Annotated in this window: 51 protein-coding genes and 2 pseudogenes (1 of these 53 only partly in view); 29 read left to right on the top strand and 24 right to left on the bottom strand. The window is 69.8% G+C overall.

Features of this window, described 5'->3' with window-relative positions; all coding sequences use genetic code 11:
• The first annotated feature begins 156 nt into the window (after window positions 1-156).
• Window positions 157-1,608, top strand: a complete 1,452-nt coding sequence (locus OG507_RS26225) for an aldehyde dehydrogenase (RefSeq protein WP_327369624.1) — start codon at window positions 157-159, stop codon at window positions 1,606-1,608.
• A 362-nt stretch (window positions 1,609-1,970) separates the two neighbouring features.
• Complete coding sequence (locus OG507_RS26220; protein ID WP_327369623.1) at window positions 1,971-2,363, top strand: carboxymuconolactone decarboxylase family protein; 393 nt, start codon at window positions 1,971-1,973, stop codon at window positions 2,361-2,363.
• Window positions 2,364-2,813: 450 nt separating this feature from the next.
• Here OG507_RS26220 and OG507_RS40445 read toward each other — a convergent pair.
• Window positions 2,814-2,990: pseudogene (locus OG507_RS40445) on the bottom strand (helicase associated domain-containing protein); the annotation flags it as partial.
• Window positions 2,991-3,191: 201 nt separating this feature from the next.
• Here OG507_RS40445 and OG507_RS40440 point away from each other — a divergent pair.
• A pseudogene (locus OG507_RS40440) lies at window positions 3,192-3,632 on the top strand (DJ-1/PfpI family protein); the annotation flags it as partial.
• A 103-nt stretch (window positions 3,633-3,735) separates the two neighbouring features.
• Here the strand turns inward: OG507_RS40440 and ychF are convergent.
• Window positions 3,736-4,824 carry a redox-regulated ATPase YchF gene (gene ychF / locus OG507_RS26210; protein ID WP_327369622.1) on the bottom strand — a complete coding sequence of 363 codons (1,089 nt, stop codon included), beginning with the start codon at window positions 4,822-4,824 and terminating at the stop codon, window positions 3,736-3,738.
• 340 nt (window positions 4,825-5,164) lie between these two features.
• Between ychF and OG507_RS26205 the strand changes: the two genes are divergently transcribed.
• Window positions 5,165-5,671 carry a DUF6542 domain-containing protein gene (locus OG507_RS26205; RefSeq protein ID WP_327372094.1) on the top strand — a complete coding sequence of 169 codons (507 nt, stop codon included), beginning with the start codon at window positions 5,165-5,167 and terminating at the stop codon, window positions 5,669-5,671.
• A 61-nt stretch (window positions 5,672-5,732) separates the two neighbouring features.
• Here the strand turns inward: OG507_RS26205 and ppgK are convergent, their stop codons facing one another.
• Window positions 5,733-6,491, bottom strand: a complete 759-nt coding sequence (ppgK, locus tag OG507_RS26200; protein ID WP_327369621.1) for a polyphosphate--glucose phosphotransferase — start codon at window positions 6,489-6,491, stop codon at window positions 5,733-5,735.
• 67 nt (window positions 6,492-6,558) lie between these two features.
• Window positions 6,559-7,548 carry a 4-hydroxy-3-methylbut-2-enyl diphosphate reductase gene (locus tag OG507_RS26195; protein ID WP_327369620.1) on the bottom strand — a complete coding sequence of 330 codons (990 nt, stop codon included), beginning with the start codon at window positions 7,546-7,548 and terminating at the stop codon, window positions 6,559-6,561.
• A gap of 91 nt (window positions 7,549-7,639) precedes the next feature.
• On the opposite strand from OG507_RS26195, the gene OG507_RS26190 reads away from it, so the two are divergent.
• From OG507_RS26190 to OG507_RS26175, 4 genes are all read left to right on the top strand, one after another.
• A complete protein-coding gene (locus OG507_RS26190) occupies window positions 7,640-9,040 on the top strand; it encodes an APC family permease (protein WP_327369619.1) in 1,401 nt (466 codons plus the stop codon).
• A gap of 84 nt (window positions 9,041-9,124) precedes the next feature.
• Window positions 9,125-10,336, top strand: a complete 1,212-nt coding sequence (xseA, locus tag OG507_RS26185; RefSeq protein ID WP_327369618.1) for an exodeoxyribonuclease VII large subunit — start codon at window positions 9,125-9,127, stop codon at window positions 10,334-10,336.
• An 85-nt stretch (window positions 10,337-10,421) separates the two neighbouring features.
• Window positions 10,422-10,703, top strand: coding sequence for an exodeoxyribonuclease VII small subunit (locus tag OG507_RS26180; RefSeq protein WP_327369617.1), 282 nt, complete (start codon window positions 10,422-10,424; stop codon window positions 10,701-10,703).
• A gap of 122 nt (window positions 10,704-10,825) precedes the next feature.
• The gene (locus OG507_RS26175; protein ID WP_327369616.1) at window positions 10,826-11,416 is read left to right on the top strand and encodes a malonic semialdehyde reductase; all 591 of its coding nucleotides are present in this window, start codon (window positions 10,826-10,828) and stop codon (window positions 11,414-11,416) included.
• Window positions 11,417-11,495: 79 nt separating this feature from the next.
• Here the strand turns inward: OG507_RS26175 and OG507_RS26170 are convergent, their stop codons facing one another.
• Window positions 11,496-12,014, bottom strand: coding sequence for a DUF4245 domain-containing protein (locus tag OG507_RS26170; protein ID WP_327369615.1), 519 nt, complete (start codon window positions 12,012-12,014; stop codon window positions 11,496-11,498).
• A gap of 142 nt (window positions 12,015-12,156) precedes the next feature.
• On the opposite strand from OG507_RS26170, the gene glpX reads away from it, so the two are divergent.
• Window positions 12,157-13,191: a class II fructose-bisphosphatase gene (glpX, locus tag OG507_RS26165; RefSeq protein ID WP_327369614.1), complete on the top strand. Its 1,035-nt coding sequence runs from the start codon at window positions 12,157-12,159 to the stop codon at window positions 13,189-13,191.
• 213 nt (window positions 13,192-13,404) lie between these two features.
• Here glpX and OG507_RS26160 read toward each other — a convergent pair whose 3' ends face one another.
• Window positions 13,405-13,788 (bottom strand): WhiB family transcriptional regulator, encoded by a 384-nt coding sequence (locus tag OG507_RS26160; RefSeq protein ID WP_327369613.1) that lies wholly within the window; start codon window positions 13,786-13,788, stop codon window positions 13,405-13,407.
• Between the two features lie 175 nt (window positions 13,789-13,963).
• Window positions 13,964-14,626, bottom strand: a complete 663-nt coding sequence (locus OG507_RS26155) for a DUF1707 SHOCT-like domain-containing protein (protein ID WP_327369612.1) — start codon at window positions 14,624-14,626, stop codon at window positions 13,964-13,966.
• 218 nt (window positions 14,627-14,844) lie between these two features.
• Between OG507_RS26155 and OG507_RS26150 the strand changes: the two genes are divergently transcribed.
• Window positions 14,845-16,512: a fumarate hydratase gene (locus OG507_RS26150; RefSeq protein ID WP_327369611.1), complete on the top strand. Its 1,668-nt coding sequence runs from the start codon at window positions 14,845-14,847 to the stop codon at window positions 16,510-16,512.
• Between the two features lie 110 nt (window positions 16,513-16,622).
• Here OG507_RS26150 and OG507_RS26145 read toward each other — a convergent pair whose 3' ends face one another.
• Window positions 16,623-17,609 (bottom strand): LuxR C-terminal-related transcriptional regulator, encoded by a 987-nt coding sequence (locus tag OG507_RS26145; RefSeq protein ID WP_327372093.1) that lies wholly within the window; start codon window positions 17,607-17,609, stop codon window positions 16,623-16,625.
• Between the two features lie 235 nt (window positions 17,610-17,844).
• Here OG507_RS26145 and OG507_RS26140 point away from each other — a divergent pair, with 235 nt between their 5' ends.
• Both OG507_RS26140 and OG507_RS26135 read left to right on the top strand, forming a co-directional pair.
• On the top strand, window positions 17,845-19,047 hold the full coding sequence (locus OG507_RS26140) for an MFS transporter (protein ID WP_442811116.1): 1,203 nt from the start codon (window positions 17,845-17,847) through the stop codon (window positions 19,045-19,047).
• Window positions 19,048-19,427: 380 nt separating this feature from the next.
• Window positions 19,428-20,729 (top strand): M18 family aminopeptidase, encoded by a 1,302-nt coding sequence (locus tag OG507_RS26135; RefSeq protein WP_327369609.1) that lies wholly within the window; start codon window positions 19,428-19,430, stop codon window positions 20,727-20,729.
• Between the two features lie 91 nt (window positions 20,730-20,820).
• Here the strand turns inward: OG507_RS26135 and OG507_RS26130 are convergent, their stop codons facing one another.
• Window positions 20,821-22,350, bottom strand: a complete 1,530-nt coding sequence (locus tag OG507_RS26130) for a ricin-type beta-trefoil lectin domain protein (protein WP_327369608.1) — start codon at window positions 22,348-22,350, stop codon at window positions 20,821-20,823.
• 142 nt (window positions 22,351-22,492) lie between these two features.
• Between OG507_RS26130 and OG507_RS26125 the strand changes: the two genes are divergently transcribed.
• The 4 genes from OG507_RS26125 to OG507_RS26110 all read left to right on the top strand — a co-directional run bounded on the left by OG507_RS26125 (window position 22,493) and on the right by OG507_RS26110 (window position 28,601).
• Window positions 22,493-23,917, top strand: a complete 1,425-nt coding sequence (locus tag OG507_RS26125; protein WP_327369607.1) for a class II fumarate hydratase — start codon at window positions 22,493-22,495, stop codon at window positions 23,915-23,917.
• A 71-nt stretch (window positions 23,918-23,988) separates the two neighbouring features.
• Window positions 23,989-24,687 carry a cytidylyl-2-hydroxypropylphosphonate hydrolase gene (fomD, locus tag OG507_RS26120; RefSeq protein ID WP_327369606.1) on the top strand — a complete coding sequence of 233 codons (699 nt, stop codon included), beginning with the start codon at window positions 23,989-23,991 and terminating at the stop codon, window positions 24,685-24,687.
• Window positions 24,688-25,058: 371 nt separating this feature from the next.
• Window positions 25,059-26,984, top strand: a complete 1,926-nt coding sequence (locus tag OG507_RS26115; RefSeq protein ID WP_327369605.1) for a SpoIIE family protein phosphatase — start codon at window positions 25,059-25,061, stop codon at window positions 26,982-26,984.
• Window positions 26,985-27,131: 147 nt separating this feature from the next.
• Window positions 27,132-28,601 carry a catalase gene (locus tag OG507_RS26110; RefSeq protein ID WP_327369604.1) on the top strand — a complete coding sequence of 490 codons (1,470 nt, stop codon included), beginning with the start codon at window positions 27,132-27,134 and terminating at the stop codon, window positions 28,599-28,601.
• Window positions 28,602-28,666: 65 nt separating this feature from the next.
• On the opposite strand, the gene OG507_RS26105 is transcribed toward OG507_RS26110, so the two are convergent.
• Window positions 28,667-30,892, bottom strand: coding sequence for a transglycosylase domain-containing protein (locus OG507_RS26105; RefSeq protein ID WP_327369603.1), 2,226 nt, complete (start codon window positions 30,890-30,892; stop codon window positions 28,667-28,669).
• A 231-nt stretch (window positions 30,893-31,123) separates the two neighbouring features.
• Here OG507_RS26105 and OG507_RS26100 point away from each other — a divergent pair, with 231 nt between their 5' ends.
• The 6 genes from OG507_RS26100 (at window position 31,124) to OG507_RS26075 (ending at window position 37,741) form a co-directional block, all read left to right on the top strand.
• Entirely contained in the window at window positions 31,124-32,095 is a 972-nt protein-coding gene (locus tag OG507_RS26100; RefSeq protein ID WP_327369602.1) for an SPFH domain-containing protein, read from the top strand.
• A 44-nt stretch (window positions 32,096-32,139) separates the two neighbouring features.
• On the top strand, window positions 32,140-32,325 hold the full coding sequence (locus OG507_RS26095; RefSeq protein ID WP_051877984.1) for a hypothetical protein: 186 nt from the start codon (window positions 32,140-32,142) through the stop codon (window positions 32,323-32,325).
• A 305-nt stretch (window positions 32,326-32,630) separates the two neighbouring features.
• Entirely contained in the window at window positions 32,631-33,923 is a 1,293-nt protein-coding gene (locus OG507_RS26090) for an alkaline phosphatase (protein WP_327369600.1), read from the top strand.
• A gap of 211 nt (window positions 33,924-34,134) precedes the next feature.
• Window positions 34,135-34,659, top strand: a complete 525-nt coding sequence (locus tag OG507_RS26085) for a PadR family transcriptional regulator (protein WP_327369599.1) — start codon at window positions 34,135-34,137, stop codon at window positions 34,657-34,659.
• Entirely contained in the window at window positions 34,656-35,342 is a 687-nt protein-coding gene (locus OG507_RS26080; RefSeq protein WP_327369598.1) for an ABC transporter ATP-binding protein, read from the top strand. The genes OG507_RS26085 and OG507_RS26080 overlap by 4 nt, the downstream gene beginning before the upstream one ends.
• A complete protein-coding gene (locus OG507_RS26075; RefSeq protein WP_327369597.1) occupies window positions 35,339-37,741 on the top strand; it encodes an FtsX-like permease family protein in 2,403 nt (800 codons plus the stop codon). Before OG507_RS26080 ends, OG507_RS26075 begins: the two co-directional genes overlap by 4 nt.
• Window positions 37,742-37,830: 89 nt before the next feature.
• Here OG507_RS26075 and OG507_RS26070 read toward each other — a convergent pair whose 3' ends face one another.
• A complete protein-coding gene (locus OG507_RS26070) occupies window positions 37,831-38,790 on the bottom strand; it encodes a hydrogen peroxide-inducible genes activator (protein WP_327369596.1) in 960 nt (319 codons plus the stop codon).
• A gap of 131 nt (window positions 38,791-38,921) precedes the next feature.
• Here OG507_RS26070 and OG507_RS26065 point away from each other — a divergent pair, with 131 nt between their 5' ends.
• The gene (locus OG507_RS26065; RefSeq protein ID WP_031083404.1) at window positions 38,922-39,476 is read left to right on the top strand and encodes a peroxiredoxin; all 555 of its coding nucleotides are present in this window, start codon (window positions 38,922-38,924) and stop codon (window positions 39,474-39,476) included.
• 12 nt (window positions 39,477-39,488) lie between these two features.
• Window positions 39,489-40,025 (top strand): alkyl hydroperoxide reductase, encoded by a 537-nt coding sequence (locus tag OG507_RS26060; RefSeq protein ID WP_327369595.1) that lies wholly within the window; start codon window positions 39,489-39,491, stop codon window positions 40,023-40,025.
• A 68-nt stretch (window positions 40,026-40,093) separates the two neighbouring features.
• Here the strand turns inward: OG507_RS26060 and OG507_RS26055 are convergent, their stop codons facing one another.
• The 4 genes from OG507_RS26055 to OG507_RS26040 form a co-directional block, all read right to left on the bottom strand.
• Entirely contained in the window at window positions 40,094-41,560 is a 1,467-nt protein-coding gene (locus tag OG507_RS26055; protein WP_327369594.1) for an AI-2E family transporter, read from the bottom strand.
• Between the two features lie 135 nt (window positions 41,561-41,695).
• Window positions 41,696-42,397 carry a lytic transglycosylase domain-containing protein gene (locus OG507_RS26050; protein ID WP_327369593.1) on the bottom strand — a complete coding sequence of 234 codons (702 nt, stop codon included), beginning with the start codon at window positions 42,395-42,397 and terminating at the stop codon, window positions 41,696-41,698.
• Between the two features lie 390 nt (window positions 42,398-42,787).
• Window positions 42,788-44,110 (bottom strand): PhoH family protein, encoded by a 1,323-nt coding sequence (locus OG507_RS26045; RefSeq protein WP_327369591.1) that lies wholly within the window; start codon window positions 44,108-44,110, stop codon window positions 42,788-42,790.
• A gap of 396 nt (window positions 44,111-44,506) precedes the next feature.
• On the bottom strand, window positions 44,507-45,268 hold the full coding sequence (locus OG507_RS26040; protein WP_327369590.1) for an isoprenyl transferase: 762 nt from the start codon (window positions 45,266-45,268) through the stop codon (window positions 44,507-44,509).
• Window positions 45,269-45,467: 199 nt separating this feature from the next.
• Here OG507_RS26040 and mgrA point away from each other — a divergent pair, with 199 nt between their 5' ends.
• Window positions 45,468-46,508: an L-glyceraldehyde 3-phosphate reductase gene (gene mgrA / locus OG507_RS26035; RefSeq protein WP_327369589.1), complete on the top strand. Its 1,041-nt coding sequence runs from the start codon at window positions 45,468-45,470 to the stop codon at window positions 46,506-46,508.
• Between the two features lie 167 nt (window positions 46,509-46,675).
• Here mgrA and OG507_RS26030 read toward each other — a convergent pair whose 3' ends face one another.
• From OG507_RS26030 to OG507_RS26015, 4 genes are all read right to left on the bottom strand, one after another.
• Complete coding sequence (locus OG507_RS26030; protein WP_327369588.1) at window positions 46,676-47,215, bottom strand: hypothetical protein; 540 nt, start codon at window positions 47,213-47,215, stop codon at window positions 46,676-46,678.
• Window positions 47,216-47,258: 43 nt separating this feature from the next.
• Entirely contained in the window at window positions 47,259-47,717 is a 459-nt protein-coding gene (locus tag OG507_RS26025) for a hypothetical protein (RefSeq protein ID WP_327369587.1), read from the bottom strand.
• A gap of 67 nt (window positions 47,718-47,784) precedes the next feature.
• A complete protein-coding gene (locus tag OG507_RS26020; RefSeq protein ID WP_327369586.1) occupies window positions 47,785-48,621 on the bottom strand; it encodes a class I SAM-dependent methyltransferase in 837 nt (278 codons plus the stop codon).
• 50 nt (window positions 48,622-48,671) lie between these two features.
• Window positions 48,672-49,475 carry an A24 family peptidase gene (locus OG507_RS26015; RefSeq protein WP_327372092.1) on the bottom strand — a complete coding sequence of 268 codons (804 nt, stop codon included), beginning with the start codon at window positions 49,473-49,475 and terminating at the stop codon, window positions 48,672-48,674.
• A gap of 112 nt (window positions 49,476-49,587) precedes the next feature.
• Between OG507_RS26015 and OG507_RS26010 the strand changes: the two genes are divergently transcribed.
• A complete protein-coding gene (locus OG507_RS26010; protein ID WP_327369585.1) occupies window positions 49,588-49,971 on the top strand; it encodes a DUF192 domain-containing protein in 384 nt (127 codons plus the stop codon).
• Between the two features lie 71 nt (window positions 49,972-50,042).
• Here the strand turns inward: OG507_RS26010 and OG507_RS26005 are convergent, their stop codons facing one another.
• From OG507_RS26005 to OG507_RS25995, 3 genes are read right to left on the bottom strand one after another with little or no spacing between them, the layout of a single operon-like run.
• Window positions 50,043-51,332 (bottom strand): amidohydrolase, encoded by a 1,290-nt coding sequence (locus tag OG507_RS26005; RefSeq protein WP_327369584.1) that lies wholly within the window; start codon window positions 51,330-51,332, stop codon window positions 50,043-50,045.
• Complete coding sequence (locus OG507_RS26000) at window positions 51,329-51,457, bottom strand: hypothetical protein (protein ID WP_327369583.1); 129 nt, start codon at window positions 51,455-51,457, stop codon at window positions 51,329-51,331. The genes OG507_RS26005 and OG507_RS26000 overlap by 4 nt, the downstream gene beginning before the upstream one ends.
• 28 nt (window positions 51,458-51,485) lie before the next feature.
• Entirely contained in the window at window positions 51,486-52,769 is a 1,284-nt protein-coding gene (locus tag OG507_RS25995; RefSeq protein ID WP_327369582.1) for a glycosyltransferase family 39 protein, read from the bottom strand.
• 167 nt (window positions 52,770-52,936) lie between these two features.
• On the opposite strand from OG507_RS25995, the gene OG507_RS25990 reads away from it, so the two are divergent.
• The 3 genes from OG507_RS25990 to OG507_RS25980 all read left to right on the top strand — a co-directional run bounded on the left by OG507_RS25990 (window position 52,937) and on the right by OG507_RS25980 (window position 56,066).
• Window positions 52,937-54,931 (top strand): hypothetical protein, encoded by a 1,995-nt coding sequence (locus OG507_RS25990; RefSeq protein ID WP_327369581.1) that lies wholly within the window; start codon window positions 52,937-52,939, stop codon window positions 54,929-54,931.
• An 89-nt stretch (window positions 54,932-55,020) separates the two neighbouring features.
• Complete coding sequence (locus OG507_RS25985) at window positions 55,021-55,596, top strand: hypothetical protein (protein WP_327372091.1); 576 nt, start codon at window positions 55,021-55,023, stop codon at window positions 55,594-55,596.
• Window positions 55,597-55,616: 20 nt separating this feature from the next.
• Entirely contained in the window at window positions 55,617-56,066 is a 450-nt protein-coding gene (locus tag OG507_RS25980) for a DUF3592 domain-containing protein (RefSeq protein WP_327369580.1), read from the top strand.
• Between the two features lie 20 nt (window positions 56,067-56,086).
• Here OG507_RS25980 and OG507_RS25975 read toward each other — a convergent pair whose 3' ends face one another.
• Both OG507_RS25975 and OG507_RS25970 read right to left on the bottom strand, forming a co-directional pair.
• A complete protein-coding gene (locus OG507_RS25975) occupies window positions 56,087-56,815 on the bottom strand; it encodes an Imm52 family immunity protein (protein ID WP_327369579.1) in 729 nt (242 codons plus the stop codon).
• A gap of 50 nt (window positions 56,816-56,865) precedes the next feature.
• Window positions 56,866-56,927: the final stretch of a Tox-REase-5 domain-containing protein gene (locus OG507_RS25970; protein WP_327369578.1), read on the bottom strand. 2,206 nt of this gene lie beyond the right edge of the window; the window shows 62 of its 2,268 coding nt (coding positions 2,207-2,268); its start codon lies beyond the right edge, outside the window — the gene reads right to left on this strand; the stop codon is at window positions 56,866-56,868.

Raw genomic sequence — 56,927 nt, 5'->3', positions numbered from 1 at the left:
CCAGAGCGTGCGACCACGACCGACGGCAACGTAGCCCCGACCGCACCCGCAGCTCGTCCGCCGGCGCAGCACCGATCGGGGTGCGCACCGGCGATGCGCGCCCCACATCTCCCTCCTTCTTCCTTATCCGCCAATGCACTTGAAGGAATGACAGACATGACTGTGCGCGACAATCTGTACATCGGTGGTTCCTGGGTTTCTCCCAGCGCTCCGGAGCTGACGCTCGACATCCTCTCCCCGCACGACCAGTCAGTGCTCGGCCGCGTGGCGCAGGCCGCGCCGGCCGACGTGGACAAGGCCGTCACCGCGGCCCGCGCCGCCTTCGACCACGGTCCGTGGCCACACACCACGCCGACAGAACGTCAGGAAGTCGTGCGTCGTTACGACGCGCTGCGTACCGCCCGCGCCGACGAGATTGCCGCGGCGATCTCAGCGGAGAACGGTTCCGCCGGCTGGTTCACCAAGGTCGGCCAGCCCTTTCTGACCCGCCAGGTCAACGCCTACCTCAAAGCGGCCGAAGAGTTCGGCTGGGAAGAGGTCGTCGCGCCGTCCGACCCGTCGGTGACCTTCGACACCATCGTGCGCCGTGAGGCAATCGGTGTGGTCGCGGCGGTCATACCGTGGAACTCGCCGTTTTCCGCCGCCACCGCCAAGCTGGTCCCGGCCCTGTTGGCCGGTAACACCGTCGTGCTGAAGGTCTCCCCGGAGAACTCGCTGAGCATGGCCCTGCTGGCGGACCTCTGGCATGAGGCCGGCCTGCCCGAGGGCGTGCTCAGCGTCCTTCCGGCAGACCGTCAGACCAGCGAGTACCTCGTCTCGCATGCCGGGGTGGACAAGATCTCCTTCACCGGTTCGACGCGGGTCGGCCGCCGTATCGCCTCCATCGCCGGCGAGCAGCTGAAGCGGGTGGGCCTGGAGCTGGGCGGCAAGTCCGCCTCGCTGATCCTGGACGACGCGGACCTTACGGCCGCAATGCAAGGTCTGCGGTTCGGCTCCCTGGGCAACAACGGTGAGGCGTGCATCCTGCAGACCCGCATCCTGGCCCCCCGCAGCCGTTACGAGGAGGTCGTGACCGCGGTGAAGGAGATGGTCGAGTCACTGAAGGTCGGCGACCCCTCCGCCCCCGACACCTTCATCGGCCCGATGATCCGCCGTGACCAGCAGCAGCGCGTCATCGACTACATCAACATCGGTATCGAGGACGGCGCGCGTCTGGTGACCGGCGGCCCGCACGTCCCCGAAGGCCTGGAGAAGGGCAACTACGTCACCCCCACCGTGTTCGCCGACGTCGACAACAGCATGCGCATCGCGCAGGAGGAGATTTTCGGCCCGGTTCTGGTCGTCATCGCCTACGACGACGATGACGATGCCGTCCGCATCGCCAACGACTCCGAGTACGGCCTGTCCGGCGGTATCTGGACCTCGGATCCCGACCGCGCCCTGGCCACCGCCCGACGGCTGCGCACCGGCACAGTCACGCTGAACGGATCACCGATCAGCTTCGACGGCCCCTTCGGCGGCTACAAGGCCAGCGGCCTCGGCCGCGAGTACGGCAAGGTCGGTCTGACCGGCTACGTCGAGCACAAGTCGATCACCCGCACCCGGTAGTCACACCCCAGCGGGACGGGCTGCCGGAGAACGAAGGGCCCGTCCCGCATTGCTCCCCGATCCGCCCACCACCCAGGGGCCCCGCTCGAAGACCATGAGGGAGCCCCGCCGTCGCAGTCCGGACGGGACATTCGATCCACGCCCTGTAGCCCGGACGGTTCCCCCGACCGAGCAGATCGATTGCACACGGTGCGAGCGTGGAAAACAGCCTGGTGCGACGAACAGCCTTCCCGCCACCCCCACGAAGCAGCAACCCGCAACGAGTGGGGAACCACCCTGACCCGCAACTGAGCTCTGAACGGTGCGTGGTGGTCCGGACCGCCGGCTCACAACCCCGTACGACCAACCAACAAGGAGTAGAGATGGGCACGGACAACGTCTACGAGCAGGCGCTAAACACCGCAAGTGAACTCTTGGGTCAGCGCCTGGAACTCCCGATGAGCCCCGGCGAACCGGCCTCCGGAGCCGACTTCCGCAAGGTCGCGACGGTGCATGCGTTCGGGGACTCATGGACCCGTACCGCACTGTCGACGCACGACCGATCCCTGGTCTCCGTCGCCATCGCCGCGACACTGGGCGCGTTCGAACCGCTGCGCGGGCAGCTGCGCATCGCGCTCAACAGCGGCGTCACTCAAGACGAGATCGTTGACCTCTTCATCCACCTCGCCGTCTACGCAGGAGCGGCCCGCGCCTTCGAGACGTACCAGGTCGCCTTGTCCGTCTTCGCCGAGGACACTTCCTCCAACCCCGTCTGACGCCAGTGGAGTGCCGCTCCGGCGACAGCTTGTCGACTCTGCGGCGAGCGTTGTCCACGAACATGCCCAACTTGCATGGCACGCCGTCCACTTCCTCGACGTGCTTCCTGGGCACCTGGAGGCTTCCTCACGGGCGTGGAACTGCCGGGCGGCCCCCCGAATGTTCGCCGCCCACTTGTCGGCCCGTGTACGGGACGCCTGCGGCTTTTCCTCGGGCGCTGCGGGGCTGAGGTCGAGCCTGTTCCCCAGCACCCAGGCCTGCGCGGGGAGCAGGGTGTCCCAGTTCAGGCGCTGCGCCCGGACCCACTTGCCCAGGTCCTCGCCCTGGACCGTCATCTCGCCGGGCCGGCTGAGCAGCGGGGCGCCGGCTTCGAACAGGTCGTGGCAGAGCCGGTAGCAGCGCTGCCAGCCGACGTCCCACGGCGGCCACCACGAGGGGTCGATGTCATCGAGGGCGTCGCGGCGCTGTTCGGACAGCACGCCTGCGATGGAGCCGACCGGCAGCCCCGCCTCCCGGCACTCGTTGATCTCGGCCGCCAGGCGACCGGCCGTCCGCTGGTTTTGGGCCCAGACCCCAACGGGGTATCCGTTCCGGACCGCTGTCGCGGGCGGCAACAGGTGCCCGTGTTCGGCCGCCCACCACGGAGGCGTCGCGAATTTATGGGTTACTTACGGTACTTGGGTTCGTTGATGTCATAGGGGCCGTTTCGATGAGTTGATCAGTCCGATGCGTGCGAAGTTCGAGGCGGTGACTCCGCATCTCAACGAGCGGCAGTGCCGTCTGCTCTATGCGGCGGAAGCGCGGCAACTCGGACATGGCGGGATCGCTTGCTGTTCGCGGAGGCGAACAGGTTCGGCGCCGACTACCGCATGGTGCTGCTTTCGCCGACCGGAGCGTACGTCATCTCTTCCCTCGAAATCAGGATCGGGGTCGACAACGCCGCAACCTCGGCCGCCGCCCACACGCTCATGGTGTCCGGCACGGACCTCTAGCCCCGTGATCCCGTCGCGCACGTGGCGTCATCGAGGCCGTATCCACTCTGGCACTCGGTGTGGGCAGGATGGTGTCCATCAACGGGGCGTTCGTCCTCGCAGCCGCCGGGCTCCTGAACGGTAAACGTGCGACCACGCGCTGGAAGGCCGCGCACGGGCTCGAGTCACGTCGATCCCGACGCGAACCCCGTCCGTGACGGCGCCACATACACCTCGGCGGGTATGACGGCCGGCATCGACTTGGCGCTGGCGCTTGTCGAAGAGGACCACGGACGCGCTCCGGGCCCGCGAGTGCGGTACCGAGGTTGTGCGGACTGTTACGGACAGCCGTGTGGCCCGACCTGCATCACTGCAGGTCAGGCCACCTCTGACGACGCGCTCACACGTTGAAGCGGAACTCCACCACGTCGCCGTCCTGCATCACGTACTCCTTGCCCTCCATGCGGGCCTTGCCCTTGGCGCGGGCCTCGATGACCGAGCCTGTTTCGACCAGGTCCTCGAAGGAGATGATCTCCGCCTTGATGAAGCCCTTCTGGAAGTCGGTGTGGATCACACCGGCCGCCTCGGGGGCCGTGGCGCCCTTCTTGATCGTCCAGGCTCGGGCTTCCTTCGGGCCTGCGGTGAGGTAGGTCTGGAGGCCCAGGGTGTCGAAGCCGACGCGGCCGAGGGTGGCGAGGCCGGGTTCTTCCTGGCCCATGGACTGGAGGAGTTCGAGGGCCTCGTCGTCCTCGAGTTCGATCAGCTCGGACTCGATCTTGGCGTTGAGGAAGATCGCCTCGGCGGGCGCGACCAGGGCGCGCTGCTCGTTCTTGAAGTCCTCGTCGACCAGTTCGTCCTCGTCGACGTTGAAGACGTAGAGGAAGGGCTTGGTGGTGAGAAGGTGCAGCTCGTGGAGGAGCTTGCCCTTCTCCGTGCCTGCGGTGATGCCTGCGGCGAAGAGGGTCTGGCCGGCTTCCAGGATCTTCTGGGCCTCCTCGACCGCGGCGAGGACCGCGACCTTGTCCTTCTGGAGGCGGGACTCCTTCGTGAGGCGCGGGAGGGCCTTCTCGACGGACTGGAGGTCCGCGAGGATCAGCTCGGTGTTGATCGTCTCGATGTCGTCCTTCGGCGAGACCTTGCCGTCGACGTGGACGACGTTCTCGTCCTTGAAGGCGCGGATGACCTGGCAGATCGCATCGGACTCGCGGATGTTCGCGAGGAACTTGTTGCCCAGGCCCTCACCCTCCGAAGCGCCTCGGACGATGCCCGCGATGTCGACGAAGTCGACGGTGGCCGGGAGCAGGCGCTGCGAGCCGAAGATCTCGGCCAGCTTGTTCAGGCGGGCGTCCGGGACGCCCACGACGCCCACGTTCGGCTCGATCGTGGCGAACGGGTAGTTGGCCGCCAGCACGTCGTTCTTGGTCAGGGCGTTGAACAGGGTCGACTTGCCGACATTCGGCAGGCCGACGATTCCGATCGTGAGCGACACGTTGGCGACTTCCTGAGGAGTGAGGAGTGAGGAGTGTGGAGAAAATGCCTTGGGCCGGGTGGGCCGATTCTCCAGTTTACGGGCGGGGGCAAGCGGGTAGCCACGAGTCCGGCCGGGCGTCGATTCGGTTCCCGTTCGCCCGTGTGGCATCGAACTCATCGCCAAGGTCACCCAAAGCGCGTGTCCCGCACCTGTTTCCTCCCACCCGGCAACCTACGTTGTCCCGGTGGAGCAGCACAGGACACGTCCCCCGCAGCGCAGGCAGTCTCGGCAGGCCCCGCTGTCCCCTCAGGGCACCCCGCAGGGCACCATCGACGAAGCCGCCACCGTCTATCGGGTGATGGACGCGAAGCCGGAGGGCCGGTCCCGGCCGGTGCCGCCCGCTGTTCTCGCGCTGCGCAGGCTGCCCAATCCCCGGCTGACCGGCATCGGTGCGGGGCTCTTCGCCGCCGCCTCCATGTTCGTACTGGCGTGCCTCGACGAGCTGATCCTCGACGGTTCGTCGACCGTCTTCGGGGTGCTGTTCCTGCCGGTCAGCGCGCTGACCGCGCTGTGGGTGCGGCCCGCGGACCTGGTCACCGCGCCGATCATCGTGCCGATCGCGTTCGCCGTCGGGGTCATCCCGATCTCCGGCGGCACGGGCGGCTTCGGCGGCCAGACCATGGCCGTCGTCACCGCACTCGCCGTACACGCCGGGTGGCTGTACGGCGGCACGCTCATCGCCGGGCTCATCGCGAGCGTACGGAAGGTACGGCTGATGCGGCAGCGGCAACGCCAGCGTCGGATGCTGCCGCCCGCCGCGCAGACGGCGCGGCCCGCACAGACACCCCGCCGCCCCCAGCGCTGACCCGGAAAGGGGGCGCGAGGGGCGGGGCGCTGAGGGGGTGGTGGGCAGGTCGTCGGCGGGGCTACGCCTTGTTCGCCGACGACATTGCCGTCGTCGCCGCCATGGCCGCTCCCACGATGCCCGCGTTGTTCTGCAGCTCCGCAGGCACCATCTCGGCCCGTACGTGCTCGATCAGCGGCAGGAACTTGTCGGCCTTGCGGCTGACCCCGCCGCCGATGATGAAGAGCTCCGGCGAGAACAGCATCTCCACATGGGTCAGGTACTTCTGCACCCGGTGCGCCCAGTGGTGCCAGCTGAGTTCCTCGTCCTCCTTGGCCTTGGTGGAGGCGTGCTTCTCCGCGTCGTTGCCGTTCAGCTCCAGATGACCCAGTTCGGTGTTGGGGACGAGCTTGCCGTCGATGAACAGCGCGCTGCCGATCCCCGTACCGAACGTCAGGACGATCACCGTCCCGTTGCGGCCGCGGCCCGCACCGAACGACATCTCCGCGATGCCGGCCGCGTCGGCGTCATTGAGGAGGGTGACCGGCAGGCCGAGTCTGTCGCCGAGCAGCCCGCGGGCGTCCATGTCGATCCAGGCCTTGTCGACATTGGCCGCCGTACGTGTGCAACCGCTGGTGACGACGCCCGGGAAGGTGATGCCCACCGGGCCCGACCAGTCGAAATGACCGACCACCTCGGCCACGCAGTCGGCCACGTCCTTGGGCGTGGCCGGGTGCGGTGTCAGTACTTTGTGGCGCTCCTGCGCCAGGTCTCCGCGATCCAGGTCCACGGGAGCGCCCTTGATCCCTGATCCGCCGATGTCCACGCCGAAGATCTGCATGCAATCCACGGTACGGGCAGGCGGCCCGGCTCACTTCCCGGGGCGGGAAGCACGCGGCGCCGGGCCGTCACTTCTCCAGGAGTGCGGCGGCCTCGGCGCGCAGGTCACGGCGGAGTTCCTTGGGCAGCGAGAACGTGATGGACTCCTCGGCCGCCTTCACGATCTCCACGTCCTCGAATCCCCGCTCCGAGAGCCAGGCCAGAACGCCGTCGACCAGCACCTCGGGAACGGACGCGCCCGAGGTGACGCCGACCGTGCTGACGCCCTCCAGCCAGGCCTCGTCGATCTCGTCGGCGAAATCGACCAGATGGGCGTCGTTCGCCCCGGCGCCGAGGGCGACCTCGACCAGGCGGACCGAGTTGGAGGAGTTCTTGGAGCCGACGACGATCACGAGGTCGGCGTCCGCGCCCATCTGCTTCACGGCGATCTGGCGGTTCTGCGTGGCGTAGCAGATGTCGTCGCTGGGCGGCGAGATCAGGAGCGGGAACTTCTCCTTGAGCGCGCCGACCGTCTCCATCGTCTCGTCGACGGAGAGCGTGGTCTGGGAGAGCCAGACGACCTTCGACGGGTCGCGCACCTCGACACCGGCGACGTCCTCGGGGCCGTCGACCAGCGTGATGTGCTCGGGGGCCTCGCCGGAGGTGCCGATGACCTCCTCGTGGCCCTCGTGGCCGATCAGGAGGATGTCGAAGTCGTCCTGCGCGAAGCGGACGGCTTCCTTGTGGACCTTGGTGACCAGGGGGCAGGTCGCATCGATCGTGGCGAGTTTCCGCCCGGCCGCCTCCTCGTGCACGGTCGGTGCGACGCCGTGCGCGGAGAACATCACGATCGAGCCCTCGGGGACCTCCGCCGTGCCCTCGACGAAGATCGCGCCCTTCTTCTCCAGGGTCTGTACGACGTACTTGTTGTGGACGATCTCGTGGCGCACGTACACCGGGGAGCCGTACTGCTCCAGGGCTTTCTCCACAGCGATCACGGCACGGTCCACGCCCGCGCAGTAGCCACGGGGAGCGGCGAGCAGGACGCGGCGGGGTGTCGTAGCAGTCATGCGCCCCATCGTAAGGCCGAGCCGAACGCGCGGAAGATCCGCGGGGTCACGAGACTGATGCGTACGCGATTGCGTAAGCGATCGGATCGGCGGAGGGCGCATGGCGGGGACCGGCGGCAGCATCGGCGGAGGAGGTGGAGCCACAGGGGCGGAGGAGGCCGAGGAGGCGCATCCGGAGGGCGGGCGGCTGAGGCGGACGCTCGGCTTTCGGGATCTGGTGGTCTACGGGCTCCTCTTCATCGCCCCGATGGCGCCCGTCGGTGTGTTCGGCACTCTCGATGCGAAATCGGACGGTGCGGTCGCGCTGGTCTATGTCGCGGCGACCGTCGTGATGGCGTTCACGGCCTTCAGCTACGCCCAGATGGTGCGGGTCGCCCCGCTGGCCGGCTCGGTCTTCGCGTACGCCCGCAAGGGGCTCGGGGAAGGGCCGGGGTTCATCGCCGGGTGGATGGCGATGCTCGACTATCTGCTGATCCCCGCCGTCGCCTATCTCTTCTCCGGTATCGCGCTCAACGCACTCGTGCCGTCGGTTTCGCGGTGGGTGTGGACGGCGCTCGCGGTCGTCGTCACCACGCTGCTCAATCTCCGGGGCGTACGGGCCGCCGCCCGGGTCGGCTTCGCGGTGCTCGCGATGGAGACCGTGGTGTTGGTGGTGTTCCTGGTGTCGGCAGTGGTGGTTCTCGTACGGGGCGGGGCGCAGCGCGGCTGGCTGACGCCGCTCACCGGCGACTCCGGCTTCTCCGTGCCGGCGGTGCTGGGGGCGGTGTCGGTGGCCGTGCTGTCGTATCTGGGCTTCGACGCGATCGCCTCGTTCGCGGAGGAGGTGACGGGGGGTTCGTCGAAGGTGGCGCGGGCGTTGCTGTTCTGTCTGGTGCTCGCGGGTGTGCTCTTCGTGGCGCAGGGGTATCTGGCAGCGCTGCTGGAGCCGATGACGTCCGCCGAGCTGGCGGCCGATCCGGCCGCGCAGGGGTCGGCGTTCTACGACACGGTGGACTCCGCGGTCGGGACCTGGCTGCACGATCTGGTGGCGGTCAGCAAGGCGATCGGGGCCGCGTTCGCGGCGCTGGCCGGGCAGGCGGCCGCGGGGCGGCTGCTGTTCGCGATGGCCAGGGAGCGGCGGCTGCCGCCGCTGCTGGCCCGGGTGGACCCGGGGTCCGGGGTGCCGCGGGCGGCGATCCTGCTGGCCGCGGCGGTGACGCTGGTGGCGGCGGTGTGGGCGGCCCGGCGCGCCGACGGTCTCGACCATCTGGTGTCGGTTGTCGACGTCGGTGCGCTGACGGCGTTCGTGCTGCTGCACGCGTCGGTGGTCGGGTGGTTCGCCGTACGCCGGATGGCGGGGCCGCCGAGCTGGTGGCGTCATGTGCTGGTGCCGGTGGTGGGTGCGGGGGTGCTGATCGCGGTGATCGTGGAGGCGACCGCGAGCGCCCAGGTGGTGGGGGTGTGCTGGCTGGGGGTGGGGCTGGTGGTGTTCGCGTTGCAGTGGGGGCAGCGCGTGGTCTGAGGAGAGGGGCGGTCCCCGGGGCGAGTGGGAGTGGCCGCTGTAGCCGTCGGCTGATTGTCGGTGGGGGCGGATACGCTCGCTAGCATGGCTCTCCAGACGTCGCCCGAAGCTCCGCTGCCCGTCGGTGATGTGTCGCGGCTCATCGGCGGGTGGATCGACCGGCTCGGTGCCGTCTGGGTCGAGGGGCAGATCACCCAGCTGTCGCGGCGGCCGGGCGCCGGCGTGGTGTTTCTGACCCTGCGCGACCCCTCGCAGGACATCTCGGTGAGCGTGACGTGCTTCCGGCAGGTCTTCGACCGGATCGCGGATGTGGTGACCGAGGGGGCGCGGGTCGTCGTCCTCGCCAAGCCCGAGTGGTACACGCCCCGGGGACAGCTGTCCCTGCGGGCCACGGAGATACGGCCGGTCGGCATCGGTGAGCTGCTGGTCCGCCTTGAGCAGCTCAAGAAGTCGCTGGCCTCGGAGGGGCTCTTCGCGCTCGACCGCAAGAAGCCGCTGCCTTTCCTGCCGCAGCTGATCGGGCTGGTCTGCGGCCGGGCATCGGCCGCCGAGCGCGACGTCCTGGAGAACGCGCGGCGGCGGTGGCCGGCAGTGCGGTTCGAGGTGCGCAACACGGCGGTGCAGGGGGTGCACGCGGTGAATCAGGTCGTCCAGGCGGTGAAGGAGCTGGACGACCTGCCGGACGTCGACGTGATCGTCGTGGCGCGGGGCGGCGGCAGCGTGGAGGACCTGCTGCCGTTCTCGGACGAGCAGCTGATCCGTACGGTCGCCGCGTGCCGTACGCCGGTGGTGTCGGCGATCGGCCATGAGCCGGACTCCCCGCTGCTCGACCTGGTCGCGGATCTGCGGGCCTCCACGCCGACGGACGCGGCGAAGAAGATCGTGCCCGATGTGGGCGAGGAGCTGGACCGGGTGCAGCAGCTGCGGGACCGTGCGCTGCGGACGGTACGGGGGCTGCTGGACCGGGAGGAGCGGGGGCTGGCGCATGCGCTGGGCCGCCCTTCGATGGAGCATCCCGGGCGGATGGTGGACGAGCGGGCTGCGGAGATCGATGCGCTGGCCGGGCGGGGCCGCCGGGTGCTGGGGCATCTGCTGGACCGGGCGGATTCGGAGCTCGCCCATACCCGGGCACGGGTGGTCGCCCTGTCGCCCGCGGCGACGCTGGAGCGCGGATATGCGGTGCTGCAACGGGCGGACGGCCATGTGGTGCGGGCTCCCGCGGACGCGGGGGCGCCTGGCGATGTACTGCGGGCGCGGGTCTCGGGGGGCGAGTTCGCGGTGCGGGTGAGCGAATGAGCATGCGCGGGCGAGCGAGCAGGCGGGCGAAGGTTCGGTACGAGGCAGAAAGGCTCCTGGTGGGCCGGAACGTAGGGTGGGGCGCATGACGGACGACGGGACCACGACGGCTGGCGCCGCGGGCACGCTCGGATACGAGCAGGCCCGTGACGAGCTGATCGAGGTGGTGCGCCGCCTGGAGGCGGGCGGTACGACGCTGGAGGAGTCCCTCGCGCTGTGGGAGCGGGGCGAGGAGCTGGCGAAGGTCTGCCGGCACTGGCTGGAGGGCGCACGCGCCCGCCTGGACGCGGCTCTGGCGGGGCCTGCCGCTCCCCAGTCGTCCGCCCCTCAGGAGAGCGGCGGCGCCACGACGGCCGACAACGGCTGAGACGGCCCACGCTGTGAAACGGATCACTCCGCTGCAGTTTTAGTTGAAAGTTAACCTACCTCTCTCGTAGCGTGGCGGCGTTGCTCGATCCCCCCATGCACGTCCGAAAGGCAGAACGCACGATGTCCCTCGCTCTTGACCCCGCCGCCCAGGATCTCCTCTTCCGTGAGGCCCGCACCGCCAACACCTTCACCGACGAGCCGGTGACCGATGAGCAGGTCCAGGCGATCTACGACCTGGTCAAGTACGGCCCCACCGCGTTCAACCAGTCGCCGCTGCGTGTCGTCCTCGTCCGCTCCGACGACGCCCGGGCGCGCCTCGTCAAGCACATGTCCGAGGGCAACCAGCCCAAGACCTCGACCGCCCCGCTGGTCGCCATCCTGGTCGCCGACAACGAGTTCCACGAGGAGCTCCCGGCCCTGTTCCCGGTCTTCCCGCAGGCCAAGGACGTGGTCTTCTCCGAGCGCCCGGCCCGCGAGTCGTCCGCCACGCTCAACGGTGCACTGCAGGCCGCGTACTTCATCATCGGCGTCCGCGCCGCCGGCCTCGCCGCGGGCCCGATGACCGGCTACGACGCCGCGGGCATCGAGAAGGAGTTCCTGGACGGCGACCACAAGGTGCTGATGGTCGTCAACATCGGCAAGCCGGGCGAGGACGCCTGGTTCCCCCGCCTGCCGCGCCTCGCCTACGACGAGGTCATCACGACCGTCTGATCGTCGCCGCACGCACGCAGAAGGCCCTGGAGCAGCAAACGCCGCTCCAGGGCCTTGCGTGCACATCGCGCCCGACGGCTCAGGACGACTTGAGCGCGGCCGCCATCTCCGCCAGCCGGTCCGGCGAGGCGGAACCCGTGACCACCGTGGTCGCACCCTTGTCCTGGCGCACGAGGGCGTCGTACTTGTCGCCCTTCCAGTGCTGCCAGGCCTCGCCCGCGACCTGCCGCGTACGCCCGGTGTCCCTGGCGTCCTGGCTGACCTCGGTCACGTACTTCTTCGACGGGGACGTGGACTGCTCCACCGCGACGTACTTTCCCTCCGGGTCCAGGAACCCCAGGTGCCAGCTGTCGCCCGCCTTGCGGTCGTAACTGACCGAGGTCGGCTTCCACTCCTTGGCCAGCCCGTCCGGGGCGGCCACCGGATACGGCGCCGCGCGCCGCGCCGTCAGGAGCTCCACCCGGTAGTCGACGGCCTTGACCGGGTTGGCGTTCTCGTCGTGCGGAACGAAGATGTAAACGACCCCTGCCGCAGCGGAGATCACCGCCATCGACAGGAACATGTCCCGCACCGTCTGCTTGCCTCGCTTGCTAGCCACGGGTCCATCGTCGCATTGGGCCCGGTCGGCCCGAATCCGGGGCAGCCCGCTCATACGTGACCCGGTCTGCTCATTTTGTCGACCTGGCGATAGAGTCACAGCACCCTCTTCCGGTCGTCGCCGTACAGAAAGGTGCGCTCCGATGTCCGAGCATCATCATCTGCCGTCTCAGCTCGAGGTCTCTCCGGAGGCCCCCGACCGTAACCTCGCCCTGGAGTTGGTCCGCGTCACGGAGGCCGCCGCCATGGCGGCGGGGCGCTGGGTCGGCCGCGGCGACAAGATCGGCGCCGACGGCGCCGCCGTGAAGGCCATGCGGACCCTCGTCTCCACCGTCTCGATGAACGGCGTCGTCGTCATCGGCGAGGGCGAGAAGGACGAAGCCCCCATGCTGTTCAACGGCGAGCGCGTCGGTGACGGTACCGGCGCCGAGGTCGACATCGCCGTGGACCCGATCGACGGTACGACCCTGAACGCCAAGGGCATGCCGAACGCGATCGCCGTGCTGGCCGCCGCCGACCGCGGCACCATGTTCGACCCGTCCGCGGTCTTCTACATGGACAAGCTGGTCACCGGCCCCGAGGCCGCCGACTTCGTCGACATCAACGCGCCCGTCTCGGTGAACATCCGCCGGGTCGCGAAGGCGAAGAACTCCTCCCCCGAGGACGTCACCGTCGTCGTGCTCGATCGCCCGCGCCACGACGGCATCGTCAAGGAGATCCGGGAGACCGGCGCCCGGATCAAGTTCATCACCGACGGCGATGTGGCCGGCTCGATCATGGCTGCCCGGGAGGGCACCGGCGTCGACCTGCTGATGGGCATCGGCGGCACCCCCGAGGGCATCATCTCGGCCTGCGCCATAAAGTGCCTCGGCGGTGTCATCCAGGGCAAGCTCTGGCCGAAGGACGAGGCCGAGCGGCAGCGCGCGCTGGACGCCGGGCACGACCTGGACCGGGTGCTGTCCACCGACGACCTGGTCAGCGGCGACAACGTGTTCTTCGTCGCGACCGGCATCACGGACGGTGAGCTGATGCGCGGCGTGCGGTACCGCAGCGAGACGGCGACCACCGAGTCGATCGTCATGCGGTCCAAGTCCGGCACGATCCGGAAGATCGACTCGACGCACCGGCTGTCGAAGCTGCGCGCCTACAGCGCGATCGACTTCGACCGGGCGAAGTAGGTCCCGTCCCCGAGATCGTTCCGGGACGACGAACGCGAGAGGCGCCCCCCATGTGCGGTGGGGGCGCCTCTTCGCGCGTGCGGACGGGGGGTCGCACGACGCAGACGCGTGCGCCGGGCCCGCCGGACACCGAAGCCGCGCAGTACGGACGTGAAGGCCCCGCGGTGCGCTCGCGGCAGGGCGGGCCCGGCGTCCCCTTGCCCCGGCCGCGGGTCAGCCCGCTGCGGCTATGCGGGTCGATGCGGTGGAGGACGCGGACGATGCCTTGAGTTCCATCTCGCGCCGTCTGCGGCGGGCGAGCACCACGCGGCGTTCGGCGGCGGTGAGGCCGCCCCACACGCCGTACGGCTCCGGTTGTATGAGGGCGTGTTCCTGGCATTCGACCATCACCGGGCAGCGCGCGCAGACCCGCTTCGCGGACTCCTCTCGCGCCAGTCTGGCAGCAGTCGGCTCCTTCGACGGGGCGAAGAACAGCCCGGCCTCGTCCCGGCGGCACACCGCCTCCGAGTGCCAGGGGCCTGCCTGGTCCTCCCGCGCGGGGGTGCGCTGGGCAGGCACGGCGGCGACCTGCAGGGGCTGATGCGGCAGTTGCAGCACGGTCTACTCCTGACGACGGCTTCGCGAGCGAGAGACGATGCAGCACTCCCTACCCGCTGTGCGCGCTCCTATGCACTGCGTGGCACTTTGCCCCGGGCCGCGAAATTGCGTCCCGCCAGGAATATGGCTTGTTTTCGAAGGAGCCCGAAGCAGCTCGTAGGAGCCCGGAGCCGCCCTAGCCGAGGTATTTGCGCAGTCGGTCCTGGAGATCCGCAATGAACTTGCCCCGCTTGGGCTTCGCCTCGACGGTGCCGAACACCGAATAGCCGTTGACGACGACGACCGGCGCTTCGGGGTCCGCGGATTCCAGTGTGGCGACTTCGAAATTACCGAAGACGCCCGTGCCGCTGCCGCGCAGCGAGATGTTCTCGGGAACCCTGATCTCGACACTTCCGAAGATGGACGTCGCATTGACCACCGTGAGCCTCTGACCGAAAAGCGCCTCGGTCAGATCGATCTCCACGCTCCCGAAGAGCGCGAAGGCGTTCGTACGGCCGCCGACCCGCCAACGGCCCTTGCGGGTGGAGCTGCTGAAGATCGCCACCAGGTTCTCGGCGGGCCCCGTCGGACTCTCGTAGCCGTGGACGCCGGGCTCGGCGGCCGGGCGGGAGCCACCTGCGGGGGCGGGCAGATCCCGTACCAGCGGTTCGAGTTCGCCGACGGTCTTGGCGCGGTAGACCGCGTCGACCCGCTCGGCGTGCTCCTCGGCGGTGAGCCGGCCCTCGGCCATGGCCTCGCGCAGGATGTCCGCGATCCGGTCGCGGTCCGCGTCCGAGGCGCGGATGCCGCCCGGCTCCGCCGGGGCTACGGGCTGCTGGGGGTGCTTTTCGAGGTCCACCGGCTCAGCGTACCCAAACGCGATAGATCGCGACTAGCCCCCGCCCCGCCCCCGCCGTGTCGCCGCCGCCGAGCGGCCCCCGTCCCGCCATGCCCCCTCCGTACGGATGCCGAACTGAGCCTTACCTCACAGGTTCGGTGTCCGCGCGGCGTTCTACCCTGGTGGGTGCGCTGTCCAAGGGAGGCCAGCCGCTGTCTGCCGAGTGAGGAATGGCCGTAATGCCAGAGTTTGCGTACTCCGATCTGCTCCCCCTGGGAGAGGACACCACGCCGTACCGTCTGGTGACCTCCGAGGGTGTCTCCACCTTCGAGGCCGACGGTCGTACGTTCCTCAAGGTCGCCCCGGAAGCTCTGCGCACCCTGGCCGCCGAGGCCATGCACGACATCTCGCACTATCTGCGCCCCGCCCACCTGGCGCAGCTGCGGCGGATCGTGGACGACCCCGAGGCCTCGTCCAACGACAAGTTCGTCGCGCTCGACCTGCTGAAGAACGCGAACATCGCCGCCGCGGGTGTCCTGCCGATGTGCCAGGACACCGGCACCGCGATCGTCATGGGCAAGCGCGGGCAGAACGTACTCACCGAGGGCGGTGACGAAGAGGCCCTGTCGCACGGCATCTTCGACGCGTACACCAAGCTCAATCTGCGTTATTCGCAGATGGCTCCGCTCACCATGTGGGAGGAGAAGAACACCGGCTCGAATCTGCCGGCGCAGATCGAGCTGTACGCCACCGACGGCGGCGCCTACAAATTCCTCTTCATGGCGAAGGGCGGCGGCTCGGCCAACAAGTCGTTCCTCTTCCAGGAGACGAAGGCCGTGCTGAACGAGGCCTCCATGATGAAGTTCCTGGAGGAGAAGATCCGTTCGCTGGGTACGGCGGCCTGCCCGCCGTACCACCTGGCGATCGTCGTCGGCGGTACGTCGGCCGAGTTCGCGCTGAAGACCGCGAAGTACGCCTCCGCGCACTACCTGGACGAGCTGCCCGCCGAGGGCTCCCCCACCGGTCACGGCTTCCGGGACAAGGAGCTGGAGGAGAAGGTCTTCGAGCTGACGCAGAAGATCGGCATCGGCGCCCAGTTCGGCGGCAAGTACTTCTGCCACGACGTGCGCGTGGTGCGCCTGCCGCGGCACGGCGCCTCGCTGCCCGTCGCGATCGCCGTGTCCTGCTCGGCGGACCGCCAGGCCACCGCGAAGATCACCGCCGAGGGCGTCTTCCTGGAGCAGCTGGAGAAGGACCCGGCGCGCTTCCTGCCGGACACCACGGACGAGCACCTCGACGAGGCGGGTGACGTCGTGAAGATCGACCTCAACCGGCCGATGGACGAGATCCTCACCGAGCTGACCAAGTACCCGGTCAAGACCCGGCTCTCGCTGACCGGCCCGCTGGTCGTGGCGCGCGACATCGCGCACGCCAAGATCAAGGAGCGGCTGGACGCGGGCGAGGAGATGCCGCAGTACCTCAAGGACCACCCGGTCTACTACGCGGGCCCGGCGAAGACCCCCGAGGGATACGCCTCCGGCTCCTTCGGCCCGACGACGGCCGGGCGCATGGACAGTTACGTCGCGCAGTTCCAGGCGGCGGGCGGCTCCAAGGTGATGCTCGCCAAGGGCAACCGGTCCAAGCAGGTCACCGACGCGTGCGACGCGCACGGCGGTTTCTACCTCGGCTCGATCGGCGGACCGGCGGCGCGCCTGGCGCAGGACTGCATCAAGAAGGTCGAGGTCGTCGAGTACGAGGAGCTCGGCATGGAGGCGGTGTGGAGGATCGAGGTCGAGGACTTCCCCGCCTTCATCGTCGTGGACGACAAGGGCAACGACTTCTTCACCGAGCCCGCCCCGGCACCGACGTTCACCAGCATTCCGGTGCGGGGTCCGGGTCTCGCCTGATGGGTGGCTGAGGGAGCGTACAGACGTACCAAGGACGCCTTCCCGTGGGGGTGTTCCGGCCGCATTCCGGCGTCCGGGGCGCCCCCGCGGGCCGTTCCCGCTCCCCGTTCTCATGCCTCCAGCAGGCCCGACGTCGCGACCAGGTAGCCGAGTTGGGCGCGGCTGTTGCTGCCCAGCTGCTCCGACACCCGCCGCACGTGCTCGGCGACGCTGCGGCGGCTCATCCCGAGCCGGCGGGCGATCGACTCGTCGGTCTCGCCGCCCACGACCGCCTGCAGGATGGTCCGCTGCAGGTCGGAGGTGACGACCGGGGTACGCAGCGGTACGCGTTCCGGGCGGACCGGGACCGAGCGGGCCCAGGCCTCGTCGAAGTGCCGGACCAGGAAGCGGACCAGCGCCGGATGCTGGATGCGCAGGGCGTTGTACGGCTCGTCGGAGTACGGGACGAACGCGAGGTTCCGGTCGAAGACGATGATCCGGTCGACGACCTCGGAGAGCGTTCTGACCTCGGCACCCTCGGTGGTCACCCGCTCGATGTACGCGAGCGTCGTACGGTCCGAGCGGACGGTGTGCTGGTAGATCGTCCGCTGCCGGATGCCCCGCCTCAGATTGCGCAGGTCCCGGGGCAGCGACTCCTCCAGTACGTGCGCGGGGCGGCCGCCGCCCGGGTGGGCGGTGCGGACCTCCTCGTGGCAGCCCGCGACGCCCGCGTCGAGCGCCTTGCCGATGACGGCCGCGCCGGTGAGCCGGGTGAGGGCGGGCTGTTCGAGCCGGTGCACATCGGCGTACAGACCCTCGAACACGGCGAGCGCGGCACGGGTCGAGCGCAGTGTGCGGCGCTGGCGGGCGATCGCCTCCTCGATGGGCCCGAGCGCGTCGAACGAGGCGGTCTCCGGCGGTACGGGTATGAGTCGGCCCGGTGAGCCGCGGTCCTCCACCATCAGACGCAGGGTGCTCAGGCAGCGGGGCACCTCGCCCGCCGGAAGGGATCCGACCGTGAGCGCGCGCCGGTAGACCGCGAGGGCCGTGTCGCAGGCACGGTCCGGTGATGATTCGCGGCAATCACACACCCGTGGACCAAAATGATCGTCCTTCACAACCATGCAGATTACATTCGTGCAATCCGCGGGCCGTGGCCGAGCACGGCCGCGGGCCGAGTATGGGCCGGTGACGCACGACATCGAACAGGCCGACGACGGGCCGGACCGCGCACCGGGGGCCGATCCGGACGTCGAGCCGAGCGCCGATCCGGCCGGCGCCGCACGCGGCGAGCGCCGTTATCGATTCCTCGTCGCCGGATACTCCCTCTCTTCGTACGGCACCTTCCTGAATATGGTGGCGCTCAATCTGTTCGTCTACGAGACGACGGGCAGAGCGCTTGCGATGGGCCTGTTCATGGCCGTGCGCCTGGGGTCCGGATTTCTCGCCGGACTGGCCGCCGGTGGTCTGCTCGCCCGATTCACGGCCAAGAGCCTCATGCTGTGGACGAATGTGGCGCAGGCGGCGGTGATGCTGTTGCTGGTCTTCGCGCCGCAGGGGATGCGGACGGCCGCGCTGATGGCCGTTTCCGTGGTGGTCGGCGCCTGCGGAACGCTTTTCATGGTGTCGCTGCGCAGTTCCATTCCCGAGATGGTCGGTGACGAACGGCGCTCCTGGGCCAACTCCCTTTCCATTACGGGGCGTTCACTGGCAATGGTGGCCGGATTCGCCTCGGCGGGCGTGGTGGTCTCCCTGGTCGGCTACACCGCCGCGTTCGTGGTGGACATGGCCACCTTTGTGGTCTGTGCGGTAACGGTGGCCCTGCTGCCGATCGCGGGCGGAGGCAGGAAGAACGGGGAGGACGCCCAGCCGAAGGAACCGAAGGAACCGAAGGAACGGCGGCGGGTGCCGGGGGCGTTCCTCAGGTCGGCCGCCGTGCCCGCTCTCGGTCTGATGGTGGTGCTGCGGGGCGTGGACGCCTTCGGCTCGTCCTCCCACAACGCCGCGCTGCCGGTCTACTCCGCCGGGCTCGACGCCTCGCACCCCGCCGTGTTCGTCAGCGCGTTCTGGTGTCTGTGGGCGCTGGGCAACGTCGTCGCGCAACAGGTGATCCAGCGCTGCATCAAGCGCACCGGCCGGTCGGTGGGCGCGGTCGGATTCGGGTACGGCACGTGTCTGATGTCCGGGGCGTTCATTCTGGCGTTCGCCGGGTTCCCCTGGGCGGCAACCGCCGTGATCGCACTGGTCGCGGGGGCGGCCGACGGGCTCACGGAGGTCTCGTACACCTCGCACATGCAGACGCTCCCCGCCGATCTGCGCGGCCATGCGTTCGGGCTCTCCGCGACCGTGGAGAACCTCGGGTTCGGCGTCGGCATGATCCTGGTCGCGGCGGCGCTCGACAGCTACAGCCCGCTGACCGTCGTCGCCTGGTCGCACGGGGTGGCCATCGTGGTCGCCGTGGTGTTCCTGATCAGGGTGGCGGGGTCACGGAAGACGGAAACCGAAGCCGCCCCCGAATCCGAAGCCGCCGCCGACGCCAGTGAGCAGGTGCGGTGAGCAGCCGCGTGCGACGGAATTCAGCCAATTCTTCGGCGCGGGCATGCGGGGCCGACGGGCCCGGTCCGTGTCCGGACACGAGGCGCCGCATGTCCCGTCCCTCCGAGTGCTTCCCCGGAAGCCCCCGGCACGGGCCCCGAACACCCCCGGCCACCTCGCGGCCGGGCGCCGGGGCGAGTGGTCCGGCACCGCCGCTTTCTCGCAGCGGGCCACGCAACGGGCTTGCGCCGTGCCGGGCCGCTGCGGTGGGTTGTCGAACGTACCTGCAGTGCTCCGCCGATCCGGGGCATCGGGAAGCAGTCCCGGGGAGACGGAAAACAGCCGCGCCCCACACCCCCACCCTCACTGTCACCGTCGAACACCGGAAAGGCGGACGCCGTATGACGCCGCTTCCCCACCGCAGCCACGCCGACGACCTGCTGTCCTTCATCAGGGCCAGCCCCTCCCCGTACCACGCCGTGGCGAGCGCCGCCCAGCGCCTGGAGAAGGCCGGCTTCCGTGAACTGCGCGGCACGGACGACTGGACGGGCACGACCGGCGGCAGCTTCGTCGTCCGCGCCGGTGCCCTGATCGCCTGGTACGTCCCCGAGGGCGCACCCGCGCACACCCCCTTCCGGATCGTCGGCACCCACACGGACTCCCCGAACCTGCGGGTCAAACCCAGCCCCGACACCGGGTCCGCCGGCTGGCGGCAGATCGCCGTGGAGATCTACGGCGGCGTTCCGCTGAACACCTGGCTCGACCGCGACCTGGGCATCTCGGGACGGCTCGCGCTGCGCGGCCCCGGCGGCGGGGTCGAGTCCCGGCTCGTCCAGATCGACGAACCGCTGTTGCGGGTGCCCCAGTTGGCCATCCATCTGGACCGCACGGTCAACGAGGGGCTCGCCCTCGACCGGCAGCGCCATCTCGCCCCGCTGTGGGCGCTCGGGGAGCCCGAGGAGGGTGCGCTGCTGCGCAGGGTCGCGGCGGCCGCGGACGTCGGCCAGGACGAGGTCCTCGGCTGGGACCTGATGCTCCATGACGTACAGCCGCCCGGATACCTCGGCGCTGACCGGGAGTTCGTGGTGTCGGCGCGACTGGACAACCTGGTGTCGGTGCATGCGGGCGTGACGGCCCTGGCGGCTGCGGCGACCGCGGCCGACGAGCCCTCGTACATCCCCGTACTCGCGGCCTTCGACCACGAGGAGGTCGGCAGCGGTTCGGAGACGGGTGCGCAGAGCCCTCTGCTGGAGCGGATACTCGGCCGTTCGGTCACCGCGCGCGGCGGCAGCTCCGAGGACTTCTCGCGCGCCCTGGCCGGCGCCTTCTGCGTCTCCGCCGACATGGCGCACGCGGTACATCCCAACTACGCGGAACGGCACGATCCGGGTCACCGTCCGCTGCCGGGCGGGGGCCCCACCGTCAAGGTCAACGTCAATCAGCGGTACGCCACCGACAGCACCGGCATGGCGGTCTTCGCGGCGGCGTGCGAGCGGGCGGGCGCGCCGTGGCAGCCGTTCGTCTCCAACAACGCGATGCCGTGCGGTACGTCCATCGGCCCGCTCACCGCGGCCCGGCTGGGTATCCCGACGGTCGACGTGGGGGTGCCGGGGCTGTCCATGCACTCGGCGCGCGAGCTGTGCGGGGCCGACGACCCCGGTCATCTGGCCGCCGTCCTGGGCGCGTTCATGACGTCCGGCTGACACGGTCGGCACAGCCGGCACGGCCGGCTCATCGGCGAGGGGCTGGACGGCCGAGGCCGCCCCGCCCCTCCCTCCACTCACCCGTACGGGCTCAAGCGAACCGCTGCTTCGCGCTGCCGTCGCAGCTCTGCAGCCTCAGCGGGTCCTTGGCCGCCGCGAGCGTAAGGCACAGCCCGGTGGAGGCCGCCGGGCGCAGGGTGCCCGACTGCCTGACGAACTGCTGGTTGACCGCGCCCGAGCAGTTCCACACGATGAGCGCGGCGCCCGCCCGGTAGTCGGCGCCCGGCACGTCCAGGCACCGGTCGTGGCTCAGTTCCGTACGGATCGTCTTCGTGCCGGAGTCGTACCACCAGCCCTGGTTGCGGCCGCCGTGGCAGTCCCAGCCGGTGATCCCGGTGTCGTTGCGGGTCACGGACGCGGGGACGTCCACGCAGGTGCCCGTGGCCTCGTTCTTCAGGGGCTTGAAGACGTCGTCCCACGCGGCGGGCTGGAGCACCGGCTGTCCCGTGCTCGCCGGGTCGGCGCAGCTCGCCTCGCGCAGAGCGGAGTCGTAGATCTGGGTCAGGCAGGAGGCGAAGGCGGCGTGGCCGCGCGCGTTCGGGTGGAAGGACTGCCGTACGGAGTTGGAGTCCGGCGGGAAGTGCGACAGGTCGATGTAGAGGCCGCGGGCCCAGGTGGACTCGCTGCAGACCTCGTGGCCGTGGAAGAGCCGGGAGTTGTCGAGGTAGACGGCTCCGGTCTCGGCCGCGGCCTTGCGCATCCCGCGCTCGAAGGCGGGGACCGCGACGTTGCGGCCCCAGGCCGCGTCGGAGTCGTATCCGGCGCAGCCGCCGGGAAGCTTGCCGGGGAAATCGGGGTTGTCGTAGATGTCCGGGCCGATGGGGCTCGGGTAGCCCATGACCACGAGCTTGTAGTCGCCGTTGGCGTATCCGGCGTCGGACATGACGGTCCGCAGGTCGCGCACCGTCCTCTCGACCTTGGGGACGAGTCCGTCGATGCGCGCCTGCCAGCCGCCCTCGTACTTCGGCCGGCACGCGCCCTGGAGGAGGATCCAGCGCTCGACGCAGTCCGTCATGACCGGGCCGAACTGGAGGTCGTCGTTGGCCCCCGCCACCAGCACGATCATCTTGATCCGGGTGTTGCGGGCCTTGATGGCGAGGCTGTCGCTCTGCACGAGTTCGTCGGCGTACTGCTTCGATCCGCCGATCACGATGTTGCCGGTGTACGCGCCGGAGCAGGAGACGTTGTACGTGACGTCGGCCGGGATGCCCGTGCGGTGGATGGCGGAGTCGGGCGAGCGGTGGCACCAGTTGTCGGGGCCGTTCGTGCCCGCCTCGTACGTGCCGACGCCCTCGCCGGAGATCTCGCTGTCGCCGAGCGAGATCAGCGCGGTCCTGCGGTCGGCGAGCGGGCGCTCGGCCGGGTCGCCGTACAGCCGGGTGGCTTCGGCGGCGCGGACGGCCTCCAGTTCGGGCGGCAGGGGGGTGGATGCGGTAGTGGTGGTACCGGACCGGTCCGCCGCGCCCGCCGGTCCCGTGGCTGCGGCCATCCCGCCCAATGCCGCCGCCATGGCCGCGGCGGCCGCGACCGTACAGCGGAGTCTGTGCCTGGTGCGCCTCATTGCGCCTCCCCGGGTTGCTGCACGGGGGTACGGGGGTCGTCCCCCGGAAGAATGCAGCACTCCCGGTATTTACTGGCCGGTAGGCAACTTGGGAATACACAGAACAAGACAAGTGCTCAGCTTTTTCAGGAGGTTGAACTTCATGGACGAGTCACAGGCCGCCGCACACACACACGCGGACGGTACGGATTTCCGCATCGAGCACGATTCGATGGGTGAGGTGAGGGTGCCCGCGGACGCGAAGTGGCGGGCCCAGACGCAGCGCGCGGTGGAGAACTTCCCGGTCTCCGGGCAGCGCCTGGAGCGGGCCCACATCGAGGCCCTGGCCAGGATCAAGGCGGCCGCGGCCAAGGTGAACGCCGAGCTGAAGGTCCTCGAACCGGACATCGCGCTGGCCATCCGGGCGGCCGCCGACGAGGTCGCCGAGGGCAGCTGGGACGACCACTTCCCCATCGACGTCTTCCAGACCGGGTCCGGCACCTCGTCCAACATGAACACCAACGAGGTCGTGGCCACCCTCGCCACCGAGCGCCTGGGCCGCGAGGTCCACCCCAACGACCACGTCAACGCCTCGCAGTCGTCCAACGACGTCTTCCCGTCCTCCATCCACATCGCCGCGACCGCGGCCGTCACCGGCGAGCTGATCCCGGCGCTGGACCATCTGGCGGCCGCCCTGGAGCGCAAGTCCGCCGAGTTCGCGACGGTCGTGAAGTCGGGGCGTACGCATCTGATGGACGCCACGCCCGTCACCCTGGGCCAGGAGTTCGGCGGCTACGCGGCGCAGATCCGGTACGGAGTCGAGCGGCTGCGCGCCTCCCTGCCCCGCCTCGCCGAGCTGCCGCTGGGCGGCACGGCCGTCGGCACCGGCATCAACACCCCGCCCGGCTTCTCCGCCGCCGTCATCGCCGAGGTCGCCCGCGCCACCGGGCTGCCGCTCACCGAGGCCAGGGACCACTTCGAGGCGCAGGGCGCGCGGGACGGGCTCGTGGAGACATCGGGCCAGCTCCGTACCGTCGCCGTCTCGCTCACCAAGATCTCCAACGATCTGCGCTGGATGGCGTCCGGGCCGCGCACGGGTTTGGCCGAGATCAGTCTTCCCGACCTCCAGCCGGGCTCGTCGATCATGCCGGGGAAGGTGAATCCGGTCATTCCGGAGGCCGTCCTGATGGTCGCGGCCCAGGTGATGGGGAACGACGCGACGGTCGCCGTCGCGGGCGCCGCGGGCAACTTCGAGCTGAATGTGATGCTTCCGGTCATCGCGAAGAATCTGCTGGAGTCGGTGCGGCTGCTGGCCAATGCCTCCCGGCTGCTCGCGGACCGCACGGTCGACGGGATCACCGCGAACGTCGAGCGGGCCAGGGAGTACGCGGAGTCCTCGCCGTCCGTCGTCACCCCGCTGAACAAGTACATCGGTTACGAGGAGGCTGCGAAGGTCGCCAAGAAGTCCCTGGCCGAGCGCAGGACGATCCGCGAGGTGGTCCTGGACTCGGGATATGTCGAGCGCGGCGACCTCACGGTGGAGCAGCTCGACGAGGCGCTGGACGTACTGCGCATGACCCATCCATGACACGTGCCGCGCATGACCCGCCCATGAGATGCGTCGCAGCAGGCGGGCTGCGGCATCTCTAAGATCTTTCCATGGCAGGTACCGGATACATCGAGCACTGGGCGCCGGGCGATCAGATCCTGTGGCGCTACCGCGGCAACGGCCCGCTGCGGCGGGACGCCGCGCCGGACCGGGCCCCGGGCCCGGTCCACATCTGCCGCCCCGTCACGGTCGTCCAGGACACCGACGAGCTGCTCGCCGTATGGGTGGCTCCCGGCACCGAGTGCGTGAAGCCGGTCCTGGCGAACGGCACCGAGGTGCACGCCGAGCCGCTCGCCACCCGCTACACCGCCCCGCGCACCACCGCCCGCGCGCCCTGGCTCGGCAACGGCGTTCTCAAACTCGCCCGTCCCGGTGAACCCTGGTCGGTCTGGCTGTTCTGGGAGACCGGCTGGCAGTTCCGCAGCTGGTACGTGAACCTGGAGGAACCGCGCACCCGCTGGGCGGGCGGCATCGACTCCGAGGATCACTTTCTCGACATCTCCGTGTACCCGGACCGCAGCTGGGTCTGGCGCGACGAGGACGAGTTCGCCCAGGCGCAGCGGGTCGGTCTGATGGCCCCGCGGACCGCACAGCGGGTGCGGGAGGCGGGCCTCGCGGCCGTCGAGGTGATCCGCGACTGGGGCGCGCCGTTCCGGGACGGCTGGGAGGACTGGCGGCCCGATCCGCGCTGGCGGGTTCCCGCGCTGCCGGATGACTGGGACCGTACCCCCTCGCATATGCCGTCGTGAGACCCTTGATGCACCCCAGGGGGGCAAACGTAGGATCGTCCTCCGGAGGGCCGCACCGCTCCAACCGGCGCACGCGGCACCGGACCTGACCGCAAGTCACCGCACGAGCACCACGCACTGCATGAGCTGTATGAGCCACATCAGTCGTATGAAACGCATGAGCCACTACGAGGGGGTGGAGACGTGCTCGCTTTCGCCCGCCCCGTCCCCGGAAACGTTGTCGGCGAACGACCTTGCGGACATCCGGTTTCGGCCCCTCGTTCGGGGGCATCCGGTGACAGCCGTTGTTATCGCCGCTCTTGCCGGGGCACAGTAGCGCCCCACAAGGTAATTGCCTCATACAACCGGCCCGGACGGACGGAACCCCACGCGTGACGGAGCATCCCACCTCCCACGAAGGCCGGCAGCCTCTCGCCGCCAGGTCGCAGGAACGCGCGCGGCCGCGGCAGCAGGACGCCGGGCCGGCGAAGACCCCTGCCGCCGCCGCGATCCCCGGCCCGGCCGCGGTGCCGGGGGCGAGTCCGGCGGCCTCGGCGGCGAACCCCGGCCCGGCAGGACTCGACCCGCAGGCCGCGGTCCGTCGCGAGGGCGACCGGCTGCGTTTCGTGGGCGCCGCCACCCGGCGGATCGCCCGCGGCATAGACCTGGACGAGATCGTGCTGGGCCTGTGCCGGGCCAGCGTGCCGACGTTCTCCGACGCCATACTGGTCTACCTCCGCGACCCGCTCCCGGTCGGCGACGAGCGGCCGGTCTCCCCTTTCGTGCTGCGGCTGCGCCGCTCGGACCGGCTGCGTTTAAACGAGGAGGAGACCGAGACCTCGTCGGAGATCGAGCGGCTGCGGCTGCCCGCCATCGATCCGCACGGCGATCTGCCTCCGGCGGCCGAGCTGTGCGAGGTCCGCTCGGGCGGTGCGCTCGCCGAGGTGCTGCGCGGTGTGCGGCCGGTCTTCGGGGACTCCGCCGCGGCCCGTGCCGCGCTGCCCGAGCTGCTCGGCGCCGGCCGGACCGTACCCACCGGACACCGGGCCGTCCTCGCCCCGCTGCGCGGCCGGCGACGGGTGATCGGCGCCGCCGTCTTCCTGCGCGGGGCCGAGCGGCCGCCCTTCGAAGCCAATGACCTGCTGGTCGCGGCCCAGCTGGCGACGCACACCGCGCTCGGCATCGACAAGGCCGTGCTGTACGGACGCGAGGCGTACATCGCGGACGAGCTGCAGCGCACCATGCTGCCCGACTCGCTGCCGCAGCCGACCGGCGTCCGGCTCGCCTCCCGCTATCTCCCGGCCGCCGAGACGGCCCGGGTCGGCGGCGACTGGTACGACGCGATCCCGCTGCCCGGGAGCAGGGTCGCCCTGGTCGTCGGTGACGTCATGGGTCACTCCATGACGTCCGCGGCGATCATGGGCCAGCTGCGTACGACCGCACAGACCCTCGCCGGGCTCGACCTGCCCCCGCAGGAGGTGCTGCACCACCTGGACGAGCAGGCGCAGCGGCTCGGCAGCGACCGCATGGCGACCTGCCTGTACGCGGTGTACGACCCCGTCGCGCACCGCATCACCATCGCCAACGCCGGGCATCCGCCGCCCGTCCTGCTGCATCTGGGCGGCCGCGCGGAAGTGCTGCGGGTGCCGCCGGGCGCCCCGATCGGCGTCGGCGGGGTGGACTTCGAGGCCGTCGAGCTGGACGCGCCCTCGGGCGCCACGCTCCTGCTGTACACCGACGGTCTGGTGGAGTCCCGGCTGCGGGACGTCTGGACCGGCATCGAGCAGCTGCGCGAGCGGCTCGCCGCCACCGCCCGGCTGACCGGCCCCGACCACTCGCCTCCGCTGGAGGCCCTGTGCGACGACGTCCTGGACATGCTCGGGCCGGGCGACCGGGACGACGACATCGCGCTGCTGGCCGCCAGGTTCGACGGGATCGCGCCCAGTGATGTCGCGTTCTGGCACCTGGATCCGGAGGAGACCGCTCCGGGCCAGGCCCGCAGGCTGGCCCGGCGGGCGCTGAGCCGCTGGGGGCTCGATGATCTCTCTGACTCGATGGAGCTGCTGGTCAGCGAGGTGGTGACCAATGCGGTGCGTTATGCGGAGCGGCCGGTGACGCTGCGGCTGCTGCGTACCGACATCCTGCGCTGCGAGGTCGGCGACGACGCCCCGCAGCTGCCCCGGCAGCGCCGGGCCCGGGACATGGACGAGGGCGGCCGCGGTCTGTTCCTCGTGAACCGGCTGGCCAGACGGTGGGGGGCGACGCGTCTGTCGACCGGCAAGGTGGTCTGGTTCGAGATGCCGACGCGGGGGCAGTAGAAGGGCCCGGGCTTCAGCGCCCTCCCAGGCACTGTCGAGTGCCCTGCACGGACGGTAGCCAAATGTTGCCGACCTCCTGTCGGCGGAGTTGACTTCAGTCGTGAACGAGACGACCTGACCGAAACCCCCACCGACGGGAGGACGCTCGTGCCCGAGGAATCGAAGACCAAGAACACCCCCTACACCACGAACAACGCCGGAATCCCGGTGGAGAGCGATGAACACTCGCTCACCGTCGGATCCGACGGTCCGATCCTGCTCCAGGACCACTACCTCATCGAGAAGATGGCCCAGTTCAACCGTGAACGGGTCCCCGAGCGGGTGGTGCACGCCAAGGGCTCCGGCGCCTACGGCATTTTCCAGGTGACCAACGACGTCAGCCAGTTCACCAAGGCGGACCTCTTCCAGCCGGGCAAGCAGACCGCGATGCTGGCCCGCTTCTCCACGGTCGCCGGTGAACAGGGCTCCCCCGACACCTGGCGAGACCCCCGTGGGTTCGCCCTGAAGTTCTACACGGAGCACGGCAACTACGACATGGTCGGCAACAACACGCCGGTCTTCTTCGTGCGCGACCCGATGAAGTTCCAGGACTTCATCCGCTCGCAGAAGCGCCGCCCGGAAAGCGGCCTGCGCGACAACGACATGCAGTGGGACTTCTGGACGCTCTCCCCCGAGTCCGCGCACATGGTCACCTGGCTCATGGGTGACCGCGGCATCCCGAAGACGTACCGCAACATGAACGGCTACAGCTCGCACACCTATATGTGGGTGAACGCGGGCGGCGAGAGGTTCTGGGTCAAGTACCGCTTCAAGACCGACCAGGGCATCGACTTCTACCCCCAGGCCGAGGCGGACGAGATCGCGGGCAGCGACGGCGACGTCCACCGCCGTGACCTCTTCGAGTCGATCAAGCGCGGTGACCACCCGAGCTGGACGCTGTATGTCCAGATCATGCCGTTCGACGCGGCTCCGGACTACCGGTTCAATCCCTTCGACCTCACCAAGGTGTGGCCGCACGGCGACTACCCGGAGATCGAAGTCGGCCGGATGACGCTCAACGAGAACCCGGAGGACTTCTTCGTCCACATCGAGCAGGCGTCCTTCGAGCCGTCGAACCTGGTGCCCGGCATCGGTCCGTCGCCCGACAAGATGCTGCTCGGCCGGCTCTTCTCGTACCCGGACACCCACCGTTACCGGATCGGCCCGAACTACGCGCAGCTTCCTCCGAACCGTCCGCGGTTCGGCCGGAACTCCTACGCGAAGGACGGCCCGATGCGGTACGAGCCGACCCGTACGGGAGCGGTCTACGCACCGAACTCGTACGGCGGTCCGGCCGCGGACACCGAGCGCTTCGGCGACCCTGCGGGCTGGGCCACGGCGGGCGAGATGGTCCACGAGGCGTACAAGCTGCACAGCGAGGACGACGACTGGGGCCAGCCGGGCACGATGGTCCGCAACGTGCTCGACGACGCGGCGCGCGATCGGCTGGTGTCGAACATTTCCGGCCATCTGCAGAACGGCGTGAGCGCCCCCGTCCTGGAGCGGGCTCTGCAGTACTGGCGCAACGTGGACAAGGACCTCGGCGACCGGATCGCCAAGAAGGTCAACGGCGGCTGACACCGCCGCATGAGAGGAGAGAGGGGCGGTGCCGGCCGGCACCGCCCCTCTCTCCTGCGCTCATCTCACTGACTGAACGGGTTGCTGTTGTTGTTGCCCGGGCGCCCTGAGTTCAGCCCCTCGCCCGGCAGGACCGGGGACTCGCTCGGCGGGATCACCGGCGACTCGGTCGGCGGCTCGATCGGCGTCTCGCTGGTCGTTTCGCTGGGTGTCTCACTGGGAGTCTGCGACGGCGTGCTCGGCGTCTGGGACGTCGACGGGTCGGGGCTCTCGGACTGCGAGGGGCTCATCGACGGACTGGCCGGTGTGGAGACCTCACCGCGCTCGACGTCCTGCAGATCGAACTGGGCACTGGAGCCGCCGTTCAGCGCACCGAGCGTGTAGTCCGCCCAGATCTGCGCCGGGAAGCCGCCACCGTTGGCCCGGCCGGAGTTGGCGGTACCGGTCAGGCTGACCTGGGCGCCGCCCTTGGGGGATTCACCGAAGAGCGCCACGACCGTGGTGAGCTCCGGCGTGTAGCCCGCGAACAGGGCGGCCTTGTTGTTCTCGGACGTACCCGTCTTGCCCGCCGCCTCGTAGGCCGAGGTGTTGGCCGCCTGGCCGGAGCCGCTGTCCACGACGCCCTTCAGGACGGACGTCACGGTATCGGCGGACTTGCGGCTGATCACCTGGTTGCCGATGCCCTTGACCGGATCGACCGTCCGGTCGCGGTTCTTCGCGGACTTCACGATGAACGGGGTGACCTTCCGGCCGTGGTTGTCGAGCGTGGCGTACGCGCCCGCCATGTCCCAGGTCGAGGCGTTCATCGTGCCGAGCGTGATGGCGGGGCGCTCGGGGAAGTTCTGGTCCGGTACGCCGAGCGCCAGCGCGGTCTTCTTCACCTCGGGCGGTCCGACGTCGACCACCATCTGCGCGAAGACCGAGTTGATCGACTTGTTCATCGCGGTCTGCACGGTGACGTTGCCGTAGCTCTGGTTGTCCTCGTTCTCCGGGGCGAACGGGGTGTCGCTGCCCACGACCGGCCGCTTGCTGGTGCCGTCGTAGCGGGTGTTGACGCCGATCAGATCGCCGTCCTGGGTCTTCGACTCGTTCTCCAGCGCGGAGGCGAGCACCAGCGGCTTGAAGGTGGAGGCGGGCTGGTAGTCCTGACGTGTGGCGTTGGACCTGAAGTGCTTGACGTAGTCCACCCCGCCGTAGAGCGCGACCACGGCGCCGGTCTTCGGATCGACGGAGGTGGCACCCGCCTGGACGCTGGCGTCGACCTTGTTGTCCTTGCGGTCCAGCTTGGACTCCAGCTGCCGGTCGACCGCCTGCTCCAGCTTCTTCTGCCGCTTCTTGTCGATGTTGAGGGTGAAGGTCCAGCCGCCGGCCTGCCGCACCTCCTCCGTGATGCCCTGCTTGTCCAGCTCCTTGTTGGCGGCCTCGACGAGGTAACCGGTCTGGCCCTCCATGCCGCGCGCGGGCTTGGGCTTGTCCGGGACGGGGAACTTCAGGGCGTCGCGCTCGGCCTTGTCGAGCCAGTGCATCTCGACCATGTTGTCGAGCGTGTAGCCCCAGCGGTCCTTGACGAGCTTCTTGCCGGTGGGCGTCGCGACCGCCCAGTCGTACTGGCTGGGGGCCTGGAGCAGAGAGGCCAGATAGGCGCCCTGGGAGACGTTCAGGTCCTTGGCGTCGACGCCGTAGTAGGCCTGCGCCGCCGCCTGGATACCGCTCGCACCGCGTCCGTAGTACGCGGTGTTGATGTACCCGGCGAGGATGTCGGCCTTCTCGTACTTCTGGTCGACCTTGAGGGAGATCACCAGCTCTTTGAGCTTGCGGCTGACCGTCGGGTCCTGCGTGAGGTAGTAGTTCTTCACGTACTGCTGGGTGATGGTCGAGCCACCCTGCTTGCCCTTGCCGCTGAGGGTGTTGAGGATGCCGCGCGCGGTGCCCTTCAGGTCGACGCCCTGGTCCTTGTAGAACGTCTTGTTCTCGGCGGCGACGAAGGTGTGCTGGACGTCCTTGGGGACTTCGGCGAGATCCACGATCTGGCGGTTGACCCCGTCACCGGTACGGGTCAGCAGTGTCCCGTCGCTGTACTGGTAGACGTTGCTCTGCCGCTCGGCCAGGGCGTTGGCCTTCGGTATGTCCACGTACAGATAGAGCGCCACGAAGGCGCCCATGATCAGCAGGCAGAACCCGAAGAAGGTGCCCAGCATCTTCCGCCAGGTGAAGAGTCTGCGTAGGCCGCCGCTCTTCGCAGCCCGCCGCGGCCCGCGCCGCTGGGCTCGTCGCGCATCCGCTCGACCCATTGCTGTGTTGCTCCCGTTTCTCTGCTCGACCAGATCAGCTCAGCCCAGCCAGCTAACACCGTCGGCGGGGACAAAAAGTAAGCGATGCGGTCTTTTACGGACGTGACAATCAGCACCCGTTCTCTAGGGAACCGACTCACGAGAGGCGCTCAGGGTTGCGAAACCAGGTAATGTGCAATCACATTGCTAGCACCGAGTTAGTCGCTCAAAACGCTCGAAACGGGGGATCCCATGTCCGGCCAACACGATCCGCACGCTGTGTCCACCCTGACCGCCGACCTCGCGCCCGACGCTCCCCAGATGCCCGAACCGCAGGTGAGAGAGGTGACGGCGCACAGCATCCCCGGCGGCCTCGGCCTGTTGCTGACCGTGATCGGGGTGTTCGTCGGCATCGGTCTCGCCATCCTCGGCGGCATCGTCGGCTCGAACGGGAACAACGGCGTGGGCGTCCCGGTCCTGATCCTCGGGATCCTGCTCGTCTTCGCCTCGTTCTTCTGCATGACGGGTGTGAAGATGGTCGCACCGGGCGAGGCACGGGTCATCCAGCTCTTCGGCCGGTACGTGGGCACGATCCGCACCGACGGACTGCGCTGGATCAACCCGCTCACCAGCAGCCGGAAGATCTCCACCCGGGTCCGCAACCACGAGACCGCGGTCCTGAAGGTCAACGACGCCTACGGCAACCCGATCGAGCTCGCCGCGATCGTCGTCTGGAAGGTCGAGGACACCGCGCAGGCGCTCTTCGAGGTCGACGACTTCCTGGAGTTCGTCGCCACCCAGACCGAGGCGGCCGTGCGGCACATCGCGATCGAGTACCCGTACGACGCCCACGAGGAGGGCGGCCTCTCGCTGCGCGGCAACGCGGAGGAGATCACCGAGAAGCTGGCCGTGGAGCTCACCGCCCGGGTGCAGGCAGCCGGTGTACGGATCATCGAGTCGCGCTTCAGCCATCTCGCGTACGCCCCCGAGATCGCCTCCGCGATGCTTCAGCGCCAGCAGGCCGGCGCGGTGGTCGCGGCGCGGCAGCAGATCGTCGAGGGTGCGGTCGGCATGGTCGAGATGGCGCTGACCCGGATCGCCGAGCAGGACATCGTCGAGCTCGACTCCGAACGGAAGGCGGCCATGGTCAGCAATCTCATGGTGGTGCTGTGCGGTGACCGTGCGGCGCAGCCGGTCCTCAATACGGGCACTCTTTACCAGTGACGGAAGAGACCACCGGGCGCAGACAGCCGCAGCAGCGCAAGCAGATGCTGCTGCGGCTGGATCCTGCGGTGCACGACGCACTGGCCCGCTGGGCCTCGGACGAGCTGCGCAGCGCGAACGCGCAGATCGAGTTCCTGCTGCGCAGGGCGCTGGCGGAAGCGGGCCGCCTGCCTACGACAGCGTCCCCCATCCCCCGCCGGGGCCGTCCACCCAAGCCCCCGGCGGAGTAGGGGGGCGGACGGGACCGGGTGCCGGGCACCTGCCCCGCAGCCCGCACGGGCCGGAGGACCGGCCCGTCCGGCGATCGTGGACACACAGCCGTCGCCCCCGGCGGACGCCGCTGGAGGAAGCCGGATCCGACCGTGCCCGCCGCACTCCGGCAGGTCTTCCCGGGGACGGAGGGCGACGAGCGGAACCGGGCCGACGAAGCCCCGGCTGCGGGTTGTTCCGCCTCCCGACGCCTCTCGTTCACGACAGGTACCGACCCCACACCTACGTTCGCGTGTGAAAGCTATGCAATTCACGAGGAGCTGTTGTGAACAAGCGCGTGCGTAGTGCGCGATGGGGAGCACCCGTTGCCGCGGCCGTCGTGGCGGCAATCGCCACGATGGTGCTCAACCCGACGCTGGGTGCGTCGGCCGTTGCTCCGCAGTCGGCGGCAAAGGCGAAGACCCCCACGGCGAAGAACGTCATCTTCATCAACGGTGACGGCATGGGCGCCTCGATGCGCGAGGCGGCAAGGCTCAACCTTTCCGGCCTGGAAGGCCAGCTGGCGATGGACCGCCTCGCGGCATCCGGCCAGCTCACCACCACCCCGCACGACCCGAAGGCCGTCGTGACGGACTCCGCCGCCGCGGCGACCGCATGGGCCACGGGCGAGAAGACCTACAACGGCGCGATCAGCGTCGACGTCGACGGCAACCCGCTGGCGACCCTCGGCCAGCAGGCCAAGGCGGCCGGCAAGGCCACCGGACTGGTGACCACCGCCCAGGTCACCGACGCGTCCCCGGCGGCGTTCTTCGCCAACACCGCGGACCGTGGACAGCAGGACGAGATCGCCCGTCAGTACCTGGACGTCAGCAAGCCCGACGTCATCCTGGGCGGCGGCGAGGACTGGTGGCTGCCGGCCGGTACGCCGGGCGCGTTCAAGGACAAGCCGGCGGAGGACACGACCGAGGGCAGCCGCGGCACCAAGGGCAACCTGATCAAGAAGGCCCAGAAGGCCGGTTACTCGTACGTCAACAGTGCGAGCGGGCTGAGCAAGGCCAAGAACGGCAAGATCCTCGGGCTGTTCAGCAACGAGGAGATGTTCCAGCAGCACCCCGAGGGCCAGGGCGACGTCTACAGCCCGGTCGTGGACCTCGGCACGATGACCAGCAAGGCCCTGAGCAGCCTGGACAAGAACAAGAAGGGCTTCTTCCTCATGGTCGAGGAGGAAGGCACCGACGAGTTCGCGCACTCCAACAACGGCACGCGCGTCCTGCAGTCGATGCAGCAGCTGGAGAAGGCCGTCGCGGTGGCCCGCGCGTACATCGCGACGCACCCCGACACGCTGCTGGTCGTCACCGGTGACCACGAGACCGGCGGTCTCTCGGTCGAGGAGGTCGACGCCAACGACGAGTCCGGGGACGCCATCTCCGCCGAGGACGGTCCGTTCTCGATCCGCGGCAGCGACCGCAAGTTCACCATCGACTGGACCACGTCGGGGCACACCAGCGTGGACGTGCCCGTGACGGCGAGCGGTCCGCTCTCCGACAGCTTCTCGGGCAAGCACCCGAACACGTACGTGCACGACGTACTCAAGCAGGTGCTGGCACCGCGCCGCTGAACGCGGTGACGCAGGAACGGGCCCCGGGAGCATTCTCCCGGGGCCCGTTCCCGTGGGCGTGGGGCGCGATGCCGTCGAGTCGGGGCACGGGGTCGCCGTGAACCCGCTCGAGGCAGTACCGAGCAGCACGGCGGCGTGCCCCACCTCACCTCGAGGGGACCGCCCCACCCGGATATACACGCGAGGTATACACACCACTTATAGTGTCCGCATGTCTATCGGTCACACCCTCCTCGGGCTCCTCGAGTCCGGCCCCCGCCACGGCTACGACCTCAAGCGCACATTCGACGAGAAGTTCGGCCACGACCGCCCCCTGCACTACGGCCAGGTCTACTCGACCATGTCCCGCCTCCTCAAGAACGGCCTCGTCGAGGTCGACGGCATAGAGAGCGGCGGCGGCCCCGAGCGCAAGCGGTACGCCATCACCGAGGCCGGTATCACCGACGTCGCCGACTGGCTCGCCCAGCCCGAGAAGCCGGAGCCGTACCTCCAGTCGACGCTGTACACCAAGGTCGTCCTGGCCCTGCTCACCGGCCGCAGCGCCGAAACCCTCCTGGACACGCAGCGCGCCGAGCACCTGCGCCTCATGCGCATCCTCACCGACCGCAAGCGTGGCGGCGACCTCGCGGACCAGCTGATCTGCGACCACGCCCTGTTCCATCTGGAGGCCGACCTCCGCTGGCTGGAACTGACCGCCGCCCGGCTCGACCGCCTCGCCCGCGAGGTCGGCGCATGACCCCCGCCGGCTCCCTCCTCGTAGCCCGCGACCTGCGCAAGTCGTACGGCTCGACACCCGCCCTGGACGGCGCCTCGTTCTCCGTCCACCCCGGCGAGATCGTCGCCGTGCTGGGGCCGTCCGGCTCCGGCAAGTCGACCCTGCTGCACTGCCTCGCCGGCATCGTCACGCCCGACAGTGGCACGGTCACCTACGCTGGCCGCGAGCTCTCCGCGATGTCCGACGCCGAACGCAGCGCCCTGCGCCGCAGCGATTTCGGCTTCGTCTTCCAGTTCGGACAGCTCGTCCCGGAGCTGACCTGCGTGGAGAACGTCGCCCTGCCGCTCCGCCTCAGCGGCACCAGGCGCAAGGACGCCGAACGCACCGCCCTTCGCTGGATGGAGCGCCTGGAGGTCGACGACCTCGGCGCCAAGCGTCCCGGCGAGATCTCCGGCGGCCAGGGCCAGCGCGTCGCCATCGCCCGCGCCCTGGTCTCCTCCCCGAAGGTGATCTTCGCGGACGAGCCGACCGGCGCCCTGGACTCCCTCAACGGCGAGCGGGTGATGCAACTGCTCGGCGAGGCCGCCCGGTCCGCCAATGTCGCCGTGGTCCTGGTGACGCACGAGGCCCGCGTCGCCGCCTACTCCGACCGCGACGTCACCGTGCGCGACGGCCGGGCCCGCGACCTGGAGCACATCGCATGACGCTGCTCGAACCGAGGAAGGTCCCGGCGGCCGAGCAGCCCCGGCCCACCGAGCCCTCCCGCGCGATCACCCTGCTGCGCGACCTGGGCCTCGGTATCCGGTTCGCCTCCTCCGGCGGGCGGGAGGGCTGGGCGCGCACCGTGCTCACCGCGGTCGGTGTCGGCCTCGGCGTGGCGCTGCTGCTGGTCGCCTCCTCCGTACCGCATCTGCTCGAACAGCGTTCCGCCCGCGACCAGGCCCGCGCCGAGGCCCGTGTCTCACGCAACGACACCGTCCCGAAGTCGGACTCCACGGTGCTGCGGATCAGCACGCAGTCCGAGTTCCGCGGCCGCTCCGTCGAGGGCTTCCTGATGCGGCCGGAAGGGGCGCACCCGGTGACCCCGCCCGGCGTGGCGGACTTCCCCGGCCCAGGCGAGATGGTGCTCTCGCCTGCCCTGAAGGAGCTGCTCGCCTCCCCGGAAGGCCGACTCCTCAAGGAGCGGCTGCCGTACCGGATCACCGGCACCATCGCCGATCCGGGACTGAGCTCCCCGAGCGAACTGCGCTACTACGCGGGCAGCGCCACCCTGACCGCCGCCGCGGGCGGCCACCGGCTGGCCGGTTACGGCGACCAGGCCCCGCCCGAGCCCCTGTCCCCCGTCCTCATCGTGCTCGTCATCATGACCTGCGTCGTCCTGCTGGTGCCGGTCGCGATCTTCATCGCGACCGCCGTGCGCTTCGGCGGGGACCGTCGCGACCGCAGGCTCGCGGCGCTGCGCCTGGTCGGCGCGGACATCCGGATGACCCGCCGGATCGCTGCCGGTGAGGCGCTCTTCGGTGCCGTGCTGGGCCTGCTGGCTGGTCTGGCGCTCTTCCTGGTGGGGCGTCAGTTCATCGGCGGGGTCGAGGTGTGGGACGTCAGCGCCTTCCCTGCCGATCTGGTCCCGGCCCCCTGGCTGGCGGCGCTGATCGCGGTGTCGATTCCGGTGGCGGCGGTGCTGGTCACCTTGACCGCCCTGCGCTCGGTGGTGATCGAACCGCTCGGAGTCGTACGCAACAGCCGCAGCCGCAGACGCCGGCTCTGGTGGCGGCTACTGATGCCGGTCCTGGGCGTGACGGTGCTCGCGCTGACCGGAAACGTCGGCGAGAACACAACTGTCGATCCGTATCCGATCGCAGCCGGCGCCGTACTGGTCCTGGTCGGGCTCGCGCTGCTGCTGCCCTGGCTGGTCGAGGCATGTGTGAACCGGCTGCGCGGCGGTCCGGTGCCCTGGCAGCTCGCCACCCGCAGGCTCCAGCTGAGCAGCGGAGCGGCCGCTCGCGCGGTCAGCGGCATCACCGTCGCGGTAGCGGGCGCGGTGGCGCTGCAGATGCTGTTCGCCGCGGTGAACGACGACTTCAACCGGATGACGGGGCAGGACCCGGCGCGCGCCCAGTTCTACGCGTTCTCCGAGAACGTCACCGGTGACGCGGCCACCCGGACCATCAAGGAGTTCCGGGCCACCAAGGGGGTGGAGGCGGTCATCGGCACGGTCGAGTCGTACGTCGTCAAACCGGGCACGTACAGGGAAGACGAGATCCAGCCCACCACCTCGCTGAGCGTCGGCGACTGTGCGACGCTGCGCGAGATCGCCCGGATCGGCTCCTGCGAGGAGGGCGACTCGTTCGTCGTCCACCCCAAGGACAAGAACATGGCCGAGTGGATGGACAAGACCGCCCGCAAGGGCAAGGTCGTCGAACTCAACTCCCAGGTGGGATCCGCGCCCGACGCGAAATCGATGCCGTGGACCCTGCCCGCCGACACCCCGACCGTTTCCTCCCGCCCGGATCCGATGGGCGAGGAGCACTGGGGCATCATGACGACGGTCGGCGCGATCGACCCGAGCACCCTGCCGCACGCGCAGACCAGGGTGCAGATCCGGGTCGACGAGAGCGTGAAGGACGTCGCCGAGTACGTACGGAACACGGCGGCCCGGATCGACCCCGGGATGCGGATCTCCACCCTGAACTCGGTGGCCCGCGACCGCCAGTACGCCAGCGTGCAGACCGGTCTCCAGGTCGGTGCGACCGCGACCCTGCTGCTGATCGCCGCCGCGATGCTGGTCTCGCAGCTGGAGCAGCTGCGAGAGCGCAAGCGCCTGCTCTCGGTGCTGGTCGCCTTCGGCACCCGGCGGACCACGCTGGGCTGGTCGGTGCTCTGGCAGACCGCCGTGCCCGTGGTCATCGGCCTGGTAGTGGCTGTCGCGGGCGGTCTCGGCCTGGGTGCGGTGATGATCAGGATGATCGCCAAGCAGGTGACCGACTGGTGGCTGTTCCTGCCCATGACGGCGGCGGGCGTGGCGCTGATCCTGCTGGTCACTCTGGTCTCGCTGCCGCCGCTGTGGCGGATGATGCGACCGGACGGCCTGCGTACGGAGTGACGGAGCCAGGGCCTTTCGTCTGGATCAGGCCGGATCAGGGACGAAAGGCCCTGGGGGTGCGGGCCCAGGAGGACCGCACCCCTTCCGCCTCACCCGCCCGCCGTCACCCGTACCGGCAACGCGGCCATCGCCTCCCGCAGCGCCGCCGCGAACTCCTCGAACTCCTCGTGCCGGGCCGCCCCCGTCCGCATCCCGAGCGCCACCCGCCGCGAGGGTGCGGGGTCCGCGAAATATCCGGTGGCCAGCGCGTCGTTGCGGGCGGTCTCGACCGTCACCGCGATACGCGGCAGCAGCGTCACCCCGAGCCCGCCCGCGACCAGCTGCACCAGCGTGGAGAGCCCGGCCGCGGTCGTGGTGACCGCGGCGCCCTGCGTACGCCCGGCCTCCCTGCATATGTCGAGCGCCTGATCGCGCAGGCAGTGCCCCTCGTCGAGCAGCAGCAGCGGCAGCTCGCGCAGGGCCTCGCGCGGAATGTCGGCGCGCCCGCCCAGCCAGTGGTCGCGCTCCATCACCAGCACGAAGTCCTCGTCGAAGAGCGGAAGTTCGGTCACCTGGGGCACCCCGAGCGGCACGGCGAGCAGCAGCAGGTCCAGCCGGCCGGCGGCCAGCCCCTCCAGCAGCGAGGAGGTCTGCTCCTCGTGCACCTGGAGATCCAGCTCCGGGTAGCGCTCATGGACCAGTCGCAGCACGGTCGGCAGCAGATACGGCGCGACGGTCGGGATCACGCCGAGCCTGAGCACCCCGGTGAACGGCGCCCGGACCGCCTCGGCCTCCTCCATCAGCTCGCCCACGGCCTCCAGCACCGCCCGGGCCCGGACCGCGAGCCGCTCCCCGGCGGGCGAGAGCAGTACCTTGCGCGTCGTACGCTCGATGAGCTGGACACCCAGTGCCTCCTCCAGCGCCGACACGGCCCCCGACAGCGCCGGCTGGCTCATCCCGATTGCTGCCGCCGCGTCCCTGAAGTGCAGATATTCGGCGACGGCCGCGAAGGCGCGCAGCTGCGACAGGCTGGGCTGTTTGGTCCGATTGCCCTGATTACCCTGCGCCACTGATAGGCACCTCCGATCATCACGACCGAGTGTAGCTATTTCCGTGATCAATGCACTCTGTGCCAAGGTGGTGATCGTCCAACCCTCAGGAACTCCCGCAAATGGGAATTCCTACGCTGCAAGGAGAGCGCGTGCTCACTGTCGGTGACAAGTTCCCCGAGTTCGACCTGACTGCTTGTGTCTCGCTGGAGAGCGGCAAGGAGTTCGAGCAGATCAACCACAAGACCTACGAGGGCAAGTGGAAGATCGTCTTCGCGTGGCCGAAGGACTTCACCTTCGTGTGCCCCACCGAGATCGCCGCCTTCGGCAAGCTGAACGACGAGTTCGCCGACCGTGACGCCCAGATCCTCGGCTTCTCCGGTGACTCCGAGTTCGTGCACCACGCCTGGCGCAAGGACCACCCGGACCTGACCGACCTGCCCTTCCCGATGATGGCCGACTCGAAGCACGAGCTCATGCGTGACCTCGGCATCGAGGGCGAGGACGGCTTCGCCCAGCGCGCCGTCTTCATCGTCGACCAGAACAACGAGATCCAGTTCACGATGGTGACCGCCGGTTCCGTGGGCCGTAACCCCAAGGAGGTCCTGCGGGTCCTGGACGCCCTGCAGACCGACGAGCTGTGCCCGTGCAACTGGACCAAGGGCGAGAACACCCTCGACCCGGTCGCGCTCCTCTCGGGCGAGTGAGCTGACAGCGACATGGCACTCGACGAACTGAAGGCCGCCGTACCGGACTTCGCCAAGGACCTGAAGCTGAACCTCGGTTCGGTCATCGGGAACAGCGAACTCCCGCAGCAGCAGCTGTGGGGCACCGTCCTCGCCTGCGCGATCGCCTCGCGCTCGCCGAGGGTGCTGCGCGAGCTGGAGCCGGAGGCGAGGGCCAACCTCTCCGCGGAGGCGTACACCGCCGCGAAGTCGGCCGCCGCCATCATGGCGATGAACAACGTCTTCTACCGGACCCGGCACCTGCTGTCGGACCCCGAGTACGGGACGCTCCGTGCGGGCCTGCGGATGAACGTGATCGGCAAGCCCGGCGTGGAGAAGATCGACTTCGAACTGTGGTCGCTCGCCGTCTCCGCGATCAACGGCTGCGGCCAGTGCCTGGACTCCCACGAGCAGGTGCTGCGCAAGGCCGGCGTGGACCGTGAGACCATTCAGGAAGCCGTCAAGATTGCCTCGGTGATCCAGGCGGTCGGCGTGACCCTCGATGCCGAGGCCGTGCTCGCCGAGCAGTAACAGCAGTACCCCCCTGTACGAGAAGGGCCCCGAGGACGACCGACCGTCCCCGGGGCCCTTCTTCTTGCCTACTTCGTGCGCCCGTCCACGACGATGTCGTCGTCGCCGTAGTCGATGTCCTCGGGCGGCGAGCCCGGCGCGGGCGTCGGGGCGACGTCGAGCGCGGTCGCCCCGTGCGGGGACGGCGCGTGCCGCAGGGCTTCCTCCTGCCCGTACGAGCGCAGATAGCCGACCACCGTATTGGTGACCGCGACCAGCGGTACCGCGACGACCGCGCCGCCGATCCCCGCGACCATGCCGCCCGCCGCGACCGAGAGGACGACGGCCAGCGGATGCACCCGCACCGCGCGTCCCAGGATGAACGGCTGCAGCACATGGCCCTCGATCTGCTGCACCGCGAGCACCACGGCCAGCACCATCAGCGCCGTGAACACGCCCTCGGTGACCAGCGCGACGACCACCGCCAGCGCTCCCGAGATCACCGCACCGACCAGCGGGATGAAGGCGAAGAGGAAGATGAACACGGCGAGCGGCACCGCCATCGGCACGTCGAGGAACCAGATCCCGAGCCCGATGAAGATCGCGTCGATCAGCGCGACTATGACCGTGCCCCGCACATAGGCGGTCAGTGTCCGCCAGGCGCGCGGCCCGGCGCCCGCGACACCCGGCCGGGCCTGGGCGGGCACCAGCTTCAGCGCCCAGTGCCAGATGCGCTTCCCGTCGTACAGCAGGAAGAGCGTCGAGAACATCGCCAGCAGCATCCCGGTGAGGACCTCCACCATCACGGTGACGCCCTGGAGCCCGGCGGAGGTGATCTGTTCGGTGTTGGTGCCGATGGTGTCGCTGAGGTTCTTCGCGACGTCGTTGATCTGCTGCTCGGTGACATGGAAGGGGCTGTCGAGCAGCCAGCGCTTCAGCTCGTCGATGCCCGCCCGGACCTTGTCGGAGAGGGTGTCGAGGTTGTCCATGACCTGCCAGACCACGAACCAGCCGACCAGTCCCATGATGACGAAGCCCAGGATCGCCGTCACCGCGGTGGCCACTCCGCGCGGCAGCCCGTACCCCCGCAGCCGGGCGACGGTCGGCTGCAGCATCGCGGTGACGAGCAGCGCGGCGACGAAGGCCAGCACCACCAGCTGTACGGCGCTGATGACCCGCATCAGCACCCAGAGCGTGCCCGCCAGGACGAGCAGCCGCCAGCCCGCCTCGGCCGCCACCCGCATGCCCCACGGGATCGACGCGACGGGATCGGGCCGGGCGGCCACGGAGGGGGCGTACGCGGGCGGCGGCACACGGCGGGCCGCCTTCCGATACGCGGACCCGGCGGATACGGCCCCGGCGGACGCGGTGGCGGATACGGCCCCGGCGGGTACGGCTGCGGTCTCCGGCGGCTCGATCGGCGCGCCCTCGGCCCCTTCGCCGTCGATCCCCTCGCCGTCGATCCCCTCGGCCTCGGCCCTGCGCTGCTCCAGCCGCTCGCCCAGTTCCGTCAGTTCGGCGCCCAGACGGCCGAGCCACCCAGGAAGTTTCGACATGATCGTTCCTTTTCCCCGTCTTCTCTCCCCACCGCTCCCCTGACGAGCCGTCCGGAAAGACCGTACACGCGCGAAGCCCCCCACCGTAGGACGGCGAGGGGCTTCGAAAGGTTGAGACCGGAACCTCGAAGGGCTCTAGTACCAGCCGTTGGCCTGCCAGAAGGACCAGGCAGCACACGGGCTTCCGTAGCGGCTGCTGTTCATGTAGCTCAGGCCCCACTTGATCTGCGTGGCCGGGTTGGTCTGCCAGTCGGCGCCGGCGGAAGCCATCTTCGAGCCGGGCAGCGCCTGGACGAGGCCGTAGGCACCGGAGGACGGGTTGCTCGCCCGGTAGTTCCAGCTCGACTCGTGGTCCACGATGTTGCTGAAGCACTGGAACTGGTCGGCGGGCATCATCTGACGCGCCATCGCCTGGACCTCGGCCACGGTGTACGAGCCCTGCGCGGCGAACGTGGAGGCGCTGCGGACCTCGTCACGGCTGGCGCGCTCGGCCTCCTTGGCCTGGCGCTCCTGCTCCAGCTTGTCCTCGGCCGCCTGCTTCTTCGACTTGGCGTCCTTGGCAGCCTGGATACGGGCCGCTTCCTCAACGGACTTCTTCGCCGCCGCGTCGGCCGCGGATGCCTGGGCGTCGGCCTGCTGGGTCAGCGAGGCGGTCTGCACCTGGGCCTGCTGGCCCGCAGGAATGTCGGCGAGAAGCGTCGTGTCGGCTGCGGTCGCCTCGAAGTTGTTGTCGTCGGCAGCGGGAGTGCTGCCCGAGGCAACGCCTACGACGGCGCCGACGGTGGTGACCGCGGTGGCTGACGCCACGGCGAACCCCCGGACCGAGATCCGGCTCACACGGTGTCCTTCCAGCATCGCCCGCTTAGGTGACCTCGCGGACGCAATCGTGCCCCTGACGCTGGCCTCCCTACTGCTTGGGTCACGGGAGGCACGGGCCCGGTGGGCAGCTCCCCGGAGGGAGTGCCGCGTGGTACTCGCGGGCGGCATACGGACGGCGATTGTTGAGTTGTGTGGTGCGTGGCACCTCTGGAGGTGCACGTGTGCCGTATGCGGGGCCTGACGGAAGCAAGACTCTGCCGGAACGGGACACCGGGAAGCAATTCTCCGTTGCGTGTGAAAGCTCACACCCCATTTGGAGCAAGTGTTTTACGAAAATGCCGCCACAGCACGGTGCCGCCCGGCTACACTGCTTCGCTCGCCGGGCGGCACCAACTGTCGTATCCCGTATCAGATCTGGCCTTCCTCCAGCATTTCGGTCACCAGCGCGGCGATCTGCGAGCGCTCGGAGCGGGTGAGCGTGACGTGCGCGAAGAGCGGATGGCCCTTCAGCTTCTCGACCACGGCCACGACTCCGTCGTACCGGCCGACCCTGAGGTTGTCCCGCTGGGCCACGTCATGCGTGAGCACCACCCGGGAATTCGCCCCGATCCGGGACAGTACGGTCAGCAGTACGTTCCGTTCGAGGGACTGCGCCTCGTCGACGATCACGAAGGCGTCGTGGAGCGAGCGGCCCCTGATGTGGGTGAGCGGCAGGATCTCCAGCATGCCGCGCCCCAGCACCTCCTCTATGACCTCGCGCCCGGCGACCGCCGAGAGTGTGTCGAAGACGGCCTGCGCCCAGGGGCTCATCTTCTCGGCCTCGGTGCCGGGGAGGTAGCCCAGTTCCTGCCCGCCGACCGCGTACAGCGGGCGGAAGACCATCACCTTCTGGTGCTGCCTGCGCTCCAGGACGGCTTCGAGACCGGCGCAGAGCGCCAGCGCCGACTTCCCGGTGCCGGCCCGGCCGCCCAGGGACACGATGCCGACGTCCTGGTCGAGGAGCAGATCGAGCGCGATGCGCTGTTCGGCGCTGCGGCCGTGGATGCCGAAGGCCTCCCGGTCGCCGCGCACCAGGCGCACATTGCCCTCGGCGGTGACCCGGCCGAGGGCCTTGCCGCGGTCGGACTGGAGGACCAGTCCGGTGTGCACGGGCAGATCGGCGGCTTCGGGGACGTACAGCGACTCCTCCCCGTAGAGCAGATCCACCTGCTCGGCGGCGAGGGGCAGCTCCGACATCCCCGTCCAGCCGGAGTCGGTGATGGCGAGTTCGGCGCGGTACTCCTCGGCGAGGAGGCCGACCGAGGACGCCTTGATACGCAGCGGCAGGTCCTTGGAGACGACCGTGACGTCGTACCCCTCGGCCTGGAGGTTGCGCGCGACCGCAAGGATCCGTGAGTCGTTGTCCCCCAACCGGTAGCCGGCCGGCAGTACGCCGGGGTCGGAATGGTTGAGTTCGACGCGCAGCGTTCCGCCGAGGTCCCCGAGCGGGATCGGGGCATCCAGCCGGCCGTACCGGACCCGGAAGTCGTCCAGCAGGCGCAGGGCCTGCCGGGCGAAGTAGCCGAGCTCCGGATGGTGGCGTTTGGCCTCCAGTTCCGTGACCACGACGATCGGGAGCACGACTTCGTGCTCGTCGAAGCGGGCCATGGCGTTCGGATCGGCCAGCAGGACGCTGGTGTCGAGAACATAGGTGCGCCTGTCGGGCATGCGGCGCTTTGTGCTGGTCACCACGGAAGGACGTACCCCCTCGGACGAGGTTGGGGTGCGACGGCGTCGCGGAGCATCCCAATGGGAGAGGACGGACCGGGCTGCGACCCCGATGCGCGGGCCGAGCGCCGGCCCTCCGCGTCAGCCGCACTGTATGTACGGTCCTTCGTGTGCAAAGGGCCTCCCGGGCGAGCGGACTACACGCCGCTCACTTGGACACGACGTCCGCCTGGGTTGTGACCGGACGTCGACCTGTCAGGGGTATTCCCTCGAACACGCGAAGCCATGCCGCCCTGGGCGGGCGGGGTGAGCGGGGCCGGTGCGTCCGGGCACGTCAGGTGCGGGTCCACCGCCTCGGCGGTTCCGTCCCCAAACGCCGGACGGGCCGGAAATGCCGCCCCGGATCGGCCGGTGGTGGCGTCAGCCGCCGAAGCGGCGGCCCCGGGCGGCGTAGTCGCGCAGCGCGCGCAGGAAGTCGACCTTGCGGAACGCCGGCCAGAAGACTTCGCAGAAGTAGTACTCCGAGTGCGCGCTCTGCCAGAGCATGAAGCCGGACAACCGCTGCTCGCCGCTGGTGCGGATCACCAGGTCCGGGTCGGGCTGGCCCCGGGTGTAGAGGTGCTCGGAGATCAGGTCGGTGGAGACGATCTCCGCCAGGTCCTCGAAGGACGTCCCCTTGGCGGAGTGGTCCAGCAGCAGCGAGCGGACCGCGTCCGCGATCTCCTGGCGCCCGCCGTAGCCGACGGCGACATTGACCAGTATCCCGTCGATGCCGACCGTGGCCTGCTCGGCCTCCTTGAGGACCGTCTGGGTGCGGGCGGGCAGCAGGTCGAGCGTGCCGACATGGTGGACCCGCCAGCGCCCGTCCGCCGCGAGGTCGCGCACGGTGTTCTCGATGATGCCGAGGAGCGGTGTCAGCTCGGACTCGGGCCGGTCGAAGTTGTCCGTGGACAGGAGCCAGAGTGTGACGACTTCCACATCGGTCTCACTGCACCAGCCGAGCAGCTCCTGGATCTTGTCCGCACCGGCCTGGTGCCCCTGCGCGGCCGTGCCGCCGGACGCCTTCGCCCAGCGTCGGTTGCCGTCGAGGATGACGCCGATGTGCTTGGGCACCTGGGCGTGGTCGAGGCGGGCCTCCACCCGGCGTGCGTAGAGCCCGTACACCAGGTCGCGCAAGTTCACTGAGTTCACCTCTCGGTTCCGTGCGGGCCCGCCCGCCCCATGGCCCGGGCCTGGGGGCGTCCCCCTGGGAATCGCCGCACTACTCCGCAGAGTCCATCGCCCCGCCGTGCCGTGGCAGTCCCCGGAGCCGCCACATTACTGCTCGGGCGGGGCACCGGCCCAACCCGGCCTGTCACAAGTCCGTGATAAGCAGGGAAACGTGACTGATTCTTCTCTGTACTACCGGGCCGCCGGTTCGCGCTACGACTCCATGGAGTACCGCCGCACCGGCCGCAGCGGTCTCAAGCTCCCGGCCGTCTCCCTCGGCCTCTGGCACAACTTCGGCGACGACCGCACGTTGGACTCCCAGCGGGCGATCCTGCGCCGCGCCTTCGACCTCGGGGTGACCCACTTCGACCTGGCCAACAACTACGGCCCGCCGCCCGGCTCCGCCGAGCTCAACTTCGGCAAGATGTTCCGGCAGGACTTCGCCCCGTACCGGGACGAGCTGATCATCTCCACCAAGGCCGGCTACGACATGCACCCCGGCCCGTACGGCGAGTGGGGCTCCCGCAAGTACCTGCTGTCCTCGCTGGACGCCTCGCTGAAGCGGATGGGGCTCGACTACGTCGACATCTTCTACTCCCACCGCTTCGACCCGGACACTCCGCTGGAGGAGACGATGGGGGCGCTGGCCTCCGCCGTGCAGCAGGGCAAGGCGCTGTACGTGGGTGTGTCCTCGTACAACGCGGAGCAGACCGCCGAGGCGGCCCGGCTGCTCAAGGAGATGGGTGTACCGGCCCTGATCCACCAGCCGTCCTACTCGATGATCAACCGCTGGATCGAGGACGACGGGCTGCTCGACACCCTGGAGACGGCCGGAATGGGCTGCATCTCCTTCGTGCCGCTCGCCCAGGGGCTGCTCACGAACAAGTACCTGACCGGCATCCCGGAGGGCTCGCGCGCCACCCAGGGCAAGTCCCTGGACCCGGGCCTGCTCTCCGACGAGGTGCTGCGCCGGCTGAACGGGCTGAACGACATCGCCCAGCGGCGCGGCCAGTCGCTCGCCCAGCTGGCACTCAACTGGGTGCTGCGGGACAGCCGGATGACGTCTGCGCTGATCGGCGCCTCCAGCGTGAAGCAGCTGGAGGAGAACATCGCGGCACTCGCCGGAGCCCCGCTGTCCGCCGAGGAGTTGAAGGAGATCGACACCTTCGCCGTGGACACCGCGGGCACCAATATCTGGGCCGGGCGGAGCTGACCCCGGGCGGACACAAAAAACGGGCCGGTCCGTGGGGGGGGGATACGGACCGGCCCGAGGGGGGGTTTCCACCATAACCCTTCGTAAGTGATGCTGGGTGCCACGCCACTCCATAATTACTCTCCGGATTCACCGGACTCCGGTACGGGCACGGCATCCGGGAGGGGTCAGTGGCCGCCGCGCGGCTTCACACAGCCGGTTCCCTCCATGTACCGGCCGTGCGCCTCGGCCGTGACGAGCCCGTTGACCATGCCGTCCAGCGCCCCCTCCACACAGATCGCGCCGAGTTCGACGATGAAGGTGTTGCGGTGGGGGCCGAAGGTGCCGGTGGTGATGGTCTCGGGGGCGTATCCCAGACCGGCGAGTGCCTCGTGGAGCCGGGACTCGGTGCTCTTGCGGCCCTCCGCGATCCCGGCCAGGCCCGACTTGACCTTCTTCACCTCGGCATCCCCCCTGGCCCGGTCGGCAGGGGACAGCTCGGCGGTGGACTGGAAGGCGTGGTTCTCCCGGTAGTGCGGTGCGCCGTCCCCGGCGTCCGGTTCGCTGTAGGGGGAGGCGCCCGCGGGCGGCGGGCTGCTCCCGGCGCCGGGTCCGGCGCTCCCGGGCCGCTCCGTACCGCAGCCGCCCAGGGCGAGAGCGAGAGCGGGGGTCAGGACGAGCAGCGCCGCGGTGGCGAGAGGCTTGGCCGTACGTCTCGCAGAGGTCATGCGCCGAGTATGGGTCAAGGACCCGGCCCGGACGGGGCGGGTATCAGCCTCTCGCCGGTGCGCGCCGGTGGCCGCGGGTGAAGCGGATCGCCAGGGTGTCGCCGCCGATGACCACGAAGCTTCCGCCCTCGCACCGGATGACCGCCTCGTGCACCTCGCCCCGCTCGTCCCTGCGTTCCTCGGTGCCAGTGACGTTCCAGCCGCCGTCGGGTGGCTGCGGCAGGTTCGACAGGGCGGTGAACTCCCACTGTCCCGACGGTACGCACCATTCGGGCAGTCGCGGCCACGCTCCGGGGCCGACGTGCAGGGTCCGGTCGGAGGCGCAGGTCAGGAGCACCGACTGACCGTCGGCCAGCAGGAATTCAACGGCTTCCGGCTCGCCCATCCGCCCCTCGGGCCGGTAGAAGACACCCAGCACTCCGACGATCCGTGCACCGCTGAGCCAGTCGGCCCTCCCCTGCCGCGGGGTGCGCGGTGCTTCCTCTTCGTTCCCCACCCTCATGGCTGGTTCCCTCCCGTGCGCTCACCGTCCAGGGTCGCATCCTTCGAGCGAAAGCAGGGGGTACGGCCTACTCCGGTTCGTCGGGCTCCGGTTGGCGGGCCTCCGGTCTGCGGGCCTCGGGTTTGCGGGCCTCGATCAGGAATCGGGTGGTGTGGGCGACGAACGGGCCCCGGGTCTCGATCCGGTGGTGCAGCGCGGCCAGTTGCGGCAGGTACTCCTCGACGGTGAAGCCCGGCACCATCCAGATGACCTTCCGCAGGAAGTAGACGACGGCGCCGATGTCGAAGAACTCGGTACGCAGCATCTCCGTGCGCAGACCGACGACTTCGAGCCCGGCGGCCTCTGCCCCGGCCCGGGCCTTCTCCGGGTCGCGGGCGCCGCGCGCCTCGGGCGGCTGCGGGCCGAGGAAGTACTCGACGAGCTCGAACACGCTGGCCGGGCCGACCTGTTGCGAGAAGTACGTGCCCCCGGGGGTGAGCACCCGCGCGATCTCGGCCCACCAGGTGCTCACCGGATGCCTGCTGACCACCAGGTCGAAGGCGTCGTCCCCGAACGGCAGGGGCGGCTCGTCCGCGTCGGCGACCACGGCCACGCCGAGAGGGTGCAGGAGGGCGGTGGCACGGGCGATGTTCGGCGGCCAGGACTCGGTGGCGACGGTGAGCGGCGGCAGCTTCGGTACGGAGGCGAGGACCTCACCTCCGCCGGTCTGGATGTCGAGCGCGGCCCTGGCGCGGCCCATCCGGTCCGCCATGGCGCGGGCGTAGCCCCAGGAGGGGCGCTGTTCGGTGGCCCGGCCGTCGAGCCAGGAGAAGTCCCAGCCGTCGACGGAGACGGCGGCGGCCTCCGCGACGAGGGCGTCGAAGCGGGCGCGTTCGGCTGCTGCGTGTTCCGGTGCTCCTGTCATGCCGGGATGGTGGCAGCCGGGAGTGGCCGACGCGAACGTATTACGGGGGGTCAGGCGGCCAGTCCGCCGAGCAGTACGCCCAGCAGCGCGCCCGTGATCATGAAGGGGCCGAACGGGATGCCCGTCTTGCGCCCGGCCCGTTTCAGGACCATCAGCCCGAATCCGTACACCGCTCCGAGCAGGAACCCGGCGAAGCCTCCGGCGAACACCACCGCCCAGCCGTACCAGCCGAGGGCGATGCCCAGCGACAGGGCGAGCTTGACGTCCCCGAAGCCCATTCCGTTCGGGTTGATGAGAAAGAGCAGGAGGTAGAAGGCGCCCAGGGCGGCCCCGCCGAGCAGGGCGGACAGCCAGGATCCGCTGTGCTCGGGTAGCAGCGCCGCGGCCCCCAGGAGTACGGCGACCGCCCCTGCGGCGGGCAGGGTCAGCCGGTCGGGCAGGCGGTGGACCCGGCGGTCGATGGTGGCGAGAAGTACGCCGACGGGGGCCAGCAGCAGCCAGGCCGCGAGCTCGGGACGGAGTCCGGTCGCTGCCGCGAGGGCGGCGCACGCGAGCGCGGTGACGACGGGGACGAGGACGCCGGGGGCGTAGCGCGGGCCGTCCTCCCCCGCGCTCCTGTCCCCCACGCGCCCGTCCCCCGGCCCGGCGCCCGGAGCGGCCGGTGCCGGCACCGCCGCCGCGCACTTCGCGCACCGCGTGGAGCCGAGCCAGCCGCGCCCGGCACCGGTCAGGGCGTGGCCCGCGGGGCAGGTGTCCCGCCAGGCCTCCTCCGGCTCGACGGAGAACCGGTAGGCGGCGCGCGGGACCAGCAGTCCGGCCGCTGCGCCCCAGAGTGCGGCGAGCACTGTCAGCATGGCGTACACGGAGCAGACCTTAGGCGCACGCCCCGCACGGGTCATGGGTCCTGGGGCCCACTGCGCGCCGTTGCGGACCCAGCGTCCCTCACCGGGCGCTACCTTCTTGGCCATGGCTCAATGGCGCAATGGGAATGGGACGTTGACGGTCACCGATCCACAGGGAGGGCAGGAGCCGGAGATACCGCTGCGGATCGCGGCCACGTACCGGGCCAGGAGCCGCGGGCTGCTCGGGCAGGACGGGATCGACGGCGCGCTGCTGATCACCCCGTGCGGGAGTGTGCACACCTTCAGGATGCGGTTCACCATCGATGTGGCGTACCTGGACCGGAAGTTCAACGTGGTCGCCGTCCGCACGATGAAGCCGGGCCGGCTCGGGATGCCGCGGCTGCGGGCCCGTCATGTGGTCGAGTCGGAGGCCGGGGCGATGGAGAAGTGGGGGCTGCGGCCGGGGGCGCGGGTGCGGATCGTCCCGGCGCAGGACGGCCGGGACTGAGGTGTGGACGGTGGCGTGGCCGGTGGTGCGCCATCTCGTACCAGCCGTCCGGGTGCAGTTGCCGGGCCGGGTCATCGGGCGGTGTCGGCACCGGCCATGAGCCACTGCGCTGCGGCCGCCAGCAGCGAGGTCACGCCGATCTCGACGGTCGGGTCGATGACCGGAGCGAACAGCGAGGAGTGGTTGACGGGGATCTCGGCGGGGATGCCGTTCTCCAGCAGCTCCTCGGGGTCGATGCCCTTGAACGCGGCCGGGTCGGCGCCGCCGAAGTGCCAGAAGACCGAGGGCGCTTGGAGTGCGGTGCCGAAGGTGCCGAAGTCCTCGCTGCCGGTGTGCGTCCGGGGCAGGGTGAAGACGTGCCCCTCCCCCAGGGCCCGGGTCAGCGCGGCCTGGACGGTGGCGGTGGCCTCGTGGTCGTTGACGGTCACGGGGAAGCAGTTGAAGTCCGTGATCTCGGGTTCCTTCGGGGCGCCGGAGGCGGCGGCCTCGGCGCGGACGATCCGCTTGACGGCCTCCAGGACCCGTTCCCGTACGACGGGAGTAGTGCTGCGGATGTTGATCCTGAGGTCGGCCGTGTCCGGGATGATGTTCTCCTTGGCACCGCTGTGGATCGAGCCCACGGTCACCACCGCCTGCTGTCCCGCCCCCACTTCGCGGGAGACCACCGTCTGCAGCCGCATCACGATCGCGGCGGCCATCACGACGGGGTCGACGGTCGTCTCGGGCATCGACCCGTGCCCGCCCCGCCCGTACAGCCGCACCCGCAGGCTGTCGGACGCGGCCATCATCGGACCGCCCCGGGTGACGACGAACCCCACGGGTAGGGGCCCCACATGCTGGCCCAGGCAGATCCCGGCGCGCGGGAAGCGCTCCAGGAAGCCGTCGTCGATCACGGCGGGGGCCCCGCCGGTCTCCTCGGCGGGCTGGAACACCGCGACGACGGTGCCGCGCCAGGCGTGCCGGTTGGCGGCCAGCAGCGCGGTGGCGCCGAGCAGGCAGGTGACGTGCATGTCGTGGCCGCAGGCGTGCATCACCGGGACCTCGTCGCCCTCCGCGTCCACACCGGTCCGTGTGGAGGCGTACGGAAGTCCCGTCTCCTCCTTCACGGGCAGCGCGTCCATGTCGGCGCGGAGCAGCACCACGGGTCCTTCGCCCTCGGTGAGGACGCCGACCACGCCGGTCGCGCCGACTCCTTCGGTGACGTCCCAGCCCTGCTCCCGCAGCCGGGTGGCGACGATCCCCGCCGTACGGAACTCCTGGAAGGACAGCTCGGGGTTGGCGTGCAGATCCTTGTACAGAGCGCGCAGGTCCGGCAGTCGGTCGTTCAGTCCGGACAGCAGCGAGGGAACCGAGGCAGTCATGAATGCTCCTGTGCGAGGAGGGTCCTGGTGTCCTGCGGTGTGGCAACAGCCATGGTCGCGGCAATGACCGCGCCCTGCACAAGGAAAGCGAAGGCGGCTCGAAAGGAGAAGGTGTCGGCGAGCACGACTGGCTCCTTCGGCCTCGTACGGCCTTTACGGCGGGCCGGAGCCGAGCAGCGTCCATGCCCCGTACGCCGCCGAAGCCACCGCGAGCACTCCGACGACCGTCATGCGGGCCGTCGTGCGCAGCCGCAGCAGCGCGACGGCGGGCGGGAGGAGCAGCGGGAACGCGGGCATCATCAGCCGTGGCCTCGACCCGAAGTATCCGGAGCCGATCAGCGCGATGACGACGACGGCGATGCAGTAGGCGAGTACGGGCAGCGGTTGGCGCTGCCGTACACACAGGAACACCGCCCAGCCCAGGCCCGCCAGCGCCGCGCACAGCCCGAGCGCGCCGGGCAGCGGCAGCCCGAGGATGAACGAGGCGAGCGCCACACCCCCGTCGATGCTGTTGCCCCACTGCGCCTGGACGTCGAAGTACGCGAACGGGCTGCCCTCGCGTACGGCGACGAACACCACGTACGCGAGCCAGCCCAGCGGCGCGACGGCCGTGCCGATCAGCATCCGCGCATTGCGGCGGAGGATGCGGCTGCCTGCGCCGGTGCCGGTGCCTTCGGTCCGCGCGGCCCGGTACTCCCGTACGAGCGTGACCGCGGCGGTGATCGCGAGGGCGGCGACGAGGGCCGCCGCGGAGGGCCTGGTCAGTCCGGCGAGTACGCACAGGGCGCCCGCCACGATCCAGCGCCGGGTCAGCACGGCGTACAGCGCCCAGGCGGCGAACGCGGTGAACAGGGTCTCGGTGTACGCCATCGACTGGACGAACGCCGTCGGGTACACGCCCCACAGCGCGGCCAGCACCACCCCGGCCCGGCGCCCGTACAGTCGCGCCCCGACGGCGAAGATCCCCCAGGCGGCGAGGAGCGCGGCGACCCAGGCGACCAGCAGTCCGGCGCCCGCGAGGGAGAGCGGGGTCAGCTCGGCGATGCCACGCTCCAGGGCGGGCAGCAGGGGGAAGAAGGCCAGGTCGGAGTGGATGCCGCCGTTCGGCAGGGTGACGGTGTGGCCGTAGCCGTTCTCGGCGATCCGCTGGTACCAGACGGAGTCCCAGCGCTCGGCGAGGAGGTGGAAGGCGCTCTTCCCGGCGCCGGACGCTGCGGCGGCGAAGACGGCGAGTCCGATCAGGCGCACGGCCGCGTACGCCCCGAGGGCCGGTGCCGCCGCCGCGAGGGCCGTGGCGAGGCGGCCGCGGGCGGGAGGCCGCGGCGACTTCGGCCGCCGCGCTCGCGGAGGCGCTTGCGGCGGCGTTCGGTGGCTGCGCTGCCGCACGAGCCGCTGTGCGGGGGCGGTGGCCTGGGCGGCCGGATCGTCGTCGGACATGCTGCCGATTATCTCTGCTCGTCCCGGATCGTCCTCGCGGTCGTTGGGCCCGACTTTGGGGCCGAGGGCCCAGGTCACCCGGCTCGTACAGCCGTACGCTCACGGCCACACCCGCGTCCGGGACCGCGGGCGCAGGCATGGCACGTGGGCGTCGGAGAGGAAGAATCGTGGCTGGTGGCGGGGGCTGGGGAAGCGGGGGCGCGGGCCACATACCACCGGGGAGCGGGGGTGGTGGCTCCGGCGCGAGCGGGGGCGTGTTCTTCGCGCTGACCCGTAGCTGGGCGGCCGGTGCCCTGGTCTACATCGCCGCCGGATATCTGGTGTCGCGCGGGCTCGTCGAGCTGCTCGCCACCGACGAACGGCTCACGTCCTTCGGCTGGCGCCTGGCCCTGCTCCACGTACCGAACGTCATCACGACCGTCCTCACGGTCCTGGCCTCGGCCCGGGTCCTGCCCGACGAGCAGCGCGGGTCACGCCTGCTGACACTGCTCGCCTCGCTCGGCATCCCGCTGGCCGCCCTCGTCTACGGATTCGCCGTGTCCTGGCATCTCGTGGGCTTCGAGGGCACGCTGATGCCGATCGTGGCGCTGGTGACCGGTTCGGCCGTGGGGCTGGCCGTCGACCGGCTGCTGGACGACCGCGACGAACGGTCGGCCACCCCGCCGTACCCGTACTCCTGGCGGGACGGCGGAGCCACCGCCCTGGAGTACCTCGGGGTCGTCGTCCTCGTCGTCACGCTGATCGGCGCGATGGCCATGGCGGGGGTCGGCGGGCAGATCGGGGAACGCATCCGCTGTGCGATCAGCTCGATGGGTGGCGGTGGCAGCTGTTCCTCCGGCGGCGGGGACACCACCGCGAAGCCGAGGACGGACGCCGACTACGAACCCAAACTGTGCCAGGTCTCCAGCATCTCCGACACCGTCGGCGACAAGGTCAAGATCGGCTGGTTCGAGTGGGGCAACGAGTACGGCTTCCAGCAGAAGGTCAGCCAGGCCAAGACGGATGTGAACGAGGACGGCAAGGTCGACGAGAACGACAAGCTGGTCTACATGACGTTCACGGACGCCGCATCGGCCGGCGCCACCGCCAGCACCCCCGGCGTCAAACTGGGCAAGCTGGGCAAGGCCGATGTGGACGTCGGCGGCGGCATCAAGATCACCAACGGTGACACCTGGGTCTTCAGGAGCGAGGAGGACGCCAGGAAGATGCGGGACGACATCGAGGAAATGAAGATGTGGGAGACCTCCACCAAGTACAGCGGCGGCTACGGCGGCGGCTGGTACTCGGGCATGAAGTGGGCCGAGAAGAAGGAGGACGTCGAGAAGAAGATCGGCGACAAGAAGATCTCCTACTCGACCATCGGTCTCAACGTGTACGCCGACGGCGGGCTCTCCATCAGCGCGGCCGACGAGTCCGCGCTCGGTGCCAAGCTGGGCGGCAAGGCCAAGTTCTCCCCCGATGTGACCATCACCAAGGACGACGTGAACGGCAACGAGTCGTACACGTACACCGCCAAGCTCGAACTGGAGGGCAAGGTCAGCGGCACGACGGGCCCGCTCACCGGCACGGCCGGCGCGAAGGACACCCGCACCGGGGCGATCACCGTCACCCGTGACCAGAAGACCGGCAAGATCGTCCGCATCGACATGACGAAGACGGTCGAGACCGGCTCGACGTCCGACAAGGGCGAGGCCAAGGGCGACAACGGCAAGAAGGACGGCGACAAGCGCGGCGGCAAGGGCAGCGTCACGGACTCGTCCGGCGACACCGGCATCGAGGTCCAGACGAACTCGATCGTCTTCGGCAAGGACACCGACAGGGCCACCGAGGACAAGCGGGCGATCGCCGAGAACTGGCTGGACGGCAGCGGCAACAACACCGCACCGTTCGAGTACATGTTCGGCGACAAGTCGCTGCAGCAGAAGCCTGACGGAACAGACCCCTTCGACCGGATGATGTTCCAGGACGGCCTGTCGAGCACCATGCAGTACCACGGCGAGACGGACGCCCAGGAGTTCGGCTTCGAGGTCTCGCTCGGCATGAGTCTCGGATTCTCCATCTCGGACGAGCACAAGAAGGAGACACTGACGGACGCGCAGTTCCTCGGTGCTCCGCAGGGCGACAAGCGCTCGTACCTCCCCTACAGCTACTGCGCGAAGTAGTGCGTACATCGGGGTACGGCGAACGGGGTACGGCTACGGTGCGCGGCAGGCAGGCAGGCACGACGACGAGGCGATGGGCGATGACGACGATGAAGATGTCCCGGGCGGTCGGAGCAGCTGCTGCCGCCGCCATCGGCCTCGCCCTGCTCACCGGCTGCGGCGGCGACGATGCCGCAACGGTCCCGGAGGGCTGGGGCAAGCTCGACACCAAGAGCCTCTCCGTCGGCTACCCGGAGGACAAGGGCTACAAGGAACAGCCCGCGGCCGGGCGCGCAGAGGCCAACGCCGCTGTCGCGCTGAAGGAGGAGGGCGGGCTGCGCACCGGCATGGTGTCCGTGCAGCTCGACTTCGCGACGGGCGTGGACGATGCCGGTGAGGCGGCGGCCGCCGCGGGCGCGGGCATCGGTCTCGGGGCGACCCGCAAGGAGACCTCGGACGTGCGGCTCGCGGGCGCGGAGAGTGCCCGTGACGCGCGCAGGATCGACTACGAGTTCACGTCGAGCGGCAAGGAGCAGACCCCGGCGCCGGGCACCCGGATGACGGGCGTCGTGGTGGCGGGCGTCGATTCGAAAGACGTGCCGTTCGCGGTCCGGATCAATGCGGTGAAGGGCTCGCTGAGCCGGCAGGATCTCGACGCGTTCGTCGAGTCGATCACGGTCAAGTAGCGGATCGGGGGCACGCGTTCATGCAGGTCCTGCCCGGCGGCACGGCCACGTTCCTGCTGCTGTTCGGTCTGTTCCTCGGCGCGTTCGCCATCCGGTCGGCGCTGCGGCTGATCCGTGTGCTGCGGCTGGCCCGGCACGGCGAGCACGCCGAGGGAAGGTGTGCGGACCGCCGGACGGTCGACCGGGGGCCGGGCATGGAGCGCGGTTACGCCACCGAGTACGTCTTCGCGTTCCGTACCCGCGACGGCCGCGACATCGAGTTCACCGACCACGCCCCGGGGCCGTTCGGCTTCGAGGTGGGGGCGCCGGTCCGGGTCAGCTACGACCCGGCGGACCCGGCAGAGCACGCGACGGTGGCGGGGCCGGGGGCATGGGGGCCGGTGGTGATGCCCGCGCTGTTCGCGGTCGTGCTGGGGGCGTTCGCGGCGGGGCTGCTGGTGGGGTTCGCGGCGATGCGGGGATGGCTCTGAGGGGGGCGGGCGTACGTGTGTCAGAGCTTGTCCCGGCCGAAGGGTTGCGGGAGGGGTTCCAGCGCCCCGGCCGCCCGCAGTTGCCTGTTGGTCTCGATGATCGTCTCGATGGCCGGGGACTGCGTACCACCGCGCGTCAGATCGATGACCAGTCCGCTGTGTGCGGTGCGCACGTACGTCCCCGGCAGCCCCTCGGGCGCGAGAGCGGCACGATTGGCGGAGAGGAAGACCGCCCGGCCGCAACGGGGGTCGGTGTTCCTCAGATCGAATTGGTCGGCCACCGCACGGTATTGAGGCTTGCTGTACACCTGACCGCCATCGATGTCCCAGACTTCCGCGAAGGCGCGCAGAATGTCCGGAGCACGCCGGATCACTTCCGCGGATTCATCCACCTCGCGTGACCGGAAGGCGAGGGAGACCGAGTTCGCCGCATAAAGGGACGTGCCGCCCGCGTGAATCGCCGACGTCGCTTGCGGCATCCCGGGGTTGCGCGCCCACAGGGACGATGTGTATCCGACCACGTCGAGGTCGGGCCCTGTGTTCTTCCGTTCGATGTACTCGGCCAGCGCGGGAACCGAAGGCTTCAGTACGGGATCGGACTCGATACCGCCCTCGGACTCGTGCCACGCGTCGAAGGTCGGGCCGTCGATGTCCTTGAGCCGGGTGAGGGTGTCGAACCAGCGCCCGGCGATTTCCTGCGGACCCTCTTCGCGAGGACCCCAGAGTCCATTGACGACCACGTACAGCACGAAACGCTCTCCTCAGCTTTCGGTCCCGCACTTCGCTGCCTGTTCGGCAATCAGCCGGTCACATCACCAGGGGTGTTGATCACCTTAACGTTGATACCCCTCAGTTCGAACA

This window comes from Streptomyces sp. NBC_01217, assembly GCF_035994185.1.
Taxonomy (GTDB): Bacteria; Actinomycetota; Actinomycetes; order Streptomycetales; family Streptomycetaceae; genus Streptomyces.
This window is presented reverse-complemented; position numbering and strand designations above follow the sequence as displayed.

Excerpts from the sequence above, each read along its gene's own strand:
- OG507_RS25995 (WP_327369582.1), bottom strand. The coding sequence starts at position 52,769 with ATGTCCGACGACGATCCGGCCGCCCAGGCCACCGCCCCCGCACAGCGG.
- OG507_RS26125 (WP_327369607.1), top strand. The coding sequence starts at position 22,493 with ATGGACGAGTCACAGGCCGCCGCACACACACACGCGGACGGTACGGAT.
- OG507_RS26130 (WP_327369608.1), bottom strand. The coding sequence starts at position 22,350 with ATGAGGCGCACCAGGCACAGACTCCGCTGTACGGTCGCGGCCGCCGCG.
- glpX (WP_327369614.1), top strand. The coding sequence starts at position 12,157 with ATGTCCGAGCATCATCATCTGCCGTCTCAGCTCGAGGTCTCTCCGGAG.
- OG507_RS26075 (WP_327369597.1), top strand. The coding sequence starts at position 35,339 with ATGACGCTGCTCGAACCGAGGAAGGTCCCGGCGGCCGAGCAGCCCCGG.
- OG507_RS26220 (WP_327369623.1), top strand. The coding sequence starts at position 1,971 with ATGGGCACGGACAACGTCTACGAGCAGGCGCTAAACACCGCAAGTGAA.
- OG507_RS26095 (WP_051877984.1), top strand. The coding sequence starts at position 32,140 with ATGCTGCTGCGGCTGGATCCTGCGGTGCACGACGCACTGGCCCGCTGG.
- OG507_RS26180 (WP_327369617.1), top strand. The coding sequence starts at position 10,422 with ATGACGGACGACGGGACCACGACGGCTGGCGCCGCGGGCACGCTCGGA.
- OG507_RS26020 (WP_327369586.1), bottom strand. The coding sequence starts at position 48,621 with ATGACAGGAGCACCGGAACACGCAGCAGCCGAACGCGCCCGCTTCGAC.
- OG507_RS26100 (WP_327369602.1), top strand. The coding sequence starts at position 31,124 with ATGTCCGGCCAACACGATCCGCACGCTGTGTCCACCCTGACCGCCGAC.
- OG507_RS25985 (WP_327372091.1), top strand. The coding sequence starts at position 55,021 with ATGAAGATGTCCCGGGCGGTCGGAGCAGCTGCTGCCGCCGCCATCGGC.
- OG507_RS26080 (WP_327369598.1), top strand. The coding sequence starts at position 34,656 with ATGACCCCCGCCGGCTCCCTCCTCGTAGCCCGCGACCTGCGCAAGTCG.
- OG507_RS26205 (WP_327372094.1), top strand. The coding sequence starts at position 5,165 with ATGGACGCGAAGCCGGAGGGCCGGTCCCGGCCGGTGCCGCCCGCTGTT.
- OG507_RS26015 (WP_327372092.1), bottom strand. The coding sequence starts at position 49,475 with ATGCTGACAGTGCTCGCCGCACTCTGGGGCGCAGCGGCCGGACTGCTG.
- OG507_RS26055 (WP_327369594.1), bottom strand. The coding sequence starts at position 41,560 with ATGTCGAAACTTCCTGGGTGGCTCGGCCGTCTGGGCGCCGAACTGACG.
- fomD (WP_327369606.1), top strand. The coding sequence starts at position 23,989 with ATGGCAGGTACCGGATACATCGAGCACTGGGCGCCGGGCGATCAGATC.
- OG507_RS26225 (WP_327369624.1), top strand. The coding sequence starts at position 157 with ATGACTGTGCGCGACAATCTGTACATCGGTGGTTCCTGGGTTTCTCCC.
- OG507_RS26010 (WP_327369585.1), top strand. The coding sequence starts at position 49,588 with ATGGCTCAATGGCGCAATGGGAATGGGACGTTGACGGTCACCGATCCA.
- ppgK (WP_327369621.1), bottom strand. The coding sequence starts at position 6,491 with ATGCAGATCTTCGGCGTGGACATCGGCGGATCAGGGATCAAGGGCGCT.
- OG507_RS26105 (WP_327369603.1), bottom strand. The coding sequence starts at position 30,892 with ATGGGTCGAGCGGATGCGCGACGAGCCCAGCGGCGCGGGCCGCGGCGG.
- OG507_RS26175 (WP_327369616.1), top strand. The coding sequence starts at position 10,826 with ATGTCCCTCGCTCTTGACCCCGCCGCCCAGGATCTCCTCTTCCGTGAG.
- OG507_RS26085 (WP_327369599.1), top strand. The coding sequence starts at position 34,135 with ATGTCTATCGGTCACACCCTCCTCGGGCTCCTCGAGTCCGGCCCCCGC.
- OG507_RS26140 (WP_442811116.1), top strand. The coding sequence starts at position 17,845 with ATGGTGGCGCTCAATCTGTTCGTCTACGAGACGACGGGCAGAGCGCTT.
- OG507_RS26150 (WP_327369611.1), top strand. The coding sequence starts at position 14,845 with ATGCCAGAGTTTGCGTACTCCGATCTGCTCCCCCTGGGAGAGGACACC.
- OG507_RS26135 (WP_327369609.1), top strand. The coding sequence starts at position 19,428 with ATGACGCCGCTTCCCCACCGCAGCCACGCCGACGACCTGCTGTCCTTC.
- xseA (WP_327369618.1), top strand. The coding sequence starts at position 9,125 with ATGGCTCTCCAGACGTCGCCCGAAGCTCCGCTGCCCGTCGGTGATGTG.
- OG507_RS26190 (WP_327369619.1), top strand. The coding sequence starts at position 7,640 with ATGGCGGGGACCGGCGGCAGCATCGGCGGAGGAGGTGGAGCCACAGGG.
- OG507_RS25980 (WP_327369580.1), top strand. The coding sequence starts at position 55,617 with ATGCAGGTCCTGCCCGGCGGCACGGCCACGTTCCTGCTGCTGTTCGGT.
- OG507_RS26030 (WP_327369588.1), bottom strand. The coding sequence starts at position 47,215 with ATGACCTCTGCGAGACGTACGGCCAAGCCTCTCGCCACCGCGGCGCTG.
- OG507_RS26195 (WP_327369620.1), bottom strand. The coding sequence starts at position 7,548 with ATGGGGCGCATGACTGCTACGACACCCCGCCGCGTCCTGCTCGCCGCT.
- OG507_RS26005 (WP_327369584.1), bottom strand. The coding sequence starts at position 51,332 with ATGACTGCCTCGGTTCCCTCGCTGCTGTCCGGACTGAACGACCGACTG.
- OG507_RS26025 (WP_327369587.1), bottom strand. The coding sequence starts at position 47,717 with ATGAGGGTGGGGAACGAAGAGGAAGCACCGCGCACCCCGCGGCAGGGG.
- OG507_RS26060 (WP_327369595.1), top strand. The coding sequence starts at position 39,489 with ATGGCACTCGACGAACTGAAGGCCGCCGTACCGGACTTCGCCAAGGAC.